The sequence below is a fragment of the Paraburkholderia guartelaensis genome (genome assembly GCF_004353905.1).
Classification (GTDB): domain Bacteria; phylum Pseudomonadota; class Gammaproteobacteria; order Burkholderiales; family Burkholderiaceae; genus Paraburkholderia; species Paraburkholderia guartelaensis.
In genome coordinates this window covers 1-56,475 of sequence record NZ_SMOD01000028.1, presented here as the reverse complement: position 1 = coordinate 56,475, position 56,475 = coordinate 1, and the positions used below count along the sequence as shown (strand labels likewise).

Here is a 56,475-nt window from a genome sequence, read left to right as displayed (position 1 = left end):
GCGCGCGCGGTGAAAGAGCGGCAGCGCCATCGCCACGTTTGCCTCGAATTCGGCGTTCTTTCCTGCGCTCACCGTGATATGCGCCATCTCGTAGACCATCTTGTTCTCCTTGTGATTCGCGTTGATTCGCGTTTGATTCGCTACTGCAGTCAGTATGTGTTCAGGCGTTCGATTACTTCATCCGCAATCGCGAGCGAAGCCGTCAGCCCCGGCGACTCGATGCCATAGAGGTTCACGAGCCCGCTCACGCCGTGTTCGCGCGCGTCCTGGATCACGAAGTCGCCGCCGTGTTTGCCTTCGGCCAGCTTCGGGCGAATGCCAGCATAACCCGGTTGCAGCGCGTCGTCAGGCAACGCGGGCCAGTAGGTGCGAATCGCGTCGTAAAATTTCGCCGCGCGGGCCGGATCCACGGTGTAGTCGATCGTGTCGATCCACTCCACGTCGGGACCGAAGCGCGCCTGGCGGCCAAGGTCGATCGTCAGATGCACGCCCAGGCCCCCTTCCTCCGGCACCGGATAGATGAGCCGCGAAAACGGCGCCGAGCCCGTTAGCGAGTAGTAGTTGCCCTTCGCGTACCGCCCCGGCGGGATCGATTGCGCCGGTACACCGTCGATGCAAGCGGCTACCTGCTGCGCGTAAAGGCCCGCGCTGTTCACGACGCGCGTGGCGAGCAATTCCATCGGCTCGTCGCCGCCCACCTTGAGAAGCTTCGGCTGGCCTGGCCTCGCCGCGCCACCCGTGACCGGCGAGCAAAACGCAAGCATGCCGCCCGACGCTTCGAAGTCGCCCTGCAGCGCAAGCATCAAGCCGTGGCTGTCGACAATGCCCGTGGAGGGCGATTCGAGCGCCGCCACGCAATTGAGCGCGGGCTCCCGTGCGCGCGCCTCGTCTCGGTCAAGCCAGCGCAGGTCGTCCACACCGTTGGCGGCTGCCGCCGCGCGAATCGCGCGCAGCGCGTCGAGTTGTCCTCCGTGCGTCGCGACGATGAACTTGCCGCAGCGGCTGTACTCCACGCCCTTCTCTTCGCAATACGCGTAGAGCTTGTGCTTGCCTTGCACGCACAGGCGCGCCTTGAGCGAGCCTTGCGGGTAGTAAATGCCCGCGTGTATCACTTCGCTGTTGCGCGAGCTGGTGCCCGTGCCGATGGCGTTCTCCGCCTCGACGAGGACGGTTTCCCAGCCCTGCTGCGCGCACGCGCGCGCAACCGCGAGACCGACCACGCCCGCGCCGATCACGACGCAATCCACCGTGTCCGTCATGAAACTTCCTTTCTCGTCACGCGAGTGCTGTTGCGACTGGCGTTATTTTGCCCAATTCGCGAGCCTTTCGTGAAAGGATGCGCACAATGAAAAAACGCCACCCGATCAGCCGATCGGGCGGCGTCAAACAACTACCGGAGATGATGAAACTAGCGGGGCATTAGAAGTGCGTATGCAGGCCCACGCGCGCAACCGCCTGGCTCTGGCCGCTCGAAGCGCCGTCCGAGGAGTTCATGCCGTTGATCTGCGCAAGACCGCCCGAGCTGGCGCGCTGGTACACGCCCAGCACGTACACGCTGGTGCGCTTGGAGAGCGCGTAATCGACGATCGCCGCGACCTGGTGCGCGTGATTGTTGTCGACCACGTCGTTGCCCTTCATGTACATGTACGACGCGCCGGCGCTGAGTGCAGGCGTGAAGTTGTAGTGCGCGCCCACCGAACCCTGATACACCGAGCCGCCGTTGGCCGAGTTATGCACCGTCGTAAAGAGGGCGTTCGTGATCCAGCCGCCGAAACGGTAGTGCGCGCCGATACCCCAGTTACGCACGCTCACATCGCCCTCGCCCGTCACGACAGTCTTGAGGTTCGTATAGGCCGCATTCACGCCGAAATCATGCGCCGAGTAGTTCAGCGCGAAGCTCGTGCCGTTGCCCGTGCCGATCGACCCGGCCACGCCACCGAAGCTGTACATCGCGCCCGCGCTGAAACCGCCGAACGTCGGCGACAGATACTTCACGGAGTTGTTGACCGTTTCGCCGGCCATGCGGTCCCAGTCGAACGACCCGGTCGGGTTGTTCGGCAGCGCGAGCTTCTGGAACGGACCCGCGCGGAAATCGTAGAAGTGGCCCGAAAGCTCCGCCGGATCGTTGCCCGCGAAATACAGCGAGTCCGTCATGAAGTCGTACTGGTTACCGAGCGTGAGCTTGCCGAACTTGTCGTTGCTCAGGCCCAGAATCGACGTACGGCTGAATAGGCTCTTGTTCGGCATGAACGCGCCGTTGTCCACCTGGAACTGGTTGACGAGCTGGAAGAAGGCCTTCGTACCGCCGCCCAGGTCTTCCGTGCCGGTCATGCCCCAGAGGTTCGGGCCATTCACGCCGTCGTCCATCTTGACGTTGTGCTTGCCGCCCTGGTTGCTCACGTAGGTAATGCCCGTGTCCATCATGCCGTAGAGCGTGACACTGCTTTGCGCGAACGCCGGTGCAGCGCATGCCATCACACCGATGGCCCCCGTAATCGCCAATGCAATCTTTTTGTACTGCTTATGATCCTGCATTCTCCAAGTCTCCTGTTTTGAACAAACCTGTTTATTCGAGCATCGAAGGTTTGCGCGCTCGCCGCCCCGAGATCTGGCGAGCCGCAAGCAAGCGCGCGGCATGTGGGGCCACGCGGGTCAAACGCGCTCGAGTGGGCAAAACGCCCGCTCGAGCGCAAAAGCGATTCAGGACATCAAGCGGTCAGGCGAATGCTCAGACCGCGTCGGGCACTTTGCGCGTTTTCAGGAACGCTTCGAGGGTTTCGCCGCGCATGCTCGCGTACATGCCCAGATTCGTGATCTTCACGACGCGCGCGAACTTTTCGAGCACGAAGAAGCACACGCCGTATTGAATGAGGCCGAGCCAGTCCGTTGCGTCGACGAGCGCGCGTTCCTCTGTGGTGAGCGCGGCAGCGTCGTAGGCGGCCTTGCGGTCGCGCTGCCACAGGTCGCGCGCTTGTGGCAGGCGCATTTCCCAGAAGAAGCGATTCAGGCGCATGGCCTTCATGCTTTGGCGAATGTCGAAGGGGTAGGTGCCCGTCAGTTCCTCGATGCCAACCAGTTGCGGATTCATTGCCGGCCCTCTTCTTCGTACACCGTGACCGCCATCGCCGTGCTGGTCGCGAGATAGTAATTGCGATGGACTTCGCGGATCTTGCCGCCCAGCGCCCCGCGCATGGCGAGCCACATGATCGTCTCCACGCTTTCCGCGCCGCCAAGGCGCACGTAGTCCACGTGCTTCATGCGTGCGAGGCGTTCCGGATCGTTCACGATCAGATCGAGGAACTCCATGTCCCATTCGGTGTTGTTGTAGCCGCTGCGTTCGCCGTGCACCTGGTGCGAAAGCCCGCCCGTGCCGACCACCACCACATCGAGATCCTGCTCGAACGATTCGATCGCGCGGCGCAGCGCCTGGCCGATCCGGTAGCAGCGGTTAGCGGTGGGCAGCGGATACTGGAGCACGTTCACCTGGATCGGCACCAGCGCCGCGGGCCAACCGCCTTCGTGCGGCAGCATGAGCGAAAGCGGCGAGTTGCAGCCGTGGTCGAGCGGCTTGTCCTGGAAGATCGTGAGATCGAACTCGTCGTTGACGAGTTGCTCGGCAATATGGATCGCGAGGTCGGGATGGCCCGCGATGTCCGGCAGCGCCCGCTTGCCCGCGCCTTCGTCGGCGAACTCGTGATTCGCGGAGACGCCCAGCGCGAACGTCGGATAGCAGTCGAAGAAGAAACTGTTGGCGTGGTCGTTGTAGAACATCACGAGCGCGTCTGGTTTGCGCTCGGCGAGCCACTTCGCCACCGGTTCGTATCCCTGGAAGAGCGGCGCCCACGCGGGTTCGTTCTGCTTGCCCTTGTCGTATGCCATGCCGATTGTCGGCACGTGCGATGTGCCGATGCCGCCCACTATTCTTGCCATGATCTTGCCCTCTGCTGCTGTTCATGCGGCGCGCTCGCGCCGCGCTGGACCGGATGCGCCGGCAGGCGCCTTCGATCCATCACTTGGGATACGAAATTACAAAAATGCCACCCAAACCGTAAGCAAGGGTTAACCACGAATTTTTCCCTTTTCCTCATAAATTCAGGGCTTATGAGTGTTTCCACACACTCGGCCGATCGCCCAAACCCGCGCGCCGCAACGGTTTTTGGTATCCTGAAACTCCATTGCGGGACCTGCGGCGGATCCGCCCCGGCACCCCCCTCATAAACGAAACAGATATCAAAAGAACGAACTCGCAAGGGCCGCGCGCCATATGCCGCGCGCCTCGCCCGTTGCGATTCACGGATGACATGAACGGGACGACCCAGCAAACCATCGTGCAGTCGCTGCGCACGCGCATCCTCTCCGGCGAACTCGAACCCGGCGAGCGGCTCGTCGAGGCGCAGCTCGCCGAGCGCCTCGGCATTTCGCGCACGCCGCTGCGCTATGCGCTGAGTGTGCTCGCCACCGAAGGCCTCGTCGAGCGCTCGGGCGCACGCGGCTACACCGTGCGGCGCTTTTCGGTGACCGACGTGCTCAACGCCATCGACGTGCGCGGCGTGCTCGAAGGGCTCGCCGCACGAACGGTCGCCGAGCGCGGCGTGGACACGGCGCTCGCACGCGCGCTCGAAGACTGCCTGCGTGAAGGCGACGCGATTTTCGCGGCCGGTGTGCTCGACAGCGAAGCGGAAACGCGCTACGCCGCGATGAACGGCCGCTTCCACGCACTCATCGTGGAAGCGGCGCACAATCTTGCGGTGAGCGCCGCGCTCGGGCTCAACGACAAGATTCCTTTCGTCTCGCCGGGCACGGTGGTGTTCGACAAGGCCGCGCAGCAGCGCCAATTCATGATGCTCTCGTATGCGCACCGCCAGCATCACGCCATTGTCGGCGCGCTTGTGAACGGCGAAGGCGCACGCGTCGAGGCGCTGATGAAAGAGCACACGCATATTTCAAAGGAGAGCCTCAATCTTTCGGTCGACCGTCTGCATCTGAGCGCGGTCGGCGACGCCGCTGCCGCAGTTGCCACGGTTGTCACGGTCGCCGCATGAGACACGGCGCGTATCCCACCCAAAACGACATGATCGAACCGTGAGCCAGCCCGAACTCTTGAACCTCGCGCATCTGCGCGCTTTTCGCCTCGTGGCCGACACCGGCAGCGCCACGCGCGCCGCTTCGGCTCTGTACCGTGCGCAATCGGCCGTCACGCGCTCGGTGCAGGAACTGGAGACGGCGCTGGGCGCGCCGCTCTTCGAGCGTAAGCCTTCGGGCATGCTGCCCACTGCCGTGGGGCGCGTGGTGCTCGAGCGCTGCGCGCGCATTTTTGGCGAACTGGAAGAACTCGCGCAGTGGTGCGCCGCGCGCCAGGCGCGCCGGCGCGCGTTGAGCGAAGGCACGCTGCCCGCGTATCTGCTCAACACGCGGCGGCTGCAGCTATTCGTCGCCCTCGCGCGGCACCGCCATATGCCGAGCACGGCCAATGCATTCGGCATAAGCCAGCCCGCCGTGAGCAGCGCCATGCGCGTGCTCGAAAGCGGCTCGGGTGTCACGCTGTTCCATCGAGGGCCGCGCGGCGTGCTGCTCACGGCCGAGGGTGAGACCTTCCTGCTGCACGTGCGGCGCGCGCTCAACGAACTGCGCCATGTGCCCGACGACATCGCGGCGTTGCACGGCAATATCCAGGGTTCGGTGACGGTGGGCGCGCTGCCTCTGGGCCGCACGCTGATCCTGCCGGCCGCTATCGCGCGCCTTTCCGCACAGCATCCGGGCGTGCGCGTGGTGACAGACGAAAGCGCTTATGAACTGCTCGTGGCAGGCCTGCGCGCGGGCGACGTGGACTTCGTGCTCGGCGCGCTGCGCGAAAACGACGCGGCAAGCGGCCTTGGCAACGAACGACTGATGTCGGAAGACATGGTCGTGCTCGCGAGGCGCGACCATCCGCTCGCGAAAAAGCACGGCCTCACGCTGAACGATCTGCGTGATGCGCAATGGATACTTTCGCGCACGCATTCGCCCTCGCGCGGGCTGCTCGAAGCGCAGTTCCGCCGCGTGAAGCTCAAGCCGCCCCTGCCCACCGTCGAGACTGCCGATCTCGCCGTGATTCGCGGGCTGCTGCTCGGCACGGACATGATCACGGCGCTCTCGGCGCAGCAGTTGCACTACGAAATCGAGTCAGGGCAGTTGGTGATTCTCGATGTGCCGCTGCAGCACACGCGCCGCGATATCGGGCTCACGCTGCGCGCGCAGGGCTCGCCCTCGCCTGCGGCGCGCGCGCTGATCGACGCGATCCGGCTCGCAGTGATGGATGTTGCGCCCGCAACGCGTGTGGTGGAGGGACGGCGCGCGGGTTGAGCGTGGTGGGTGACCCACAGCGGTCACCCAAGCGACGTTTCAGTATGGCCGCTTCGGGCCGGCACTACGGACGTTCATTGCCGGTTTATCTGCACCGCCCTCGCGCGTGCCCAGGACAATCTGCCTGGCGATGCCCTGTTTGCCGAGCTCGAGGTCATGCTTTGGGCGACGTCAAGCGGACTTTGGCCCGAGTTCCGAGGGAAGGCCCAACATATCAGCCGCCACCGCGGCAGCGCGCACGACAGCCTGCTCCGGTACGAATACGTAAAATCGCCAGAGATCGGCGTAGCGATCCTGTAGCGCGCCGATTTCTCCGAAGGCTTCATTTCCCCGGTCATTCAGCAGTTCGACGCCGCGAATCGTTTCGACGGGTGCCGTCGCTTCCTTCATCATCGTGAGCGCCGGACAGTAGACCACGACATCAGCGAAATCGAGCCCCAGTTGACCGGCGAACTCCGCTTCCAGGCGGGCACGCGTGCTGGGTGACGAGTGGTACAGGGCGACCCATTCCGTCCTCCGGTCGGCCGGCACGCTGCGCCCAGAAACCACATACCCGCGTTTCAGCAGGTCTCGCCTGCTGGTCCGCCGGGCGAGCGCGGTAGCACCGGCAATACCGCAACGTCCGAGCCGATCGAGAAGCGTCCAGTCGTTGAGTTCAAGCAGGTCGCTCTCCACCAGTGCGCCGTGTGCTACGGCGGTCTCAACGGCCTTAGAGATCATCGCGCCTGCAGCCACCTTGGTGTGGTGATAGTAGACGCGCTCGGTGAGGTAATAGCGCAGCCTAAGCACGCCAATGATCTCCGAACGTGCGTCGGGGCGATCCATGCCATGCCGTGCCAGCCGGATGACGAGGCGATCGTCGCGCTCGGCGAAGCAGCGGAAAATACGGTCATCGTAGTTCTGCGATAGTCCCGCGAAATAACTGTCGCGCCGTAAATAGTCGAGCAAGTCTGCGTCGATACAACCCGACACAATGTCCCTTGCCCATCGAGGCGCCCGCTCATTTGACGGCAACCCGAGCAGATGCCCGACGATGTCACGTAATCCAAGGCGCTCAAGCGTGAGGCCCAGTTCGCCCGAAAACATCTGCGCGAGACGCGAGCCTTCATCATGGCGGTCGAAAAGCCGGCGTTCATCTTCGAGCGTGTGCCCGAACGGCACGTGCGTTACGTCATGCAGCAGGGCCGCGACACCAATCGCTGTCTCAAGATCCCTTGTGACATGGAGTCCGGAATCACGCAGCGCATCGACAATTTCGTGGGCGACTGCACAGACCCCAACCGAGTGATCGAACCGCGTATGCAGTGCGCCCGGATAAACCAGGTGCGCGGTGCCGAGCTGCTTGATACCGCGCAGCCGCTGGACGATTCCGAGATCGGCTATCTCGACTTCGGCCGGGTTGAGTTCAATATCGCCGTGAATGGGGTCACGTAGCAACATGTTTGTCGTGGCAGTGAGCCAGGAAGAACCGAACAATCCTTATCGTACGCGAACGCACTGCGAGGCCAATGACCGGATTTTCGGATGAACGAAACTAATGGATATATGAAGAATAATCCATGGTCGGATAGCAGGCGGTCCACGATAATTACGGGCTACCCCAGCACATTTAGCGTTTCCGCTTCAAGGCATGACTCTTCGGATCGACGAGCCAGCTAAATATGCGCCGCTGGAACAACTGGCGCTTTAGCCAAAGTGCGGCTTCGCGAGCACTGTCCACGCCATGAATTTGCGGTAGCGGCGCAACGCGACAAGCTCAAACTCGTACTCGATACAACACGTGAAATCTGGCGCGAGGCCTGAAAGACCACCGTCGCTGCGTCAACATGCCGGTTCTGTATCAGCCTGCGTGACGTTTCAGCGAAAGGAGATGTCATGACATCAACCGATAACCGTAAGCCTCTCCCACTGCCTGGCGGCCAGAGCAAGGTGCTGCTGCACTCGTGCTGCGCGCCGTGCTCCGGGGAAGTCATGGAAGCCATGGTGGCGTCGGGCATCGACTTCACGATCTTTTTTTACAACCCGAATATTCATCCGCGCAAGGAATACGACCTGCGCAAGGATGAAAACATCCGCTTTGCCGAAAAGTTTGGCATTCCCTTCGTCGATGCCGATTACGACCGGGATAACTGGTTCGAACGCGCACGCGGGATGGAGAACGAACCGGAACGCGGCGTACGCTGCACGATGTGCTTCGACATGCGTTTCGAGCGGACCGCGCTTTACGCGCACGAAAATGGCTTCCCGGTGATCACGAGTTCGCTGGGCATCTCGCGCTGGAAGAACATGCAGCAGATCAACGAGAGCGGCGTGCGCGCGGCTTCGCATTACCCCGATCTGATGTACTGGGAGTACAACTGGCGCAAGGCAGGCGGATCAGCCCGCATGATCGAGATCAGCAAGCGCGAAAACTTCTACCAGCAAGAATATTGCGGCTGCGTCTACTCGCTACGCGACACCAATCGGCATCGCCTGGAAAGCGGCCGGGAACGCATTCAGCTAGGCGTGAAGTTCTACGGCGACGACGACTCCGCAATCGAATCCTGATCTCGCCATCCGCCCGGAGAAGCAGGCTGTCCGGCTTGAAGACACCACATTCGGGCCTTCAGCACGCAGGGAAGTGGATGGGGAAAGTGCGGGGGGAAGGGCAAGTCGGGGAGCGGTCAACACGCACACGGCTCCATGAAGGATCTTAATGGATGCATGAAATCAATTCATTTTTTTTCATGAGTCGTCTAGCATAAAATTCTGAAAATGCAAGAAGTAAATGCAGCTTCTACATCAGAATCCACGTTGCCAGATCAAAATGAGTAAAGATTTTACGTTTTCCATCAAGAGCATTTGTTTCGACGAGGACTATCGTCCGTCAGACAATACGCGTATCACGACCAACTTTGCTAACCTGGCGAGAGGAACGAGTCGCCAGGAGAATCTGCGCAACACCTTCAGAATGATTGACAATCGTTTCAATGCCTTGGCGCATTGGGACAACCCTGAAGGCGATCGCTATACGGTCAAACTTGAAATCATCTCCGTCGAGATGAATATTGAAGGCGAAAGCAGTGCTAGTGCCCTCCCTTTGATCGAAATATTGAAAACGAATATTGTCGATCGGAAAACCGGCGAGCGCATTGAGGGCATTGCAGGGAATAATTTCTCGTCTTACGTGCGGGATTATGACTTTAGCGTGCTCTTGCTGGAGCACAACAAGAACCAGTCGAATTTCAGCACTCCAGAAAACTTTGGAGACCTGCATGGGAAGCTGTTCCAGTGCTTCGTGAATTCAAGCGCCTACAAGAATAATTTCAAGAAGCCGCCCGTCATATGCCTCAGCGTTTCGAGCAGCAAGACCTATCGTCGGACAGAAAATCAGCATCCTGTCCTGGGCGTTGAATACGAGCAGGATGAATATTCGCTCACTGACGAATATTTCAAAAAAATGGGGCTGAAGGTTCGTTATTTCATGCCACCGAACAGTGCTGCGCCTTTGGCATTCTATTTTGTCGGCGATTTGCTTGGTGACTACACCAATCTTGAGCTTATCGGCACCATCAGCACGATGGATACCTTCCAGAAGATTTATCGCCCTGAGATTTACAATGCGAATTCGGCAGCAGGAAAATCCTATCAGCCAAGTTTGAAGCATGAGGATTATTCGCTAACCCGAATTGTTTATGATCGAGAAGAACGTAGCCGACTGGCTATTGAGCAGGGAAGGTTTGTTGAAGAGCAGTTTATCAAACCCTATCAGGCTGTTCTTGAGCAGTGGTCTGCTAACTACGCTCTTTGATTAACCAAAACGCAAGGTCATCTATTGTGAAAAAATTGCTACCCACTTCAACTGCTGGCAGCCTGCCTAAACCCTCCTGGCTCGCAGAACCCGAGAAACTTTGGTCACCGTGGAAATTGCAGGATGAAGGATTGATTGAGGGCAAACAGGATGCCTTGCGTTTGTCACTGCAAGAACAACAACACTCAGGTATCGATATCGTCAGCGATGGCGAACAAACGCGTCAGCATTTTGTGACCACGTTTATCGAGCACCTGGACGGCGTCGATTTCGAGAACCGCAAGACCGTCAGAATTCGTGATCGCTATGATGCAAGCGTACCGACGGTCGTTGGTGCTGTTGCTCGCCAGAAGCCGGTCTTTGTCGAAGATGCCAGGTTCTTGCGTCAGCAAACGAAGCAACCCATCAAATGGGCGCTCCCCGGCCCGATGACGATGATCGATACGCTCTACGACGATCACTATAAAAGCCGCGAAAAACTGGCCTGGGAATTCGCCAAAATCCTGAATCAGGAAGCCAGGGAGCTGGAAGCTGCCGGGGTCGATATTATTCAGTTTGATGAACCCGCATTCAATGTGTTCTTCGATGAGGTGAATGAGTGGGGCGTTGCCACGCTGGAAAGGGCCATCGAAGGGCTTAAGTGCGAAACGGCTGTCCATATTTGCTATGGCTATGGCATCAAGGCCAATACGGACTGGAAGAAGACGCTGGGGTCGGAGTGGCGGCAGTATGAAGAGGCTTTCCCCAAGCTGCAAAAGTCCAGTATCGGCATGGTCTCGCTGGAATGCCACAACTCTCACGTTCCGATGGATCTCATCGAGCTTATTCGCGGCAAGAAAGTGATGGTGGGGGCCATTGACGTGGCTAGCAATACCATCGAAACGCCCGAGGAAGTCGCCAATACCCTGCGAAAAGCACTCCAGTTTGTCGATGCCGACAAGCTCTATCCTTGCACCAACTGCGGCATGGCGCCCCTGTCTCGTGCAATCGCGAAAGGCAAGCTGGAAGCCTTGAGTGCAGGCGCAGAAATCGTCCGAAGCGAACTCTCGAACTGATTCTGGGACGGAAATGGCCGTCGTGAGCTGCTCGCGACGGCCAAACGCGGAGAATTGGGTGGGCGATTTGGTCGGTTCTGATCGATGGGTCGCTTTCAGCGTTGGCAAAAGCTGAAGTCAGCCAACATTACCGGACTACTTCAGGCCCCTCCTTAACACTTTCGAGCTGCACCCAGTATCTAGTACCAACTATGTCACTCCCTAGTCCTGCTATCGAGCCATTGCGCTTTCGCGAAGCGCTCGGGCACTACGCATCCGGTATCACGGTGATTACGTCACACATCGATAGCGAGCCGATTGGCTTCACTTGCCAGTCGTTCTATAGCGTGTCGATGAGCCCGCCGCTGGTGTCATTCAGCGTAATGTCCAGTTCGGCCAGCTATCCCAGGATTCGCCAGGCTGGTCGATTCGCAGTCAATATCCTGTCAGATGAGCAAGTCGGGATTTCCAACCAGTTCGCTCGGCGAGGCACGGACAAGTGGCACGGAATCGAATGGCAGGAATCGCCGCTGGGTAATCCGATCATTGGCGGCAGCCTGCATTGGCTTGATTGCGAAATATATGCCGAGCACGCCGCAGGTGATCATTTGATCGTGATTGGTGAAGTGAAAGCGCTAGACCTGCGCGAAGCTGCTGCTACGCAGCCATTGCTGTATTTCAAAGGTCAATATCGCAACATCGCCGCGCATAACGCGGTTTGAGCGTTTATCTCCACTGGACGCCTGCGCAATTGTTCCGCCCCGCATGCGGCTGGCTATCATCGCAGTCGTTGCTCTGCACTCTCACCAAGAGGCTGCGGCAACGACGCCACTCTGATTTACACGGTAGCGAGCTGTCTTGAGTTCATTGAAACAGGCGCTGAACGAAGGACGTTTCGTCTGCGTGCTTGAGGTCGTTCCTCAACAGTCCCCTTCGCGCCTGGCCGCACTTGAGCAAATCGTGCAACGCGGGCACCTGGCAGGTTGGCCGTTACTGCCAGCTTTCGCCGATCGTGTCGGCCTGCACTCGGACCTGAGCCCCCTGGAAGGCGCTGGAGCATTGGGAAATCCGCCCTCATCCTTGCTGCATTTTTCCGGCAAGGATCGCGAGCGTGCAGACTTGCTGCTCCAGATGGAGTCGATGAAGGCCCGTGGTCTGGAGCAATTGTTGCTGCTCAGTGGGGATCGCTTGCCAGGCCACATTCCTGGTCAGGCACCCGTGCGCTATCTGGAGTCGGTACCTGCACTGCAGATTGCCCGTGCGCACTACCCGGACTGGCTGTTGGGCGCCGCGTTGAACCCGTTCAAATACCGCGAAGAAGAAGGCGGCGCACAGTATCTGAAGGCGCAGAAAAAGCTTCTGGCTGGCGCTGATTTCCTTACCCTGCAACTGGGTTTTGACGCCGCCAAGCATAGTGAAGCCCAGACCTGGATGCGCGCTCAGGCATGCATGAAACCGATGCTGGCCTGTGTGATGAGGCTGACCGACAAGCGCGCGTCCTTTCTGCAGGCCGTGCCCGGCGTCGTCATCACCGAATCCATGCGCGAGCTGTTGGGCAGGGAGCAGCAGGCATCGCAGGCCTATGCCAGCGCACGAAGCCTCGAGCGCCTGGCACTGCAGATAGTGGGCCTGCAATTGATGGGCTATGCCGGTGCTCATGTGTCCGGGGTGCATACGCTGGACGAACTGCTTTCGTTGGAGCAGGCAATCATCGAGCAGCGGGACAGCATGACCACACTGACCGATTGGGCCGAACGATGGCATGCAAGTTGGCAGATGCCCGGGGCGCCCGACGTGTGCTTCGCTCCCGAAGCCGGTGCGTGGGAAATGGGGCAATCCGATGTCACCGCCACCCGCCGGGAGCGCTTGGGATACACGCTGCTCTCTACGGTACATGGCCAGTTCTTCAGTCGCACGGGATGGCTCAGTAGAGCCTTTGGCTGGAGCGTGACGCGGCCGATCTGGAAGGTCGGCGTGGCTGCGAATGCACTACATGCTGTCGAACGGACGGTCAAACGGCCGCTGGTCGGCTGTGATACCTGCGGCCGCTGCCGCTTGCAGGACACCGTCTACGTCTGCCCCGAGACATGCCCCAAAGGCCTGGCGAACGGCCCCTGTGGCGGTACCCGGCTCAATCGTTGTGAATTTGACGACCGGGAGTGCGTGCACAGTGTCAAATACCGGATCGCCAAATCTGCCGATCAATTACCCGTGCTGGCTCAGACGTTGATTCCCTGCATCGAAGCAGAAAACAGGCACCGCAGCTCCTGGCCTGAATGGTTCGAGGCAGAAGATACGACGCAAGGGCTCTGAATCGAACCCCAAAGAGTGATAGCTGGCCATGCACCAATGGACCCCGCCGAGTCGCATTCAACCGGCCACTCACCCCAGATCAGAACCGGGCGCCCATGCGAGGGTTACGCGAGGCACCCGCCTGGGCACGAGACAGCCGCTTCAGCACGGCCGCCTGCTAATTCCGGCTCAGTACCGCTTTTTCGGCGGCAACGAGCGTTTGATCTGCTTGCGCAGGCGTGCCACCGCAGCAGCCTTTTTGCGCTTGCGTTCTGTGGTAGGTTTTTCATAGGCTGTCCGGGCACGAAGTTCCGGAATCAAGCCGTTGCGCTCGATCGCGCGACGGAAACGGCGCAATGCAACTTCCATGGGCTCGTCGGGTTTCAGAATTACGGTAGTCAATTTTTTTCCTTGATTGGGATCCAGCAGCGTTGGCGAATGGTGATGTGGATGTGCACGCACCGTCGTGGTAGAGGTAAGAATCACCGCCGACGGTCACGTATCGCGGCATTAGCGACGGCGAAATGCGGGTCTTTGTGTTGCGCCGCCGCTGCGTTCATCCTTATGCCGAAAATTGATTCGTCCTTTCGTCAGGTCGTACACCGAGAGTTCCAGCGTTACCCGATCGCCCGCAAGGATGCGGATGTGATTCTTGCGAATTCGACCGGACGCGTACGCCCCTACCACCACGCCATTGTCGAGCGTGACGCGGTAGCGGCTGTCTGGGAGCACTTCTTCAACGATACCGTCGAGTTCCAGCAGTTCTTCTTTGGCCATTCAAGGTTCCTTATCAATTTGCGGGACATGGGCGCGGATGCCGCGTTGAGGAAGAGCCGCAAGCGTTGATCGACACGCGCCCGCGCGGTAGTGGTAGTGGGAGGCACGAAAACAGCTGCGCGGCCGTTGCGCCCGGGAAGTCATGGAGACCGCCCTGTCCGGGGCGGCGAATCAGGTAGGCAAGGAGATTGGTCAGACGCGGGGCTCGCAAGACCGGTGCGATGCGAGTCGGGGCGTGCAGTCCAGCGCGCCGATATTGCCGGCCTCACTGGACTATCAATCAAGGAAAGACTCGCGGCTAGCCAAAACGCGTCGTTTCGGCGCTGTGCGAAGCGAACCAGTCCTACATTGTAACCGAAGGCCGCCATCTTCTCCGCCGCTATCGGCGGGGGTAGTGCGAGCCAGGCGTGCCGATGATGCGCTGTTCGGGATCCCGCGTGATCGTTGGGCGCGTTTTGTTGCAGCCGCCCTGGTGCCTCAGAGACGTTGGGTGCTTCGAACCGTGGCGTGGCCTTTAACCGCGCGTGTCGACCCAGTTGCGTGCCCACTGGGTCGAGTGCTGCAACGCCTGCTCTTCACTCTTGAAGTAATCAAGCGAATAGAACCGGTAGCGGCCTTCGGCTTGCGCGCTATCGATGCGTTCGAGCAGCAGGTTGGATGAAAAGCTACCGTCGGGCAATCGATGCGCCGAGGATTGAACGGCATAGCCGTTGTAATATTGAATTTGTGTGTTTTGCATTTTAATTTTAATGATATTTGAGTGCGTACGTGCCGTGCGAAAAGTGCACGGATGCGCCGATTCAAAGCTATTGCAAGCCGAATCTGAAGCAGTCGAAAAGCGAAAAGGGGCGTTGAAGCCAGAGGGGAGAATGAGGTGCAACCAGGCGTATGGCGCTTGGCAAGCTGCTGAATGAACAGGTGCAGCGAAGAGCGATTGCGCCAACTTTGGGAGACAAAGCTCCGCGAGGGTGTCACTGCAACCCGGCGTCCGTCGTCGGATGCCGGGCCCTTCAAACTTTACAGCGGCTTGATGTTAGCCGCTTGCAGACCCTTCGGGCCTTGCTTCGTTTCGAAGCTCACCTTCTGGTTTTCAGCCAGCGTCTTGAAGCCGTCGGCCCTGATCTCGGAGAAGTGAGCGAACAAATCGTCGCCGCCCTTGTCCGGGGTGATGAAGCCGAAGCCCTTGCTGTCGTTGAACCACTTAACGGTACCGGTTTCCATGAAGAATCCCTGAGGAAAAAAAACGAAAATTTGCTCCGTTACGGAGCGCGTGAAGCTTCAAGGAGGGAGAGGACAACGAATACCGCCGGGAAGCGAGCAATTGATGAACAGCAATCGAACTTCTTGAACTTCGAACGGCACATTACCCGCCGGGCGCGACAGAGTCAACACTTATCTTGTAACTATTTCACGGGCAGATCCTTCCGCGGACACCGCGGACGAAGCGATGCGGCCCCGCTTGGCCGCGCTCCCATGCCTGGTACGGCACGCAGGTTAGGCAGATGCGACGGCCACGCGCGAGCCGGGGCGTTACGGGTTCGAACAGACGCAGCTGCGCATGGCGCCCCAAAATTTTCTGATCGGCGGATTCGTCTGTCGTCGGCCACCGAGAGAGCTAAACATGAAAGATCCGATGGACATCGACTGGTCAACCATGCCGGCCCCTATCGACGACGGGAGGGCAAGTCACCTGACGGGGCTGCGCGTGCCAGGCATAGCGTTGAACTCGACAGACGGAGACTCGGTCGACCTGAGTCGTCTCACGGGCCGTGCAGTTATTTACGCCTACCCACGAAAAAAACTTCCGGACGAGCCGCCGCCAGACGGATGGCTTTTAATCCCCGGCGCCCCGGGATGCACGCCGCAGTCGTGTGCCTTCCGCAATCACGCCGCCGACATCAAGGCAGCAGGCGCAAGCCATATCTTCGGACTCTCAACGCAGGACACGCCGTATCAAAGAGGCGCGGTTGAGCGTCTGCATCTCCCCTATCCGCTATTGTCAGACGAGCATCTCATATTGACGAAGGCTCTTTCTCTTCCGACCTTCACTGCTATGGGCATGACACTGTTGAAGCGCTTGACGATGGTCATCAACGCCGGCGTGATTGAACACGTTTTCTATCCGGTGTTTCCGCCCGATCAGAACGCCGCTGAAGTGCTCGCCTGGCTAGAGGCACACTGTGAGGGTCAATGAGTGTCCAACCTCGAATCAGCCGCTGCTGGCGAGAGGCCGATTTACGATGGTCGCACTGGATCGATCCGTCACTGCTCCGACGTCGGTCTGACGTTGCCTTCACATTGAACAAGGTTTTTTTGCAATGAAACAGGAAGATCAGATGTCCCTCGTATCGAAGACCTTTGCGACGCCCCTCGACTTGTACAGAGCAATCTCACGCGTATGGTCCGGAGACACGTCAAGTCCGACCCACGCCTGGTCAGCATCGAATCCAGCGCAGAATCATTGCAGCGTCACCGCGCTCGTCGTGCATGACTATTTCGGTGGCGACATTCTCACGACGCAGACGTCGGGCGGCACGCACTTCTACAATCTAATCGACGGGAAAAAGTGGGATCTCACGGTGAGCCAGTTCGCCGAACCGGTGCCGTATGACGATACGCCTTCCACTCGCGAAGCGGCGTTAGCGGACACCTCGCAGGAAAAATATGCGCTGCTGACTGCGAGACTGAAACGCGGCAAATAGACAACGCCTACGCCAATCGCAAATCCCACAGCACATCGAGTACGTGTTGCGTGGAACGCTCAACGTACCCCGCGCGATGTGCAATACCGAGCCGTCGCCACAACGCCGGGCGCAGCGGACGCATGACAATGCGCTCGTCCGGTAATGGCGTAGTGGCCTCATGGGGCAACAGCGCTGCGCCGTAGCCTGCCGCTACGAGGCTCTTGATCGCGTCGTTGTAGTTGAGCTGAATGCGCGGCGCAGGATGGTGCCCTCCGGTCGCGAACCACTCCACAGTCAGACGCGAGAGACGCGTGGTCGCGTCATTGAGAATGAGCGGTTGGGCGGCGAGCCATTCAGGGGTAACGCGGGCCGGACACCGCCAATGCGCCGGCACAAAGGCCATCACCGGGTCGCGGCGCCAGGGCTTTATCACGAGCCCAGCCACCGGGGGCTGAGGCAGCGCGACCAGCCCGACATCCAGCGTTCCATCCGCCAGCCGCGACAGGGTCTCTTGCGAAGTCAGAACCGCGATCTGAATGTCGATGGCGGGATGGTGCTCGCGCAGCACCTCTAAAGCTTGCGGCAGCAGGTGCGCGATCACGCCCGTGGATGCACCGAGACGTGCACGCCCTTCAAGCCCCTCTACCTGGCGTTGAATATCGTCTAACGCCTGTTCCGCGTCGGCCAGCAGCCGGCGCGCGCGCTCCACCAGCACCTCGCCTACCGACGTCGGCCCCACATGTCCGCGCTTGCGTAACAGGAGTGGAGCCCCAACGCGGTCTTCGAGTTCGGCGATGTGGAGGCTGACCGTTGGCGGCGCCAGGTGCAATGCACGCGCCGCATCGGCAAATGAACCACGGTCGGTAACGGCGACCAGAGTGCGCAACCGGTCCAGGCTGATCTCTCGCATGACGGCGTCCAGATTCAGAAAAACTGAATGTCTACGTTATGAAATTCAACTTTCTCTATTCTAGCCGTCCGCGCAACATAGGGCTCGTTTTACCTCGGTTTAACTGTTCCAACCCTCTGTCAGCGGAGTCATCCACGTATGAGCTCTCCCGTAGTTTTCATCGACGGCGATCAAGGCACCACCGGGCTGCAAATCCACGACCGGCTGCGCAACCGGACCGACATCACACTGTTCACACTTGCCGCCGCGGAGCGCAAGGATTCGCGGCGTCGCGCAGAAGCCATTAACGCCTGCGACATCGCCATCCTCTGTTTGCCGGATGCCGCCGCGCGCGAGGCAGTGGGCGCCATTGTCAATCCCGCCGTCCGGGTTATCGACGCAAGCTCCGCCCACCGCACACAACCGGACTGGACTTACGGTTTTCCGGAAATGACGCAGGGGCAGGCTGAGCAAATTGCGAACGCACGTCGGGTCACCAATCCTGGTTGCTATCCGACCGGTGCCGTTGGCCTGCTGCGTCCGTTGGTGCAGGCCGGGCTCATACCGGGCAATTACCCGATCAGCATTCATGCGGTATCCGGCTACTCCGGACGCGGGCGTGCCGGCGTGGAGGAACATGAGGGACCGGGAGCTGCCAACGCGCCTTCATACCAGGTCTATGGCCTGGAGCTCGCGCACAAGCACACGCCGGAGATTCAGCAGCACGCCTCGCTTGCCCAGCGTCCCATTTTTGTCCCTGCGTACGGTGCGTTCCGCCAGGGCATCGTGCTGACGGTGCCGCTGGCGTTGCGGCTGCTGGCACCCGGCGTGGATGGCGCCACGTTACACGCATGCCTCGCACGCCACTATGCCGAGGCGACTCACGTACGAGTCCTGCCGCTGCACGAATCGAGTGCCTTAAAACACCTGGATCCGCAGGCGCTGAACGGCACGAACGACATGCAATTAAGCGTATTTCATGACGCTGAACACGGGCACGTCCTGCTGTCCGCGGTCTTCGACAATCTTGGCAAAGGCGCATCCGGCGCTGCGGTTCAGAACCTGAACCTCATGCTCGCGCGGCAATAGTGGCCGATGGCTCGAGCTAAAGGTCGGCCGTCCCCTATGCCGAGCCAATCTGGTCATTCGGGTCGCGCAAACACGCGCATGGTTTGCGCCACTCGTCGACCCAGCACACGCAATGCCAGGGTTAACCTCGATAAATATATGCATAACGCACGCCGTAATACTAATTCTTACATCGAGGCTGGCCCGTTGGAGATGAAAACGCTAACGTTTGCGCAGAGACTGCGAGCAGGCAGGGACCAAGAACTGACTTTCAAGCGCGATTGCGCTCGCGTCACGCTCGCAGCTTTCGTCGCCATCCTGGCGGGATGCGGAGATGCCGTTTCGGATTCGGACATCCAGTTCGTCACAGCCGCAATGCCAGCGCAGTTCGAGGCGTTCCGCATGTACGGCGCGGTCCCGTTTCGCGACGGCTCACCCGGTTTGTCCGCTCATGCTCCAGCCCGGCTCCAACAGGCCTGCGAGGCGGTCATTCGTTCGGCAAAGGGTAGTTTTCGTGAGTCGGTGGTCCTGGATAGCGAATCGGCCGAGTACTTCGAACTCGATGTTTCCCGTACGGCTGACGGATGGACTGTGACAACCGACAGCCTTGCCGCACCGAGCGGCAACTCCGTGGGACTTCGCACCCAGTTCACGAACTGCCTGACGGCAATCAAGGACAAGCTTCGGGCACAGCCGGACGCCGTACAGTGAGCCATGGTCGCGCGCAAGCGCGATAGCGCGCGACCGTTCGGCCGAACTTCAGTCGAACTTGACCAGATCCTGGAAAATAAGCTGGGCCCACGTGTCGCCGCGTGCCTGGACGAGGAGCCCGCCCTCGCCGATCTTGCCGAGTTCGACCGGCGCGAACCCCAGCCGGTCGACGAGGGCCGACACCGTGGCACTAGCCGCGTCGTCATTGCTGGAGACGAACACGACCCGCCGCCCGCCATGCGGCGTCGTCGGCCCCTGTGCCAGAGTGGCTGCGGGCAGATGGTTGAAGGCCTTCACCAGCTTCGCTCCCGGAAACGACTTTGCAACTGCAGCGCTCGAAGGCAACCCGTCCAACTCCTTCACAGGGACGCCGTACGCGTTCATTGCGTCGATCACTATCTTCCCCTGCCAGCTCTTGGCGACCCGTGAGACATCCTCGTGTGCGCCGAAGGGGACAGCCAGGATGACAACGTCAGCCTCGATCGCATCCTCGATCCGCTGAGGAACGACCGACGGCCCGATCCGCGCAGCGAGCGCGTCGACCGGGCGCCTGCCTGCCACGGCGACTCTGATGCCCTGATCGGCGAATGCCTGCGCGATGGCCGTGCCGATGCTGCCAAGCCCGATGATTGCGTAGCTCATTGAATTTTCCATTAGTCATCCTCTATAAGAGAAGGGTCACTTAGGTGGATCGCGAGCCTCGGTCCTCAGACCTGGCCGATGCCGCCGTCATTCATCAGATCCGCGCCCGTCATATAGGAACTCTGTTCGGAGGCGAGATAGAGTGCCGCGCTGGCCATTTCCTCGGCACGGGCGAGCCGGCCGAGCGGGACCATGCTCTGGTACATGCTCACCAGTTCCTCGCGTGTCGCCGACTGTCCGTCCAGAATCGGCGTATCGGTGACGCCAGGGCTGAGCATGTTGACGCGAATGCCGCGGTCCTTGAATTCGGCGGCCCAGGTGCGAGCATAGGAACGCAACGCAGCCTTGGTCGCCGCGTAGGCGGTGTGCCCCGGAATGCCCATGACGTGTATGGCCGAAGAAACCAGGATGATCGATCCACCTCCCGTCATCATCGGCAGCAGTTTCTGCACCAGAAAAACCGGGCCGCGCGCCATGAGGTTGAATGCCTTGTCGAAATGTTCTGGCGTGATGGTGTCGATCGACGCCTGCTCGGTAAAGCCCGCGTTCGACACGATGATGTCGACGACACCCTTTTCTTCCCTGACCGCCGCGGCGACGCGGTCGAGGTCATCGAGATTCGCGGCGTCGGCCTGGATAGCGGTGACGTTGCGTCCGATCAGTTTGACGGCCTCATCGAGCGGGCCTTGCCGACGGCCGAAGATAAAGACGTGAGCGCCTTCGGCGACGAACCGCTGGGCGATCGCCAAGCCGATACCCGTCGTTGCGCCGCTAATGACGGCAACCTTGCCTGTGAGAGTGGACATTGGAACCTTCTGCCTGTTGGTGAACGGTATTGACATCGTAATTACCGGCCCAACGAATGATAATTAGCGGAGTTATCATGAGATCTATTCTTCAAGAGAATGGGTCTCACGAGAGCGATGCAATGGATCGGTTTCATGAATTGAACGCCTTCATCGCCGTTGTCGAAGCGGGTGGTTTTTCCGCCGCGGCGCGTAGAACCGGCGATTCACAGTCCGCCATCAGCAAGGCGATCGGCGCGCTGGAAAAGCGCCTCGGCGTGATGCTCTTGAACCGGAGCACACGCAGCGTGACCTTGACGGACCAGGGGCAGAAATACTACGAGCGGACCAAGCCGTTGCTGGACGAGATCGCGGTAGCCGACAGCGAACTGAGCAGCAGCACGCTGGATGTCACGGGCCTGGTCCGCATCGCCTGCGCCTCCACGTTCGGCCGTCTGCACGTTCTCCCCCTCATTCCCGAACTGCTGTCACGCCATCCGGGTCTTCAGGTCGATCTCGTGTTGTCGGATTTCGTACGCGACATGGTGGAAGATCGAATCGATCTCGCGATTCGGGTGGGCACCGTCAACGATCCGGATTCGGTCGTGAAGCCGATTGCCAGCACCCCGCTGGTCTGCGTCGGATCGCGTCGCTATTTCGAGCAACACGGCATACCGAAGGATCCTGCGGAACTCGCCGATCACAATTGCCTCGTCTACGGCGGTCTGATGGAATCGGCGAACTGGCCGTTTCAGGGGCCGCGAGGCCGGTTCAGCGTACCGGTGCGAGGCAACCTGTCGTCGAATAGTGTCGAGACGATCCGATCGGCCGTGCTCGCGGGTGTGGGAATCGGTCTCTTCGCGAAGCTCTCGCTGACCGACGAACTCAAGCATCCCGACATCGTGACCGTGCTGGACGACTTCATCGGGGACGCCCGTGATGTCAGCATCGTCTGGCCGAGGCGGCGCTTCGTGCCCGCGCGCGTGCGCCTGATCACCGACTTCTTTACAGATGCGCTGCCGCAGCGCTTGTAGATTCGCGGCAACCGTAATCCGTCACGCAACGCTCGCAAGCTGCGCGCGGCGAGTGCCTGCGTCGTTCGACATCGATTCGCGTACGTGGCGTGCGAATTCCTGCGCCGCGGGCTGAACCGTCGCGGGCAATCGCAGACTTATCGCGAACGGAGGCAGCACGGGCAAGCCGGCTGCGTCAGGCGTAAGCGTCTCCAGGTCCGCCGGCACCGTGCAGGCGAGCCAGGTCGTAATCGCGAGACCCGCACGCACCGTCGCAGCGGTCGCCTCGATGGTGCCGCTCTCGAATACGGTGCGCCACGCAATGCCCTCGTCCGCGAGCGCGCCGAGCACGACCGCCCGGAACGCACAGCGTTCGTCCACCATCGACAGCGGCAACGGCCGCTTCTGCGAGGCATCGCTGCCGCGCCCCTTGACCCACACCAACGGCTCGATGCGGACCACTTCGCCTTCGGCTTCGCTCGCGACATATTCGACCAGCGACACATCCACGCGGCCGCTATTCACCGCTTCGCTCAACTCCGGCGACGCCGCGCACACAAGCGAAATTTCCACTTGCGGATGCGCTTGCGCGAACGCCTTCATCGCGGGCGCGAGCAGTGTCACGAGATCGTACGGCACGCCCACGCGCAGGCTGCCGCGCAGCGGCCCGCCGGTCATGTCGGCCCAGATTTCGTCGTTCAGCCGCAGCAGCTGGCGCGCCTTCACGAGAAATTGCTCGCCATGGCGCGACAGTTCCAGCTTGCGCGTCTTGCGCACGAACAGCAGGCAATCGAGTCCGTCTTCGAGACGCTTTACCTGCTGGCTCACGGCGCCTTGCGTCATGTGCAGCAGATTCGCGGCGACGGTCATGCTGCCGCTATCGGCGACGGTCACGAAGGTACGGATCAGATCGAGATCGAGGTTTCGGCTCATTGATGCATTATGCCGCGTAATGGATCGCATCAGAATTATTGCCTTTTATGATGCGTCGGCGATCCGTACAGTGCAAGTCTCATTCACCCAAATTTGCACCCATGACCTCGATCCTGCCGCTTCTCCTCTTTGTCGTCATCGCCACCGTGACGCCCGGCGGCGCAACCACGCTCGCCACCGCTTCGGGTGCGCGCTTCGGCTTCGCGCGTTCGATTCCGCTGATGCTCGGCATCGCGGTGGGCCTCGCCTTGCTCGCTGCGGTCGCGGCGCTTGGGCTTGGCCGTCTGCTGCTCGCGCTGCCGTCACTGCAAACGGTGGTCAAGGCGCTGGGCTCCGCGTATCTACTGTGGCTCGCGTGGCACATCGCGCGCAGCGGGGCGCCGAACGCAGGTAACGGCCCCGCGCGCCCGGTTACGCTCGTCAACGGTTTCCTGCTGCTCTTGCTCAACCCGAAAAGCTGGGCGATGACGGTCGGCGCGGCGGCCTCATTCGCGCTGCTCGCGAGCAGTCCGAACCGACTCGCACTGCTTCTCAGCGCGGCGTTTGGCGTTGCTGCGTGTGTTTCGCTTGCGTTCTGGTGCGCGCTCGGCGTGCTGCTCGCGCGGCTCTTTACAACACCGCTTCACTGGCGCGTGCTCAATCTCGTGATGGGCGCGCTGCTTGCCGCATCTCTCATTCCGATCTGGAGATAAGGATTCCTTTCTATCCATCTTTCAAATCGTTCGATCCTGACGAGGCCGATCGAAGCGTAGCCATGCGGATCACACTGAGACGGCCTGGCCCTCGAGCATCAACAAGACAGATTCAAACGAACACCTTTGGCAGCCCACTGGGCTGAGAGCGAAGATATTGCTTCGGCGCCCTGACTTGAGCCCCGAAGTGAGCGGCAGCGTGCCAGGGCCAGCGAGGGTCGAAGAGCACGGCACGGGCCAGCGCGACCAGGTCGGCGTCTCCCGTGCTGAGAATGGATTCGGCTTGTTCGAACTCGGTGATCATGCCGACGGCGATGACAGGGAGCGTCGTCGCCTGCTTCAAAGCCCGCGCGAAGGGAACCTGATAGCCGGGCCCGACCGGAATTTGCGCGGCCGGGTTCGAACCGCCACTCGAGACATTGATCGCGGCACAGCCTCTAGCCTCCAGTGCCTGGACAAAAGCGACCGCATCCTGCACGGACCACCCGCCGTCCACCCAGTCAGTCGCGGACACCCGCATCGTAACGGGGCGATCATGCGAAAACGCGTCCCGCACGGCATCGAAGACCTCGAGGGGAAAGCGCATGCGGTTTTCCAATGAGCCGCCGTACTCGTCGTCCCTGTGGTTCGAGAGAGGCGAGAGGAATTGATGGAGCAGATAGCCGTGCCCACCCAGGATTTGAATGAAGTCCAACTCGAGCCGGGAGGCACGCTGCGCCGCAGCCGCGAACGCGTCGCGAATGGCAGCCAGACCGTCGCGGTCCAGGGCAGTGGGCGGTGTCTCACCGGCCGCAAACGCGACCGAAGACGGGCCGTAGGTGTTCCAGCCGTTGACGTGGCCATGAGGAATCTGTGCGCCGCCGTCCCACAATTTCTGCCGCGACCCTTTTCGGCCAGCATGGTTGAGCTGGATGCCGATCGGCGTGTCGGACCACCGCCGGACACTCCCCAGCACGCGCGCCATCGAATCTTCGCACTCGTCCGAATAGAGCCCCACGTCACCGTAACTGGTCCGGCCTTCGGGGGTGACCGCCGTCCCCTCGATGGTTAGCGCCGCTGCGCCTGAAAGCGCCAGCTGGCCGAGATGAATCAGGTGCCAATCGTTCATCTGCCCATCTTCGGCCGAGTACTGCGCCATCGGAGCGATCACGATACGGTTGGCTAAAGAGAGGTTGCCGACTTGTATCGGCGTGAACAGCGTTGGATGGCTCAAACCGATGCCGGGTGTTCCGCCGCTACCGCCGGCGACTTTGCCTTCGAGTGTGGACATGAAAATCTTCTGTCTGGTGATGAGTGACAGCTAGATCGTAGTTGCGACATAGTGGAGTGATAATTCGCGGATTCTTCATAAGGCCAATTCCCGACGAGAATAGCCATGAGCGGCGGGTTGTGGCCGCCTGAACCGTTATGCTGTTCGCGAGCCCAGGAGGCATACATGGCAGAAACGTGGCAATTCCAGGTCCGCATCACCGCAACGCCCGAGCTGGCCGATGCACTTCGGGCAAGCAGCCCCTATGAGGCGCGCGATTTGCTCGAAGCCTTATTGCGCGAGTACAACGCGTCTTTGAAGTGCCAGTTCGACGCATTCGCCGATTACGTCGAGGAGGCGGAACGTGCCGGGCGGGACCGCTATCCGTTGTACCAATGGACGAAAGATACGATCGACAATCCCGAGAAAAAGGCGAAGCACCTGAAGTCGTTTGCGGTGTACGTTCGCGGTGCTGAAGTCTACGACAGGGAAACTGCCGATGCGCTGTATGCGCGGCTCTTGGCCCTTGCTAGTCAGGTGGGCATCGAAAACGTGAGCCGGTTCGATACGAACCCGGCCAACAATCCGCAGCCGCCAGCGCGGAAGTGAGACAGCCACCGGATCTGCCGCATCGCACCATTGCCGCGGGCCACCCAAAGCTTCATCCATGCGCCAACTACCACAGAAAAATATGCACCAGGCTGCAGACGGCTTTCGTTAGAATCTATTTTCGTCGCGACAACAAACCCATCTGCATGGGTGCAGCAGCATCGAATCGCACATGCTGCTCACCTTGTTCATCCTTTATCGGAGGCGAGCGTGCCAGGTTTACTTCCCAATGTCGACCGCGAGGGACTCCTCGAATATTCGGTGGTCTACACCGACCGCTCGATCAATCATATGTCGCAGCTCTTTCAAGGAGTCATGCGAGATATTTCCAGCTCCCTGAAAAAAGTCTACAACGCGAAGGCGGTCGTTGTGGTTCCAGGCAGTGGAACCTTTGGCATGGAAGCCGTTGCCCGGCAGTTCGCGACGAACAAGAAGTGCCTCGTCATTCGCAATGGCTGGTTCAGTTTCCGCTGGTCGCAAATTTTCGACATGGGCAGCATTCCGTCTGAATCGATCGTGTTGAAGGCGCGTCCGGTCGAACCAGGCAGGCAGGCCGCCTATGCACCGCCTCCGATCGAAGAAGTCGTCGCTGCAATCAAGGAAAACAAGCCCGATCTGGTCTTTGCGCCGCATGTCGAAACCGCATCCGGAATGATGCTGCCCGATGCGTATCTGCGCGCCGTGGCCGACGCCGTGCATGCCGTAGGCGGCATGTTCGTACTCGACTGCATCGCCTCCGGTACGGTCTGGGTCGACATGGAGAAAAGCGGCGTCGATATCCTGATCAGCGCACCGCAAAAGGGCTGGAGCGCGTCACCCTGCTGCGCGCTCGTCATGCTCGGCGCGCTCGCCCGCGAAAGGATCGACGCAACGACCAGCACCAGCTTCGCCTGCGATCTTCGCAAGTGGCTGCAGATCATGGAAGCCTACGAGATAGGCGGATTCGCGTACCACGCAACCATGCCCACGGACAGCCTCACGACGCTGCGCAACGTGATCAACGAAACCGAGGCATACGGCCTCGACAAAGTGATGGCGGAGCAGCTCGAACTCGGCAAGCGCATTCGCTCGCTGCTCGTTAGCAAGGGATTCAGAAGCGTCGCGGCGGCAGGTTTTGAGGCGCCGGGCGTCGTGGTCAGCTACTCGGACGACGACGGCATTCGATCCGGCAAGAAGTTCGCCGATGCGGGCCTCCAGATCGCAGCCGGCGTTCCCCTGCAATGCGACGAGCCCGAAGACTTCAAGACCTTCCGCATCGGCTTGTTCGGCCTCGAGAAACTGCATGACATCGAAGGTACGGTCTCCCGCTTCGCGAAGGCGTTGGACCGCATTCTTTAACCCGCTTTTCCTCGAGGCGCGCCACGCGCTTCCTTAGGTCGTCACGAAATGAAACGAGCGCCCTTGCGGCGCTCGTTTTCGTTTTTGCTGTGGTGCGACTCGTGTGAAATCGAACGCTGTGGACTCAGGCGTCTGCCGGCGTATCGACGTAACGCAGACCCTTTTCGGCAAGGCGCTCGCGCATGCCGTAATAGTCGAGGCCGAGCGTGCCGCCCGCGAGCACCGCGCGCGTCTTTTCTTCCTTGGCGAGGCGCGCCTGGGTCGCTTCCACGACCTTCGCCACCGTGGCGAACGGCACCACGACCACGCCGTCGTCGTCGGCCACGATGACGTCGCCCGGATGCACGATCTGCTGCGCGCACACCACCGGCACGTTCACCGAACCGAGCGTCTCCTTCACCGTGCCTTGCGCCGAAACGGCCTTCGACCACACCGGGAAGTCCATCGCCTTCAGTGCGCGCACGTCGCGGCAACCCGCGTCGATGATGAGACCGCGCACGCCGCGCGCCGCGAGCGAGGTGGCGAGCAGCTCGCCGAAGTAGCCATCTTCACAGGGCGACGTAGGCGCGGCCACGAGCACGTCGCCTTCGCGACACTGCTCCACGGCCACGTGCAGCATCCAGTTGTCCGAGGGCGGCATGAGCACCGTCACGGCCGAGCCCGCGATCGCCGCGCCCGAATAAATGGGCCGCAGATACGTGGCGAGCAGGCCGAGGCGACTTTGCGCCTCGTGCACGGTGGCCGTGCCGGCCTCCTTGAGGATTTCGATGTGACGCGCGTCGGCGCGCGGGATTTGGGTGACGACTACACCGCGTTTCATGATAGATCTCCCACCACTGCGGGCGTCAGGCGCATATAGCCTTCCGCGTATTGAATGTCGCGCTTCGCCGTAATGCCGATGTTGCGCTTGGCCTGCACGCCGCGCTGTTGCGCGACACGCGTGTAGTACTCCCAAAGGTGTTCCTGGCCCGCCATGCATTCAATGGCGCGGCGCTTCACGTCCCACACTTCGGTGATGTCGAGGAAGGTGTTCGGAATCCACTCGCACTGCTCGGTCTGGTGCGGTTCGAACGCGTAGACCGGCGGCGCGCCGACGATCTTCTGCCCCGGATTGTGGCCTTCGGCCTGGGCGATGATGCGCGCTTCCTGCGCCACGTGCATGGCGAGCGGATGATCGAAGTTGTATGGGTCTTTTTGCGAGTGGCTCAGCACGAACGCAGGCTGCACGTCGCGATAGATATCGACGAGGCGCAGGAGCGCTTCATCGGAAACGCGCAACGGATAGTCGCCCAGATCGAAGAACTCGCATTCCGCGCCAAGAATCTCGGCGGCGGCGAGCGCCTCCTCGCGGCGCGCGGCCTTCACTTTCTCGATGGTCATGTCCGGGCCCTTGCGCCAGAGCTTCGCAGACTCGCCGCGCTCGCCAAACGAGAGGCACACCACCTTCACGCGATAGCCGTTCTTCTTGTGCAGGGCAATCGCGCCGCCCGCGCGCCATACGAAATCCGCGCTGTGCGCGCTCACCACGAGCATCGATTTATCAGTCATTTCCGGTTCACCAGACGTCGAACATCACGAAGCCCCATTGTAGGTTTGGGCGCGCCTCGCGAACCAACGAAAGGACTGCCGAAAGGCATCGAATCTGCTTATCGATGCCGCATGGAACGCGCCTCGCAAACGGGCCACGCCGAGTCTCGCCCATGCGGCGGCTAGCGCCATGCGGCGCATTGGTTGAGCGCGCAACGTTGTGCGAAGCCGCGCGCTCACATGTCGCACCTCAAGCCTTGTGACCCCGAATTTTCCAAGCTTTCGTTGCGCCCACATCGAATCCCGGAAGCTGAAATTGTTGCGTAAACGTTGAATACACCTATTGACAGCAATATTTAAATAACAAGCATTCTCATTTGCAATACAATTCGCATACTTTTCCGGGCCGATCATGGGGCCAGCTCTGCGAGCCCCGTCTGACCGGCAAAGCATAACCATTCGCCCGGAGCCTGCGCACAGCGCCAAGGCATCACGAGGCGCCAGCGCTACCTTCGCTACGACCCTTTTTATGTCCGCATCTCGTCTGCACACGTCTTTCAATTTGCCTTCGCGCCTTCCCGCTTCCCGCGTCACGATCCTCGCCGCCATCGCCGTCGCCTTCAGCCTGCCCGCCGCGGCGTTCGCGCAAAGCGCCGAGGCGCCCGCGGCAGCGAGCAGTGCCGCCGCAACCGGTAACGCCAGCAACGCCACGCTGCCCACCGTGAAAGTGCAAGCCTCCCAGGAAACGCTGCCGGGCGACCTGCAGCCGACCTTTGGCGGCGGCCACGTGGCGCGCGGCGGCGATTTCGGCGTGCTCGGTTCGCAGAAGAACATCGACGTGCCGTTCAGCATGACGACCTACACCGCGAAGCTGATCGAGGACCAGCAGGCGCGCACCATCGCCGACGTGCTCTCGAACGATCCGGCCGTGCGCACCGCCTATGGTTACGGCAACTTCCAGGAGGTGTACGTCATTCGCGGCTTCACGCTCGACAGCGACGACATCTCGCTCAATGGCCTGTATGGCATCACGCCGCGCCAGCTCGTCGAGACAGCCGCGCTCGAGCGCGTGGACATCTTCAAGGGCGCGAGCGCATTCCTGAACGGCGCGGCGCCCAACGGCACCTCGATTGGCGGCAGCGTGAACCTGCAACTGAAGCGCGCCGACGACAAGCCGCTCACGCGCGTAACGCTCGAAGGCAGCGCCTCCGGCGAGTTCGGCACGCACATCGACGTGGGCCGCCGCTTCGGCGACAACGACCAGTTCGGCATTCGCGTGAACCAGTACAACCGCGACGGCGAAACGAGCATCAATAGCGAAAAGCGCCGCGCCAACCAGACGGCCGTGGCGCTCGACTGGCGCGGCGACAAGCTGCGTCTCGAAGGCGACTTCATGTATCAGCGTCAGCACGTTTCGGACGGCCGCCCCGTCGTCTACGTGCTGGGCGACGAGATTCCCAATGTCCCTTCGGCCACGCACAACTACGCGCAGACCTGGTCGTATAGCGATGCGGAAGACACCGTCGGCATCCTGCGCGCCGAATACGACTTCCTGCCCGGCTGGACCGCGTATGTGACGGGCGGCGTGCGCCACACGAACGAGCACGGCGAATACTTCTCGCCCTACTACACCGATCCCACGACCACCACCGGCTCGCGCCTCGGCGTCGTGCGCAAGGAAGGCGCGACCTCGGCGGAAACGGGCGTGCGCGGCCACTTCAACACCGGCCCGGTGAGCCACTTCGTGACCGCAGGTGCCTCGATCGTGCGCGTGGAAACGCAGTCGGGCTGGACGCTTTCCAATTCGTTCCCGACCAGCCTCTACAGCGGCGTGCAGGTCCCGTATCCCGCGACGGCCTATCAGGCCGGCATGGACGGCAACCCGCCGATCACGGCGCTGAACCTGATGCGCAGCGTCTCGGCATCGGATACGCTCGGCTTCTTCCATGACCGCGTGCTGTTCACCGTGGGCGTGCGTCACCAGGAGATCCTGTCGAACGGCTACTCGTCGTCGACGCTGCTGCAGACCTCGAACTACAACGACTCGATCACCACGCCGCTGTTCGGCCTCGTCGTCAAGCCGTGGGAGAACGTGTCGATCTACGCGAACCGCAGCGAGTCGCTTTCGGCGGGCGGCATTGCGCCTCAGGGCACGACGAACTACGGCGACCAGCTCGCACCGGAGCGCACGAAGCAGTATGAAGTGGGCGCGAAGTACGACAACGGCAAGTACGGCGCGCAGCTCGCGCTGTTCCAGCTCGAAAAGCCGCAGACGTACACCAACAGCGCCGGCGCTTATGTGGCCAACGGCAACGAGCGCCATCGCGGCGTGGAAGCGTCGGTGTTCGGCGAGGTGTACAAGGGCGTGCGTTTGATCGCGGGCGCGACCTATATCAACGCCGTGCAGCTCGACACCGACGGAGGTTCGACCGACGGCAAGACGCCGGTGGGCGTGCCGAGCTTCCTGCTCAACCTGGGCGCCGAATACGACGTGCCCGGGGTGCAGGGCCTCACGCTCTCGGCACGCTGGACGCATACGGGTCCGCAGTACTTCAATGCGGCCAACACCATGTCGATCAAGGCGTGGGACACCGTGGACATCGGCGCGCGCTATGCGACGAACGTGTTCGGCCGTCCGACTACGTTCCGCGCCAACGTTTATAACCTTGCCAACAAGGCGTACTGGTCGTCGACCAACGGTGGTTATCTGACGATGGGTGCGCCGCGCACCGTGCTGTTCTCGATGACGACGGACTTCTGACCGGCAACCGTCAACGCGTAGCGATACGGACAAAGGGCCTGGCAGTTCATCTGCCAGGCCCTTTTTGCTTTTTGGCACAAACGCAAATGTATTGGCGATTGACCTTAGTTAGTCGCCCACCACCGTAATCGCAAAGCCGTCCCAGCCTTTGCTGCCCACCGTCTGCACAGCCGTGGTCGCGAGCCGTTTGTCGTTTCGAAGCATGTCGAAGTAGCGGCGCAAGCCAACCACGTCGTCCTCGTGATGCGCGGGGTCGGTCACGCGCCCTTCGCGCACCACGTTATCGGCCACGATCACCGTACCCGGGCGCGAAAGCTTCAGCACGCGGTCAAGGTAGTTCGGGTTATTGCTCTTGTCCGCGTCGATAAACACGAAGTCGAATGGCGGAACGCCTTGCGCGATGAGCGCATCGAGCGATTCGAGCGCGAGGCCCGTCATGACGGTCACCTTCGCATCGAGCCCCGCCCTCGCGATATTGGCCCGCGCAACGGCCGCGTTTTCCGGGCTGAATTCAAGCGACACCATCGCGCCGCCTTCGGGCAGCGCGCGCCCGAGCCAGATCGCGCTATAGCCGCCCAGCGTGCCGATTTCGAGGATGCGTCGCGCGCCCTGGATGCGCGCGAGCAGATGCAGAAACTTGCCCTGATTCGGTGCCACGTTGATCGCGCGAAGGCCCGCTTTGGCGCTCGCGGCGAGCGCGCCGTCGAGCGCATCATCGGGACCGATCAGCCGGTCGCAGAACCAGTCGTCCACTGCTTGCCACGTTTGCTCGTTCATCACCCTGCTCCGCGTTTTGATCACGCCGCCAAGATTACCGCACCTGCTCGCGGCGCTGCACAAGCGCGCGAGGCTGTTGCGCGCCTTATCGCTATGGCATCCTTACTAATTGAATGAGCCGGAAGGCTGCTTTTTGGCGCCCGTCCTCAGCGCTTGCGTTGCTCATTTGCAACGCCGCCGCCTTTTGTTGCGCGCGCAGGAATTGTCAAGCGCTCCAACCTCGCGGCCCAACCCACGCGCGCAACTGTCAAACCGGTCGCGAGGCCGCGCCAGCCCGTCGTCTGCGCGCTTTACGCAACGGGCATAAAGACGTGCATTCATAGGGCGCGATCCTTGGCTCTCCGCTAAACTCCACCACACATTGACGCCGTTTCGAGATAACGCCTGGCGGCATCACGCCGCCAATATCCATGGCCGCTGTCTTTGCAAGATAAAGACAGCCACTGCGAAGAAAACAAAGGGCTGTTGCGATGCGACTCTCCGTTCAAGTTGGGCTGGGCGCGCTCGTCGCCGGATTACTGCTGGGGGCGAGCCTTTTCGCGGTGGACAAATCGGCTATCGCGGCTACGCAGACGACCAAGGCGGCAGCCGCAGGAGCAAGCGACGTTCCCGCCTCCGCTCCCGCCGCGGCGCCAGTTGCAGCCTCCGCTCCGGCCGCTGCTTCTGCCGCCGTCACGGGGCCCGTTGTCATCCAGACGGCCCCCGGGTCCGTCATTCCCGAGCCTGCCGCGCCGGTGCCGCTCGGGCAGCCGCGCACGCGCACGTTCACGTTGCGCCAGATGGGTGCGTACGGGCCGATCCCGCTGCGCGGCCTCGATCCCACCGGCGGCATGAATGTAGACGTGCGCACCGACGAAGTCGTGACCAGCGCGAAGCTCAAGCTCGTCTACACCTACTCGCCCTCGCTGATCTGGTCGCTTTCGCATCTCAGGGTGTTTGTGAACGGTGAAGTCGTCGCGACGATTCCACTCGTGAAGGAGACGGCCGGGCAGCTCGTAACGAGCGAGATCGATCTCGACCCGCGCCTTTTCACCGACTACAACCGCATCAGCGTGCAGATGATCGCGCACTACACGCTCGATCATTGCGAGGATCCCTATCACTCGAGCCTCTGGGCCGACATCAGTCCCGACACATCGCTCACGCTCAACACGGCGGGCATCGTGCTGCCCGACAACCTCGGGCTCTTGCCTGTGCCGTTCTTCGACCGCCACGACAATCGCCTCGTGCGCGTGCCCTTCGTGCTCGCCGCCAACGCGGGCGTGCCGGTACTGCAAGCGGCGGGCGTCGTCTCGTCGTGGCTTGGCGCGCTCGCGAGCTATCGCGGCTCGCGCTTCCCGGTCTCGCGCACCGTGCCGCCCGACGCCAACGCCATCGCGCTCGTGCTGCCGGGCCAGATGCCCGAGGGGCTGAAGCTGCCGGAGATCAAGGGCCCCACGGTCTCGGTCATGGCGAACCCGGCCGCCGATCCGCAGTCGGGCCGCAAGCTTCTCGTGCTTGCGGGCCGCACGCCCGAGGAACTCCTGAACGCCGCCTATGCGGTCGCGCTCGGGCAGGCCGGCATGGCCGGCAGCAGCGTGATGGTGAAATCGATCGATCTCGGCCCGGCGCGCAAGCCCTACGATGCGCCGAACTGGGTGCCCACCGACCGCCCCGTGCTGTTCCGCGAGCTGGTGACCGACCCGCAACAGCTCCAGGTGTCGGGCTACAACCCGCCTGCGATCCGCGTGAATCTGCGCGTGCCCGCGGACCTCTATGCGTGGGCGCGGGGCAACGTGCCGCTCGACATCCGCTATCGCTACACGGCACCTTCCGCATGGAACGACTCGGTGCTCAACGTGAGCATCAACGATCAGCTCGTGCGCTCGCAACGGCTGCGGCCCGTCACACGCGCCTCCGACGAAGCGCGCATCAACGTGCCGCTGCTTTCGGGCTCGGACACGCGCGCCGCAACGAATCTGGAGATCCCCGCGTTCCGCGTGGGCAGCGACAACCAGTTCCAGTTCCAGTTTCATATCGACTCGCAGAAAACGGGGCTGTGCACCTCCACCGCCAACGACGTCGCACGCGCGGCCGTCGATCCCGACTCCGTCATCGACTTCAGCGGCTTCGCGCACTACACGGCGCTGCCCAACCTCGCCTACTTCGCGAACAGCGGCTATCCGTTCACACGCATGGCCGACCTTTCCGACACGGCCCTGGTGATTCCGGACCAACCCGACACGAAGGATCAGGAAGCCGTGCTCACACTGCTCGGTCATATGGGCCAGTGGACCGGCCTGCCCTCGCTGCGCGTGACGATCGCGCCGGCAAGCCAGGTGGACAGCGTGCGCGACAACAATCTGCTCGTGATCGGCTCGGGCTCGGGCGCGCAACTGCTCGAGAAGTGGGGCAAGGACCTGCCGCTGCTCATCGAGCGCGGCAAGACCGAGGTGACCACGCGCGACCAGCGCAGCGGCTGGCCCGGCTGGCTTGGCGGCACCGAGGACGAGGACCCGACACCGTCGGGCCGCTCGATCGTCACGCTCGGCGGACCGATGGCGGCCCTGATCGGCTTCGAGTCGCCGCTCAATTCGGGCAGGAGCGTGGTGGCGCTCGCCACGACCTCGTCGGCGCAGCTCGGCGACGTGCTCGACGCGCTCCAGGACGGCGGCAAGATCTCGCAGATGCATGGCGATCTCACGCTCGTGCGCGACGGTCAGGTCGAGGGTCTGCGCGTGGGCAACCGCTATTTCGTCGGCGATCTGCCGTGGTATGCGCGCGCCTGGGTGTTTATCTCGCGCTATCCGGCGCTGATGGCGCTCGCGGGCATTCTGGCCGGTCTGATCGTTGCGCTCACCGTGTTCTGGGCGCTCGGCCGCATGGCCAGCCGCCGCTCCGGGACCTGACGATGCGCCCGGGTTTGGCTACGTTCGCGCCCGCTCTGGCGCCACGGCTTGCGCCTCGGCTCACGCGCTGGCTCGCGGTGGGCGCGCTCGCCTGCGCGCCGCTCGCACCACTGACGCTGCTGATGCCGGCTGCGACAGCGCACGCGGCCGCGCCAGCCGCAAACGCCAGCGCCGCAAAATCCGCCAGCCCCGCGGCCTGCGCCTGGCCCGCATGGAATACGTTTCGCAGCACGCTACTGAGCGCCGACGGCCGCGTGATCGACGCGAGCACGCCGCGCCAGGTGACCGTTTCCGAAGGCCAGTCCTACGCGCTCTTTTTCGCGCTGGTCGCGAACGACCGCGCGAGCTTCGACAAGGTCCTCACGTGGACCGAAAACAATCTCGCGCAGGGCGACCTCGCCACACATCTGCCGGCATGGATCTGGGGACGGCGCGACATCGGCGAGGACGGCAAGCCGGTTGCGGCGTCCGCAACCTCGGGCGCTTCGGGCGCCGCGCATGCCGGCGAGCCGCAGTGGGGCGTCATCGACAGCAACCCCGCCAGCGACGCCGACCTCTGGATCGCCTACACGCTGCTCGAAGCCGGGCGTCTCTGGAACGAGCGCCGCTACACCGCGCTCGGCACGGTGATGGCCCGCAACATCGTGCGCGAGGAAACCGCCGTGCTGCCGGGTCTTGGCCGCACGGTGCTGCCGGGACCCGTGGGCTTTACGATCGGCAAGGACGGCTGGCGCCTGAACCCGAGCTACGTGCCGCTCCAGGTCATGCGGCGTTTCATGCTCGCGCTGCCGGAGGCGGGTGAATGGAAGGCGCTGCTCGCTTCGTCGGCGAGACTCGTCAACGAGACCGCGCCCAAGGGCTACTCGCCCGACTGGGTGGAATATCACGCGAAAGACGGCTTCGCCCCCGACGCGCAAACGCACGCCGAGAGCGCGTACAACGCGATCCGCGTGTACCTGTGGGCCGGCATGCTCGCGGGCGACGACCCGCTGCGCACCGGCACGCTCGCCACCTTCAAGCCGCTCGCGGATTTCGTCGGCGCGCATGGTTTTCCGCCCGAGCGCGTCGACACGACCACGGGCACACCGGGGCCGAACGAGGGCAACGGCGGCTTTTCCGCCGCAGTCGCGCCGTATCTGTCGGCACTCGGCCGCAGCGATCTCGCGAACGCTCAGGTCGACCGCAGCCGCGCGCTCGCGCAAAAGTCACCGCCTGGCTACTACAGCAGCGTGCTGATGTTGTTCGGGCTCGGCTATCTCGACGGGCTCTACCATTTCGACGCGCAAGGCCGCGTTGCCCCAGCATGGACGAGCGCATGCCCCACGCCGCGCTGAACGCCCTCGTGTCCGCCCGCCGTGCTGCCCATGTGCGCAACGCGCGCCGTGAGGCGCGGCGCGCGGCTGCGCACCCGCTGCGCGGCGAGGCGGCTTCACGCGCGCCGCAACGCTCGTTGCCGAACATCGCACCTCGGCTAGTACCGAAACTCGCACCGATCGTTGCGCTGCTCTTCGCGGCCTCGCCGTATCTGGCCTCGGCGCAGGCAGGCCCGCAGCCGGCGGCCAACGCCGCCACGCCTACCGCCCAGGCCGCGCAACTGCTCTCGGCTGCGCGCATGTGGGAAGGCAAGAATCGACCGGATATCGCGCGCGGGCTCGTGCAAAAAGCGCTGCTGTTCGATCCGCAGCAGCCCGACGCGCTCGCGTTGCTCGGCGAAATCGAGCTGCGCTCGAATCGCCCGGCCGAAGCCGCGAAAATCCTCGCGCAGCTCAAGAAGGTCGCGCCCAACGCGAGCGCGACGAAAGAACTCGACGACGCCTACCGCGTCGCCACGAGCGGCAAGATGGAGATGGCGCAGATCCGCCTGCTCTCTGCCGCCGGCAAGAGCGAGGAAGCCTCGGCGCGCCTGCTCAAGCTCTTTCCGAATGGCGCGCCCGCGGGCGATCTCGCGGGCGACTACTACCGCATCCTGGCCGGCACGACCGCGGGCCGCGCGCAGGCGATCAGCGAATTGCGCACGCGCGTGAAGCAGAATCCGAACGATCCCCGCCTCGCGCTGATCCTCGGCGACCTGCTCACCGACCGCGCCGACACGCGCATGGAAGGCCTCAACCTGATCTATCACGTGTACCAGCGCCAGGACAGCAACCGTGCGTTCGCGCTCGAACTTTGGCGGCGCGCGCTCGCGAGCGCCGGGCACGACGATCCCGCCTACTATGTGTGGTATCTGCGCTATCTGCAGGAAGTGCCCGACGACGCCGATGCGAAGCAGACCGTCGCCGATCTCGGCAAGAGGCTCGGCGCGAAGGGCCAGGCGCAGGCGCAAGCCCTGGCGCAGAACCCATCGGCTGTCATTAGCGCGCCGCCGGCCACGGCCGCAGGCAACGCGCGAGCGTCCACCCAGGCGCGTGCACGGCCCCCCGGCCCCGGCGCCGCCGATCGCGCGCGCGGCCTGGCGCAACTCGATCGTGGCGATCTCAAGGACGCCGAAACCTCGCTGCAAAGCGCGCAGCGCGCGAACCCCAACGACGGCGAAACGATCGGCGCGCTCGGTCTCGTGCGGCTGCGCGAAGGCCGCCACGATGAGGCGCGCGAGCTGTTTGCGCGCGCCCTCAAGCTCGACCCGGACAACGCCGGCAAGTGGCGCAGCCTCGAAAAGACGGCCACCATCTGGGGCACCATTGCGAAGGCGCGCGAGGCCAATACGCAAGGCAAGCCGGAAGAGGCCGAAACGCTCGCGCGCGAGGCGCTCAAGCTCGATCCTAGCAACACGACCGCCAGCGATATCCTCGGCAGCGCGCTCATCGCGCAGAAGAAGTGGCCCGAAGCCGAAGCCGTGCTGCGCCCACTCGTGAACGCGCCGAAGCCCGACATGGACGCGCTGCGCGGCCTCGTGACCGTGCTGCGCGAAACGGGTCGCGAAAGCGAGATCGAGCCGCTCATCGCCGCCACGACGCCGCGCGTGAGCGGATCGAGCGCCGAGCAAAAGCAGCTGCACGCCGAACTGCTCTCGATCCAGGCCGACCAGCTTCTTGCCGACAACCGCAAGAGCCCGGCCATCGCAAAGCTCGAGGAAGCCGTGCGCCTCACGCCCGACGACGCATGGACGCGCTTCAGGCTCGCGCGCCAATATCGCGACCTCGGCCTGCCCGCACTGGGCCGCCAGGTCATGGAAGACGGACTCAAGGTCTCGCAGGCGCCCGACATGCGCTACGCCACGGCGCTCTATCTGAATTCCGTGGACGACGTCGATGCGGCTGCCGCGCAGCTCGACGCCGTGCCGGTGGCGGAGCGCAGCGAAGGGATGCGCGAGCTGATGGGCAATCTCGCCGCGCAGAAGAAGATCGCACAGGCCCGCCAGCTCATCGCCCAGGGCAACGAAGACGAGGCGCGCGCGCTGCTCGATTCCGCCGCTGCCGACGCGAACGCGGCCAACGATCCGCAGATGCTCGCCACGGTCGGGCGCGAGTGGATCGCGATAGGCGAGCCGGACCGGGGCCTGAAGCTCGTGCAGGACTGGCTCGAGGCGCATCCTGACGACCCGGCGGCGAACGGCGCGCGCGTGCGCTACGGCGAGCTGCTGGCGGCGGCCAACCGCGACGACGCGTGGGCGAACTGGATCGACGCCACGCGCGATCAGCCCGGCATCACCGACGAACAAAAGGCCAGTCTCGACGACCAGGAGCTGCGACTTGTCGCGCGCGAAACCGACCGTCAGATCGAGGCGGGCGACTTGACGGGCGCCCGCCATACGCTCGACGCCGTGCCCGACCGCCTCAAGACAACCAAGCGCTGGCTGCTCGAAGACGTCGATCTGCGCGAAGCAAAGGGCGACTACAAGGGCGCAATGGCCTCCGCGCAGAAGGTGCTCGTGACGCAACCCGACGACGCCGATGCACGCCTCGCCGTTGCGCGTATGCTGGAGCGCATGGGCCGAGACCGGGAGGCCGCCGACATGGTGCGCGCAGTGCTTGCCGACACCGCGGAGAACGACATCGACACGCGCCTTGCCGTGGCGCGGCGCTTCACCTCGCTCGGGCTGAACGACGAGGCTTCCGCCGTTGTCGATCCGTTGCGCGAGCAGTATCCGGACAACCCGGACATTACGATCCAGGCCGGGCGCATCGCGCAGGCGGGCGGCAACTACAACGAAGCCGCGAGCCTCTATCGCACCTCGCGCGTGCAGGAACAGGCCGAAGGCACGCAGCCCGACGCCGACGGCACGACGTCGGCAGGCCGCGCGCTGCAAAGCCTGGAAGACCGCAAGCAGGGGCAGGTCGCGACCGGCTGGTATCAGTCGAACCTCTCGGGCGACCCCGGCATTTCCGAGCTGCACGCCACCGAAGTCCCGCTATACGTTCGCATTCCTGATGGCTATACGGGCCACTACTTCTTCCACGCCGATACGGTCTATCTGAACGCGGGCACGCTGCCGGGCGACGACCTCGACATCGCGTACAAGTATGGCAAGATCGCCGCGCTCGGCAACGCCGGGCTCGGATCCATCAACGAGACCGCGACGGGCGTCGCGCTCGCGGCGGGTTACGAGTTCAGCGGTGCGAACAATAGCTGGCGCGCCGATATCGGCAGCACGCCGGTAGGCTTTCCGATCACGAGCGTGCTGGGCGGCATTCAGTACCGGCACGACTTCCAGCACTCGTCGCTGTCGTTCGACGTTTCGCGCCGGCCTGTGACCGCCAGCCTGGTTTCCTATGCAGGTGGCATCGATCCGGTCACTGGCGAGAAGTGGGGCGGCGTGGTGCGCAACGGCTTCACCGTGCGCGGCGCGCAGGACTTCGGGCCCGGCACGATCTTCACGAGCATTGGCTTCGGGCTCCTGACCGGCACCAACGTGGAGACCAACCAGGAGTTCAAGGTGCGCAGCGGCTACGACTGGTCGGTGTTCAAGCGGCCCGACCAGATCGTGTCGAGCGGCCTCACGCTCAATTACTGGAAGTACTCGAAGAACGAACACAACTACACGTTCGGTAACGGCGGCTACTACAGTCCGCAAAGCTATTTTTCGGTCAGCATTCCGCTCGACTGGACCGGACGCTACAAGAAGCTTTCCTGGGAGATCGACGGATCGGTGGGCATGTCGTTCACGAACGAGAACGAGTCGCCGTTCTACCCGACGCGCCCAGGCCTGCAGGCTCAGGCGCTTGCGTTCATGAGCGCCAACGACCTCGGCTCGCCGTTCTTTGGCGGCGGCTCGGGCGGCGGCTTCAGCTATGCGGTCGAAGCGGCGGCCGAGTATCGCGTGACGGAACACTTCGTGGTGGGCGGCCGCTTCCGGCTCGACCGTTCGCGCGACTATGCGCCGAACGTAGGTGTGCTTTACCTGCGCTACTTCTTCTCCCCGCAGAAGGGGCCGGTGCCGTTCCCGCCGCGGCCGGTCGTCCCTTATTCGGCCTACTGACATGGCCACGGAGCGAGCGCGCATGACGACGATGAAATCCGCGAGACGAGCGACACGATGAACGATCCCGCCACCCTCCCCGCAGCGCCCGCCGGCGCCGGCCGCGATACGCGCCGCTCGCTGTTCTCGCGGCTCGCGCGCCGCGAGCCGCTTGCGATCGACGGCCTGCCGGCCTCGCTCGCTTCGCTCGGCGCGGGCCAGGTGCACGTGGTCTACGCGAGCGCCTCGCCCGCGCGCGACGCGCTTTTCTGGCAGACCGCCGCCGCCGCGCTCACAGGTCCCGCCACCGTCCTTTCCACGCGCGACGGCGCGAGTCTCGCGGCCACGCTGCGCGATCACGGCGTCGATCTCGACAAGAACGGTTCGACGCATGCGTGGGCCAACGTATGCGCGCTGCGCCCGCTCCCGGATCGCGACGGTGCACAAGTGCTGATCGAAGCGCTCAACGCGCTCGCCGAGCAATGCGCCGCTCCCGAAAGCCAGTTCTTCATCGAAGGCGCGGAGGCGTTCTTCAACTGGCAGGACCCCGCCGCGCTCGCAGCTCAGGGCGCGCAGCTCGCAGGCTGGTGCGCGCAGCATCGCTACGGCGTGCTGATAGTGGCAGCGCCGCCCGGACTCGGCGACGATCAGGAGCATCCCGAGCTGGCCGCCTTCCAGGCGCGCTTCGCGGGCGCCGCGCAATTGCACCAGGTGCAGGGGCAGTACCACTGGGAAGTCGCGTTCTGGCGCGCAGGCGATGCCGTGCACGGCAGCCAGAGCGTGCCGCTGCGCTTTTCCGCCGCCGATCACCGGCTCACGGTTTCCGGGGGCACCTTTGAAACTGAGATCGGCGAGGCGGGCCTGCTCGCACCCGACGAAGGCCGCGTGATCGTTTCGCGCGACGCGATGTTGCACGAGCGTGTGCTCCCGCAGGCCTGGCAGATCGTCGATAACAACGAGTCCGCCGTGGCCGCCGCGCGCACTTCGGTCGCGGCCACGGTGATTCTCGATTTCAGTGTGAACCGCGACCTCGAAACGCTCGCGGAGCAGGTGCACACGCTGCGCCTGCAGTGCGGTGAAGCGCTCAAGATCATCGTGCGCGAGGACGCCGTGGCCATGCGCTACGAGTCGCTCATGCTCAACCTCGGCGCGAACCGCGTGATCGCGCGGCAGACGCCGCTCGCGCAGGTCGAGGCCATCGTCGAGAGTCTGCAGGGCCAGGTGTATTCGCGGCCCATGCCCGCCGATTACCGCGCGGCGCTCGCCGCCGTGGTGCATGGCGAAGAGAGCGGCTACGTGGGCGCGGCGCACTTCGTCGAACTCGTGCGCGCGGCGGTGGAGCGCAGCCGCGTGATCCAGCTGCCGAGCGTGCTGATCCGCCTCGCGCTGATGCCGGAAGTCGCGCACGTGGATGCGCTGAAGGCGTGCCATCTGCGCCGCGCGGGCGACATCGTGACAGCGAGCGGCGACAGCCTCTACGTGTTCTTCTTCGCGTGCCGCATGAGCGACGCCGACGCCGTATGCCAGCGCGTGTTCCAGCGGCCGCTCGCCGAGCTGTTCCAGGGCGAGGAGCGCTACGGCGACGGCCGCTCAATCACGGAGACGCTGGACACGCTCGGCGAGGAAATCGAAACCACGCCGCCGCCCGACTATTCGGGCTGGCTCGCGATCAACGAAGGGCAGCCCGCTGCGCCCGCGGCCGTCTCGGTGCAGGCCAACGGCCAGACCGTGCCGCCAGCGGCGGCCTCGGCGATTGCACCGGGCTCAGCGACGGCAGCCACGATAGAAACCGCAGTGCCGGAACCCGCAGTGCCAGACAACATCGCTCCCATAAACGGCGACCTGTTGCCCGCGCTCGACGCCGCCGCGCGCACCGACAACGCGAAACCGCGAGCCGCGCCGCAGCGCGCGCCGCTGCCGCTCAAAGCATAGGAGAGCGACATGAACGTCTTCCTCGGTTACTTCGTCTGGGGTTTGATACTCGGCGTGCCGCTCTACTGGATCGGCTGGCGCCTGCGTCTCGCGCGCTTCGTGCCCATGTGGCTGCGCCCTGCGCGCTCGCGCCCGCTCCAGCTCCCGCCGCAGGTCGACGCCCTGCTGATTCGCGGCCAGCGCCGCTTCAGCCAGACGGGGCCGCGCCGATGAAGACCATCGCCATCGTCTCCAGCGTGGGCGGTGCGGGCCGCACCACCCTCACTGCGGCGCTCGCCGGTCTGCTGGCGGCGCGCGAACATGTTGCGCTCGCCGCGGAATGCGATCCGCGCAACGTGCTGGCGCTCCACTTCGGGCTGCGCGAGAGCGCGCGTGAAGGGCTCGTCACGCATCTGGCGGGCGGGCCTGGCGCCGACGATGCCTGGTCGCGCGCCGCACTGCAAAGCGACGACGGCGTGCTCGTGCTGCCATGGGGCAGCCTCGCTGATGGCCATGCATCCGGCGACCCGCGCGACGACGACGCCAGCGCGTTACTCGACGCGCGCCCCGGCTGGCTGCGCGAACTGCTCGCCCGCGTGGACCTGCCCGCCCATACGATCGCGCTCGTGGATGCGGGCACGTGGCCATCGGCGCACGCGCGCCAGGCGATCGATGCCGCCGACCTCGTGCTCGGCGTCCTCACGCCCTGCGCCACCGCGTGCGCGACGCTGCCGCGCCTGATCGCCGCGCTCGTACGCGCACAGAAGCGCAGCGTGTTCGTCGCCAATGCGGTCGTGCCCGCGCGCCAGTTGCACATGGACGTCGTTGCGCTGCTGCGCGCACGTCTCGGCGCCGCCATGCTCCCGTATCTCGTGCATGCGGACACCGGTGTGCCGGCCGCGCTCGCCGCGGGAGAAAACTTCTGCCTGAGCGCGCCCAGCTCGCAGGCCGCGCACGACCTTCACGGCATCGCCTCGTGGCTCTCGCACTGGAGCTCGGGCGCGAGCCTCGATGCGCCCGACGAACTGCTCGCGCAACACGTTGCGCGCGGGAGCATGCCATGATCCGCGAGCGCATCGCTGCCCTGTGGACGGCGTTCTGGTTGTCGCTGCGCCGCGTGAGCGCGCCCGAGTTCAATCTCGCGCCCGACGCGCCGGGTGGCCAGTGGCTGCTGCGCGCCTTCTTCCGGCCGCCGCGCCCAGGCCAGCGCGACGTGCCCGCGCTCGCCTTCGCGCAGCTCGGCAAGGACATCCGCCAGCGCCTGAACATCGGCCGCGACCGCACCGCTGGCGCGTGGCTTCTGCGGATCTTCCTGCGCCCGCGCCGCGCGCGTCAGCGTCTTGCCGCCGATCTGCGCAAGCTTCACAAGGCGCCGCAAGGGCACCATCGCTTCGCGCTGCGCGCGTGGCTCGACAGACGGCTCGAACCCATCTATCGCAGCGCTTCGCGCGCGAGCGCGGCAGTCGGCGCCCGCCTGCCCGACGTGCCGTGGGAAGGTATCGAGCAGCAGCTCGAGAAACTCTCGGCGGCGCTCGACAGCGTGCCCTACCTGCGCCAGGGCCTCCTGTGGCTCGCGTTCATCGCGGCTGTCGCCGTGTGCACGACGCCGCTGCCGTTTGCCGGCCAGGTGCTGCTGTTCCTGCTCGTGTACGTCGTGGTGATGATCGCGCGCCGCCTGCCGGGACGTCTCGCCACCATGCTCATGGTGATGCTCTCGATCCTCATGACGGGCCGCTACGTCTGGTGGCGCAGCACGCAAACGCTGCATCTTTCGAGCCCTGCCGAGGCCATCGTCGGCTACATCCTCTATGCGGCCGAGCTTTACACGTGGATCGTGCTGATCTTCGGCTACGTGCAGACCGCCTGGCCGCTGCGCCGCAAGCCGCAGCCGCTGCCCGACGACCCCGCCGACTGGCCGACCGTCGACCTCTACATTCCGACCTACAACGAGCCGCTTTCGGTGGTGCGGCCAACCGTGTTCGCGGCAAGCTCGATCGACTGGCCGCGCGACAAGCTGCGCGTCTACATTCTCGACGACGGCGACCGCGACGAATTCCGCGACTTCGCGCGCGAGGTGGGCGTGGGCTACCTGCGCCGCGACGAACATACGCATGCGAAGGCCGGCAACATCAATCACGCGATGCCGCTCACGCAGGGCGAGTACATCGCGATTTTCGACTGCGACCACATCCCCACGCGCTCCTTCCTGCAAACGACCATCGGCGTCTTTCTCGCCGATAAAAAATGCGCGATGGTGCAGACGCCGCACCACTTCTTCTCGCCCGATCCGTTCGAGCGCAACTTCGACACGTTCCACCGCGTGCCCAATGAAGGCAGCCTGTTCTACGGGTTGATCCAGGACGGCAACGATTTCTGGGACGCCACGTTCTTCTGCGGCTCGTGCGCGGTCATCAAGCGCTCGGCGCTCGAGCACATTGGCGGCATCGCGACCGAGACCGTGACCGAGGATGCCCACACCTCACTGCGGCTGCATCGCCACGGCTATACGTCGGCCTATCTGCGCACCGTGCAGGCGGCGGGTCTCGCCACCGACAGCCTCGCCGACCACATCGGCCAGCGCATTCGCTGGGCACGCGGCATGACGCAGATCTTCCGCGTCGACAATCCGTGGATCGGCAAGGGGCTCTCGTTCTTCCAGCGCATGTGCTACAGCAACGCCATGCTGCACTTCTTTTACGGCTTCCCGCGGCTCATCTTCCTCGTAATGCCCGGCGCGTACCTGTATTTCGGACTGCATGTCATCAACACGCCCGCGCCCGTGATCCTCGCTTACGTGGTGCCGTATCTGGTGATTGCCGCGATTGCCAACTCGCGCATCCAGGGACGCTACCGGCACTCGTTCTGGGCCGAAGCGTATGAGTCCGTGCTCGCGTGGTACATCGTGCTGCCCACCACCATGGCGCTCATCAATCCGAAGCTCGGCAAGTTCAACGTGACCTCGAAAGGCGGCCATATCGAGCACGAGTATCTCGACTGGACGATCTCCAAGCCCTATCTCGTGCTGCTCGCGATCAACGTGTGCTCGGTGCTCGCCGGCATCGGCCGCCTCACGATCTGGCGGTCCGAGGAGCCCGCCACCGTATTCATGAACCTCTTCTGGGCCGGCGTGAATCTCACCATTCTCGGGCTCGCGCTCGGCGTGGCCAAAGAAGCGAAGCAGGTGCGCGTGGCGCACCGCATTCCGCTGCGCGTGCCCGCCATGCTCACGCTGCCCGACGGCCGCACGCTCGCCTGCAAGACCGAGAACTATTCGATGGGCGGCCTCGGCCTCATGCTGCCCGCCGACGCCGTAGCGAAGCTCGAGCCCGGCGAGCGCATCAACGTGACGCTCGCGCGCGGCGTGCTGGAGCATGACTTCCCCGCCGTGGTCGCGCGTCTCGCCGACCGGCGCCTCGGCGTGCGCTTCGTCGGCATGACGGTGGAGACGGAACGCAAACTCGTGGAATGCACGTTCGGCCGTGCCGATGCCTGGCTCGAATGGGAGGACGTGCCGCCCTCCGACGCGCCGCTGCACGGCCTCATTCAGCTGATCGAGTTGAGCTGGCAAGGCTACATGCGCCTCATCGACGCGTTCTTCGACGCGCTGGAAAACTTCTTCACGCGACGCCGGGCCGGACAGGTCCGCCAGCCCTGATAACCGGAACAGCCGCTACCCCCTGGAACGCGAAACACTATGGGTCTCTGGAATCTCTACTTCCTCGCCAAGCTGTACCTCTACTCGGTCGGCACGCTCAAGCCTGAGTGGTGGATGAACTTCGCCTTCGTCGTCCTGCTGCTCGTGCCGCTGCACAAGCGGTGGCTGCGTATCGCGCGCGATGTGATCGCCGTGATCGTGGGCATCTCCATTGCGTACCACGAGTCGAGCATGCCCGACATCGGCCGGGCGATCTCGCAGATCCCCGTGCTCCTCACCTTCACGCCCTCGTACATGTTCGAACTCACGCGACGCGTGATTTCACTTTCGATGCTCGTGACGGCAGTGATCGCCGTGCTGCTCTACTTCCTCATCAATCGCTGGGTGCGCATGACGACGCTCGTGCTGATCGCGCTCGTCGTCATGCCGGTCTGGCAGGGCGTGGGCTCGTTCGTGGCAAACGCCACCGCCAATGCTTCGCTTGCGAGCAACGGCGACGAGGACGGCGGCACCGGCAAGAAGCGCGACGAGCAGTCGGGCAGCTACGACCAGCAGCTCGCGGCGTTCCGGGCCAACGAGGAAGGTCGGCATGTCAGTTTCACGCCGCTCACCACCGATGCGAACGCGCAGTTCGACATCATCATGGTGCACATCTGCTCGCTCTCGTGGAACGACATGGATGTCGTGAAGATGCGCAACAACCCGCTCTTCTCGCGCTTCGACTACATCTTCCATAACTTCAGCTCGGGCGCCAGCTATAGCGGGCCCGCTGCGATCCGCGTGCTGCGCGCGAGCTGCGGGCAGGAGCCGCACAAGGCGCTCTACGACCCCGCGCCGCCCGAGTGCCACCTGTTCGTGCAGCTCGCGCAGGCCGGCTACAAGCCGAACGCGCTGCTCAACCATAACGGCCGCTTCGACAATTTCCGCAGCACGGTGATCAACGAAATCGGCGTGCCGGGCGTGACGATCCCCGCGAACGAAGGCTTCCCGGAGTTCATGAAGGAGTTCGACGGTTCCGCGCTGGCCGACGACTACGACGTGCTTTCGCGCTGGTACAAGCAGCGCATTGCCGCTGGCGGCGGCCCAGTCGCGCTCTACTACAACACGGTCTCGATGCACGACGGCAACCGGCTGCCTGCGCCGAACGACAAGCTCACGAGCCTGCAGTCCTACCCGATTCGCCTGCAACGGCTGCTCGGAGACGTCGACAAGCTGATCGATCTCGTCGCGCAGTCGGGCCGCAAGGCCGTGATCGTTTTCGTACCCGAACACGGCGCTGCGCTGCAGGGCGAAGAGAACCAGATTGCCGGCATGCGCGAGATCCCCACGCCGAACATCGTCCACGTGCCGGTGGGCGTGAAGGTGGTGGGTCTGCCGGCCGGCAGCGAGCACACCGGCGGCGTGACGACGATCGACACGCCCACGAGCTATCTCGCGCTCGCCCAACTGCTTTCGAATCTCGTGGCGCACAGCCCGTTCGCCACCGGCGCGCCGCCGCTCGCGCAGTATGCGAACAACCTGCCGCAGACACGCATGGTCGGCGAAAACGAAGGCACGGTGACGATGACGACGCCAACCGGCTATGTGATCCATACGCCGGACGGCGTGTGGGTGGAGGGCAAGTAATGGCGATGCGCTTGTGGGGGTCCGGCCGGCGTTCGCGCAGTGGTCCCGCGCTACCGAGCGATATCGACGCGCTCGCGCGCCTCGTCGAGGGCGTGGACCGCGACCGCTATCTCGACGTACAAGCCGAAGACGCCTGGCAGGCGGCCGCGAAGCGCTGGCCGCTCGTGGCAGCCGTGCTGGAGTTGCCGGTGGAAGGGGAGAAAGGCTGAGTTCACGAGAACTCGCCTTTGCGGCACGATCAGGGTCCGCTGGGCGCTACGCGTTGCGCGAGCACGCAGCGCTCCATCGGCATGCAGGTCAGCAAGCGGCCCGTGGGCGCGATATAGCGCCGTTCGAATGCTTCGGGTTCGGGATGGTCGAGCACGCGCCAGCCGTAGGGCGCGAGAAAAGCGGACAGCGCCTGCGGATCGAGGCCGAAGCGCCAGATCCGCTGCTGCTCCACGAAGCGCCGATACATGGCAGGCGCGCCGAAAAGCTCGCGGCCTTCGAGAAAGTCGTGGCGCACGTAGGTCAGCGCGAGCCGGCTGCCCGGCGCGGCAGTCGAAAGAAATTCGAGTGTCGCGCGCACGCTCGCCTCGTCGAGATACTGCGTGACGCCTTCCCAGATGAAAAACGTGCGCCGCGTGCGCTCATAGCCCTGCTTCGCAAGCGCCGCCGCGATGGGCTCGCGCTCGAAGTCGATGGGCACGAGTTTGACATGCACGGGCACGCTGCCAAAGCGCGCCGCTACCCGCCGCCGCTTCGCCTCGATGTTCACGGGCTGGTCCAGCTCCCATGCGGGCAGTGCCGGGCCAGGCCCTGGCCGGAAAGCACGCGTATCGAAGCCCGCGCCCAGGTTGACGAGCGCCCCTACATGCGGCGACGCGTCCTGCAGCGCCTCGTCGATATAGCGCTTGCGGCACAGCATGCCGCCCCAGAGGCCGGGATACTTCCGCTCCGTCGCCTGCATCATCCAGCGTGCGGTACGCGGGCCGCAGCAGGCCAGAAACGCTCGCGCCGCGACCGGCAGAAAAGCGGCGGCAAGCGCATCGTCGACGATACGCTCCGCGCGCGGCAGCTTTTGCTCGACGGCGACCAGCGTAGTCGGGCCCGTGCCGGTGCGTGCCGCTTCGCGGGTCATCGCGCCAGTTCCTCAGTGATCCTTATGATCCCTGGTCTGGCGCGCCTGTACTTCAGTCAACGAATCGAACAAGGCCTCCGCACGCGCCAGTTCGTCGAGCGCGTTATCGAGCCGTGATTGCGCGGCGCCATAGGCGAGCGGCGCGGCCATGTCGTCGTAAGCCTCGGCACGCAAAGCGCGAAATGCCCGGTCGACGTTGCGGCTCGCCTCAAAAAAGCGTTGCGCGGCCTCGGCTTCTTGTGAACGGATGTGAATCGCCATGGAAGAGTTCCATCGTGAGCTGCGTCCAGTCTCCCGCCCGGGAGACATGGCGCGTTCTTGCGCCGCCAAGCCGTGAAGACGCTGTGTGTTCGGCAGGCGGCACGTCGAAGAGATCGCGCGTAACGCCGCGCGCCTGCTGCGCGCAGGCCGCGCTGCGCACGCGTTTGGTGAGATCTGCGTAGGTGTCGAAGTCGCCCATGCGCGACGCCTCGTGAATTGCCGCGAGATCGCGCGCCTTGACGAGCGTGGGCTGCGTGAGCCGCACGAAGTACGGCGCCTCCAGCTCCGCCGTGAACACGAGCGGATGGCTCTTGCCGCCCGCCTCCGCCATGCGCTCGACGCAATCCACCACGACCGTGCCCTGCGAGCGGCCTGGCGGCTTCGCCGTGCTCACGCTACGCAGCCGCTCCGGAACCACGCGCAGTGAGCTGCCGACACTGAGTTCGGTTGGCGAGACGCACACGAGCGCGTAGTGATGCTCGCGTGCGGCGCCCGAGGGCAGCGTGGCGCTGCTCGTGACGAACACGTGCTGCGGAAGCTGGCGCACCTGGCCGCTCGCATCGACCCACGCATTCCAGACGACCACGCCGGCACGCTTGCCGCGCTTGTCTTGCATCGCGCGCGGGCGGCTTGCCGCCGGCGAGAACAGGGCGAGAAGCGAGCCCGTGCGCAGCGCGGCGATTTGAGCGCTGTTGCCGAGCGACTGGCCGATGCCCCACAGGAAGCGCCCGCCGCCCTGCCGCCGCTCCCACTCCTTACGCAGGATCAGTGTGGGGAGATCAACGCCGGCCTCTGGCCCGATACGGGACCAGCAAAACGTGGGCGGTAGGTGTTTTAGTGCCATCGACTTCCTCGGAATGCAGCCGCCCGCCGATTTTGGCGGGCAATTCAATAACCGTTACTGTATAGGTATAATGCATGACATGGAAGCCCCAGATACTTATTTTCCGGTGCAGGAACTGCTGCGGCGGTTATCGGACGATTCACGCTCTGCCAGCGAAATTGCGCGGCTTTCCGGGGTTAGCCAGCCTACTGTCTCGCGTCTTCGCACGTCGAACGGGCGGCGGGTACGCCGGAGCGCATCATTCAATAAGCTATGCAGTTTCTATGGTGTGAAGGCGCCGCCGTCCAGCCGGCACGCGGCCGCCTATAACGAATTGCTGCGCAATGCGATCGTCGAGGCGTGGGACGGCTCGGAAGAGCACGGCCGCGCGCTGCTCGTCGTCATCAAGGGATTGAAGGAACTGAAGGAGAGGGCCGCGTAGATTCGGTGGGAGGGCCAGGCGGTGCGTTGTGCGCGAGGGCGCTAAAGGTAACCGCCCATGGGAGATTAGCGTCGCATTTCGGGGTTACAGGGGCGTCCCAAACCGTGCGGAGGCCATGGCTGGCCGCCAAATCCCCATATGTGGTGACCTTTGCGTTTTCCTGCGCCGCGGGTAACTCAAACGTATGATGTGAGGGCACACACGCAGCCGCCCGTTCGCAATGTTCAACACTTGCCACCAGAGCACCGCGTCCATCATGACCGCCGACACTGCCCACACTCACACGAATGCTCCCGCCACGTTGCGCGGCCAGTGCCTTTGTGGCGCCGTGCGCTATGCGGTAGCGAATACATTCAGCTACGCGTTCAATTGCCACTGCTCGCAGTGCCGCCGCGCCACGGGTTCCGCGTTCAAACCGTTTGCGGGCATCGAAAGCGAGGCGCTGCGCCTCACCGAGGGCGAAGGGCAGACGATGGTCTATGGCGATCCGCAGGCCGCCCACGACGTGCATTGCGGCCGCTGCGGCTCGCTGCTCTATTCAGTCGTGCGCGAAGGGGCGTATGTGCACGTTACGCTCGGCACGCTGACCGATCCGCCGGACATCCGGCCCACCGGCCATATCTTCGTCCGCTCGAAAGCGCCGTGGTACGAGATCGCCGACTCGCTGCCCCAGTACGACGAATTGCCCCCCTGACGCTGCGTACGTCGCGTGCTTTGCCACAGGCGAGCGTGGCAGCGGCCATACCGGTATCGCAACACGACTGCCTGTCGTCGCGTCGATCGGCTAGTCTCGAAGCGTCCTTTCCTCTTGTCACAGGAACCGCGAGCCCCATATGGACTCCATGACGATCGAGACGTACACGAGTGGCGCCGCAAGCTATGCAGCCGAATGGGCGAGCCAGCCTGCGCCCGACGACCTCTATGCGCGTCTCATGCAGTATTTCCGGCCCCAGGGAAGGACGGTGGACATTGGGTGCGGGTCGGGCCGCGACGTCGCGTGGCTGAACGCGCATGGTTACCCGACGGTGGGATACGACGCGTCGGAGGGTCTGATCGCAAAGGCCGCCGCTGACCACCCGCAATACGCCTTCGGTCTCGCCACGTTACCCGAGCTGGAGGATGTGCCCGCGGCGAGCTTTGACAACGTCCTCTGCGAGACCGTGATCATGCATTTACCTGTCGCGCAGATCGGCCCGGCCTGCCGCCGCCTCGTCGAACTGCTCACGCCCGGCGGCGTGCTCTATCTGAGCTGGCGCGTGACCGACAGCGACAGCGCGCGCGATCCGGCGGGACGTCTATATAGTGCGTTCGACCCGGCGCTGGTCACCGGCGCGCTCGAGGGCACGACCATCGCGCTCAACGAGGAGGCGGTCAACCGGTCCTCCGGCAAACGCGTTCAACGTATTGTCGCGATTCGCGCGTGAGCGCTGCCACGCATGGCGATCGGACAACGGGGAATTCGCCGGGAATAACAACGTGCCATAGGCCAGGCGAGTGACAAAAACGTGAACTTCTCACTTGAAAATTGGTCTAAGGGACTCATGTAGGAAATATGTAAGGTGGAGCGCTATCGAGCGGTACGACCCTAAAGGCGGACAATGTGCCGCAAACACGACGATTCGGGTTGCCTCGCATGCCGTAACGCACTACCATACGCGGTCTTTCTGCATTGCACGAAAATCCAGGCTGCCACGTCTTCAGACGTTTGGCGCTCGCTTGGCGGGACCGGCATGCGCACCCGCCCACTCCCCTGCATTTCGTCATCGCCAGGACGCCACGCCGCTGGCGCGTGACCCTTTTTGCCCTTGTCGGGCTATCCCTTCGAGGAGAATGTATTGACAAGCCATGACCGGGACGACGCGCTGACCTCGTCTGCCCGCCCCGCACGCCGCTCGTCCAAAGACAAGACCGGCGATACGACGCCCATCGACGCAGGCTCGCAACTCGAAAAGCGCCAGCATCAAATGCGGGCGCTCATCAAGCTCGGCCGTGAACGCGGTTATCTGACCCACGCCGACATCAACGACCATCTGCCCGACAACTTCGCGCAGACGGCCGCGCTGGAAACCATTGTCGCCACGTTCAATGACATGGGCGTGCAGGTGTACGAGCAGGCGCCCGACGCCGACACGCTGCTCCTGAACGAAGATTCCCGCGCCGACCAGCAGGCCGACGACGAAGCCGACGAAGAAGTCGAAGTCGCGCTCTCGACCGTCGACTCCGAATTCGGCCGTACGACCGACCCCGTGCGCATGTATATGCGCGAAATGGGCTCGAGCGAGCTGCTCACGCGCGCCGGCGAAATCGAAGTGGCCAAGCGCATCGAAGACGGCCTCCAGGAAATGATCCAGGCGATCGCGGCATGCCCGTCGATCGTCGCGACCATCCTTGCCGACGCCGACCGCGTCGCGGCTGAAGAAATGCGCATCGACGAGCTCGTCGACGGCATCGGCAGCGACGAAGCCGCGCAGGAACCTGCCGCGGCCGAAGCCGACGCTGGCGAAGAGGTCGACGCACAAGCCTCCGACGATGAAGAATCGGACGACTCGAGCGACGACGAAGACAGCGACGCCGACAACAGCAAGGCGAACGAAGCCCTGCTCGCGCAGCTGAAGGCAGACAGCCTCGCGATCTTCGCGCGCGTTCGCACGCTGTTCGAACAGATGGCCTGCACGACGGACGCCAATGCGCGCGCTTCGGCCTCGGAAATGAAGATCTGCGCCGACATCCAGACGGAACTCGCGCCGATCCGCTTCACGGCCCGCACGATCGACCGCCTGTGCTCGCTGCTGCACGATCAGGTCGCGCAGATTCGCGCGATCGAGCGTAATGTGCTCTCCATCGTCGTCGATCGCTGCGGCATGCCGCGCGAAGCCTTCGTCGAGCAGTTCCCGGGCCACGAGACCGATCTGGACTGGGGCGTGCGCGCCGCAGCCGCGTCGAGCAAGTACGGTCCCGCGATCGAGCGCAGCCTGCCGGCTATCCAGGCAGAGCAGCGCAAGCTCGCCGAGATCGAATCGGCTGCATCGCTGTCGCTGCAGCAGATCAAGGCGATCAATCGCCGCATGACCGTCGCCGAATCGAAGATGCGTCAGGCGAAGGGCGAAATGGTCAAGGCCAACCTGCGTCTCGTGATTTCGATCGCGAAGAAGTACGTGAACCGCGGCATGCAGTTCCTCGACCTGATCCAGGAAGGCAACATCGGCCTGATGAAGGCGGTGGACAAGTTCGAGTATCGCCGCGGCTGGAAGTTCTCGACGTACGCGACGTGGTGGGTGCGTCAGGCCGTGACGCGCGCGCTCGCCGACCAGGCGCGCACGATCCGCGTGCCGGTGCACATGATCGAAACGATCAACAAGCTCAACCGCATTTCGCGCGAGATCCTGCAGCAAACGGGCATGGAAGCGCATCCGGCGGACCTCGCCGCGCGTATGGGCATGACCGAAGAGAAGGTGCGCGGCATCCTGAAGATCGCCAAGCAACCGGTCTCGCTCGAAAGCCCGGTGGGCGACGACGGCGACGCGACGCTCGGCGACATGATCGAGGACGCAGGTTCGGCTTCGCCGGCCGACGCCGCGATCCACGCGAACATGCGCGCTGCGATCGACGAGGCGCTCAAGGCGCTCTCGCCGCGTGAAGCGAAGGTGCTGCGCATGCGCTATGGCATCGACACGACTTCGGACCACACGCTCGAAGAAGTGGGCAAGCAGTTCGACGTGACGCGTGAGCGTATCCGCCAGATCGAAAGCAAGGCGATGCGCAAGCTGATGCACCCGAGCCGCGCGGACAAGCTGCGTCCGTTCCTGGAGCGCTAAGCGGATTTATTGCTGCGCTCTCTGGAGCTGGATTGAAAAAAGCCCGTCACCTTCCGGTGACGGGCTTTTTCTTTATGCGACGCGAGCGCCGGTCAGTCCGTGCCGTATTTCGGCGAGTGCGGACCGTAGAGCAGGCCCGTCGGCGGCCCCGCGTGCAACAGACGATAGCTCGTGACACCGGCGATATCGTGGCTCTTGTCGGTCAGCGAATTCGCGACCTGCTTGATTGCCGCCACCACCAGCATGCCAATCAGGCCGCCGCCACTGCTGTTGTTGCCTTCGTTGCTGCTGGCGCTTGCCGCGCCTTGCCACAGCACCTTGCCGGTTTTCAGATCGACGAGTTTCGCCGTCGCCGTCACCACCGTCGCGCTGTCGATCACACGGTATTGCGTCCCGAATTGCGTGATCTTCGAGTACACCACCGCATCGGCGCCAAAGATCTCGCGCAACTTCTCCGGCGGGGTCTGCTGGATGTCGCCTGCCGTCGTCAGTCCATTCTGCTTGAACGTCTCCTCCATGACCGCGACCGGAATCACGTAGTAGCCCGCCTCGGCGAGCGGCATCGTCATCTGGGAGAGCATGCTGTTCGACGCATTCACATCCGTCGTCGCATTGTCGGGCGGCAGTACGAGGATCGAGCGCGGGCGCGCATTCTTGAACGCCGTGTAATCCGCGTGCTTGACCGGCTGTGCACAGGCGGCCAGCAATGCGAGCGCGGACAGAGCCAGCCAGAGCTTGAGAGTGGAAAATCTGGACATATCGGTACGCTCGCTTATTGTTGTTTCGGTTTCTTCATGAGGAAGTCCATATAGGTCGACGACTCCGGGAAGAGGTGCTTCTCGGCATCGAATTCCTGCATGGCTTGCGTGTCGTTGCCGACGTTCGCGTAGAGCATGCCCAGTTGTGCATGGAATCCGGGCGGCGGCGTGTTGCCCTTCGCACGGATCTCCTGCAGCGACTTCTCGAGCGCATCGATCTGTTGCTGCGGCGCCTTCTCACCCTTCAAATAGTCGTAGACCTCGGGCTGATAGCCGCTCCACTGGTAGAGCGGCGGCGTGGTGTTCGCGCAGCCTGCGAGCAGCAGCGTTGCCGCCGTGATGGGCAGGCAGAGTCCCCGAAGCGTGCCGATGTATTTCATGAAAACCCCGTATGAGTAGTTGTTCTGATTCAGCGTGAAGCGCGGACGACGTGGGCGGTCAGTGCGCGGCGCGCAGCGCGCCGGCGTCGACCTGGTCGGCCAGATGGTTGACTGCTTCCTGGATCGCGAGCTCGAGCACCTTGCCATTGAGCGTCGAGTCGTAGCTCGCGGTGCCGCCAAAGCCGATGATCTCGCGGTTCGAAAGGCTGTACTCGCCCGCGCCCTGCGCCGATGCGACGACTTCCGAAGTCGTGGTGTCGACAACGTTGATGCTCACCTTCGCGTAGGCGATCTGGTTCTTGCCGCTGCCGAGAATGCCGAACAGTTGGTGATCGCCGACTTCCTTGCGACCGAACTCAGTGACGTCGCCGGTAATGACATAGTTGGCGCCCTTGATCGCCTGGGCTTTCTTGGTAAAGCCCGCTTCCTGGCGGATCTCGTCGAGGTTGTCGCGATCGAGCACGCTGAAGCGGCCGCTTTGCTGCATCGACGTGATCAGGATGGTCTTGGCCTGCCCGCCGAGCCGGTCGATGCCGTCGGAGAAGATGCCGCGCATGTAGCTCGAGCGATTGTCGAACTTGCCGACTGCGATCTGCACCGGCTTGCCGACGGGCGGGCGCTGCGCGCTGGTGACAGGCGGCACGGGCAGCGAACGCGACGATTCCGTCGCGCAACCGCTAAGGGCCGCGATGGTGGCGGCGGCGAGAACCGCACCCCACGTTTTGGACGACTTCATGAATTCTCCTTGTTGTCAGGACAGAAACGGCTGGACAAGGGAGATCGGCGAGATGCGGAGCCAGACGGCGGCGGCGTGCACGCTGAGCACGCAGGGCGTCCCCGCAAGCGTCGTTGCGGCGGAGATAGAGGGCGCAGTGCGTCGCTGCGCGCGCAAGTCATTCCATCGGTCGTGCATGTTTCTCGCTTCCCGCACGCGAGCGCATGCGCAGAAGCTCCCCGGTTTTTATTGGTGTAGCGTGTGATCTTTAGTTTGTAGTTAATGACTACACACGCGTGTATCGGCCGGAATAGGGAGAAACTTTAGGAAAGCTGCAATTTAATGCGAATTAGATTTTTATTTGCGCGATTTCTGAGGCGTATTGACGCATGCACGAAATGCTATTTAAACCGATTTGGAGATTTTCGCTATCGACCGCGAATAAATCAGGCCGCAGAAAATGATCGTTCTTTCTGAAGCGTAAACGCCAGAACCCCGGTGCTCTTTCGGAGACACCGGGGTTCTGGACGTACTGCATAAGGAGCCTGACGATTACCTACTTTCACACGGGCAATCCGCACTATCATCGGCGTGGAGCTGTTTCACGGTCCTGTTCGGGATGGGAAGGGGTGGGACCAGCTCGCTATGGTCATCAGGCATGACGGGTTGCTGCGTCGCATCGGGTCTTTTGGACCTGGCGCCACAGCCAATCGGGAAGAAGCGTAAAGAGGTGTTGCTGAATTGGGGTTGTGTTGTTTCAGGCACAACACGCG

General features: G+C 63.2%; 53 protein-coding genes and 1 rRNA gene (1 of these 54 only partly in view). 29 read left to right on the top strand and 25 right to left on the bottom strand.

Annotation, left to right across the window (positions count from 1 at the left end; translation table 11 throughout):
- The 5 genes from E1N52_RS29760 to E1N52_RS29740 all read right to left on the bottom strand — a co-directional run.
- Nucleotides 1-99: the beginning of an antibiotic biosynthesis monooxygenase family protein gene (locus E1N52_RS29760; RefSeq protein WP_133186569.1), read on the bottom strand. It extends 195 nt beyond the left edge of the window; the window shows 99 of its 294 coding nt (coding positions 1-99); it begins with the start codon at nt 97-99; its stop codon lies beyond the left edge, outside the window.
- Nucleotides 100-149: 50 nt separating this feature from the next.
- Complete coding sequence (locus E1N52_RS29755) at nt 150-1,259, bottom strand: NAD(P)/FAD-dependent oxidoreductase (protein ID WP_133186567.1); 1,110 nt, start codon at nt 1,257-1,259, stop codon at nt 150-152.
- Nucleotides 1,260-1,419: 160 nt separating this feature from the next.
- Nucleotides 1,420-2,475, bottom strand: coding sequence for a porin (locus E1N52_RS29750; protein WP_133186668.1), 1,056 nt, complete (start codon nt 2,473-2,475; stop codon nt 1,420-1,422).
- 253 nt (nt 2,476-2,728) lie between these two features.
- On the bottom strand, nt 2,729-3,088 hold the full coding sequence (locus E1N52_RS29745; protein WP_133186565.1) for a protocatechuate 3,4-dioxygenase: 360 nt from the start codon (nt 3,086-3,088) through the stop codon (nt 2,729-2,731).
- The gene (locus E1N52_RS29740) at nt 3,085-3,930 is read right to left on the bottom strand and encodes a gallate dioxygenase (protein ID WP_133186563.1); all 846 of its coding nucleotides are present in this window, start codon (nt 3,928-3,930) and stop codon (nt 3,085-3,087) included. Before E1N52_RS29740 ends, E1N52_RS29745 begins: the two co-directional genes overlap by 4 nt.
- A 371-nt stretch (nt 3,931-4,301) precedes the next feature.
- Between E1N52_RS29740 and E1N52_RS29735 the strand changes: the two genes are divergently transcribed.
- Both E1N52_RS29735 and E1N52_RS29730 read left to right on the top strand, forming a co-directional pair.
- Entirely contained in the window at nt 4,302-5,042 is a 741-nt protein-coding gene (locus tag E1N52_RS29735; protein ID WP_133186561.1) for a GntR family transcriptional regulator, read from the top strand.
- Between the two features lie 40 nt (nt 5,043-5,082).
- The gene (locus E1N52_RS29730; RefSeq protein ID WP_133186559.1) at nt 5,083-6,342 is read left to right on the top strand and encodes a LysR family transcriptional regulator; all 1,260 of its coding nucleotides are present in this window, start codon (nt 5,083-5,085) and stop codon (nt 6,340-6,342) included.
- Nucleotides 6,343-6,513: 171 nt separating this feature from the next.
- Here the strand turns inward: E1N52_RS29730 and E1N52_RS29725 are convergent, their stop codons facing one another.
- A complete protein-coding gene (locus E1N52_RS29725) occupies nt 6,514-7,782 on the bottom strand; it encodes an HD domain-containing protein (RefSeq protein WP_133186557.1) in 1,269 nt (422 codons plus the stop codon).
- A 435-nt stretch (nt 7,783-8,217) separates the two neighbouring features.
- Between E1N52_RS29725 and E1N52_RS29720 the strand changes: the two genes are divergently transcribed.
- The 5 genes from E1N52_RS29720 (at nt 8,218) to E1N52_RS29700 (ending at nt 13,479) form a co-directional block, all read left to right on the top strand.
- Nucleotides 8,218-8,889, top strand: a complete 672-nt coding sequence (locus E1N52_RS29720) for an epoxyqueuosine reductase QueH (RefSeq protein WP_133186555.1) — start codon at nt 8,218-8,220, stop codon at nt 8,887-8,889.
- Nucleotides 8,890-9,148: 259 nt separating this feature from the next.
- Entirely contained in the window at nt 9,149-10,132 is a 984-nt protein-coding gene (locus E1N52_RS29715) for a DUF1852 domain-containing protein (RefSeq protein WP_133186553.1), read from the top strand.
- Between the two features lie 26 nt (nt 10,133-10,158).
- On the top strand, nt 10,159-11,187 hold the full coding sequence (locus E1N52_RS29710; RefSeq protein WP_205965681.1) for a methionine synthase: 1,029 nt from the start codon (nt 10,159-10,161) through the stop codon (nt 11,185-11,187).
- Between the two features lie 191 nt (nt 11,188-11,378).
- Nucleotides 11,379-11,888 (top strand): flavin reductase family protein, encoded by a 510-nt coding sequence (locus E1N52_RS29705; RefSeq protein ID WP_133186551.1) that lies wholly within the window; start codon nt 11,379-11,381, stop codon nt 11,886-11,888.
- Nucleotides 11,889-12,024: 136 nt separating this feature from the next.
- Nucleotides 12,025-13,479, top strand: a complete 1,455-nt coding sequence (locus tag E1N52_RS29700) for a methylenetetrahydrofolate reductase C-terminal domain-containing protein (protein WP_133186549.1) — start codon at nt 12,025-12,027, stop codon at nt 13,477-13,479.
- Nucleotides 13,480-13,647: 168 nt separating this feature from the next.
- On the opposite strand, the gene rpsU is transcribed toward E1N52_RS29700, so the two are convergent.
- From rpsU to E1N52_RS29680, 4 genes are all read right to left on the bottom strand, one after another.
- Nucleotides 13,648-13,860 carry a 30S ribosomal protein S21 gene (gene rpsU / locus E1N52_RS29695; RefSeq protein WP_133186547.1) on the bottom strand — a complete coding sequence of 71 codons (213 nt, stop codon included), beginning with the start codon at nt 13,858-13,860 and terminating at the stop codon, nt 13,648-13,650.
- Nucleotides 13,861-13,968: 108 nt separating this feature from the next.
- Nucleotides 13,969-14,235: a translation initiation factor IF-1 gene (gene infA, locus E1N52_RS29690; RefSeq protein WP_133186545.1), complete on the bottom strand. Its 267-nt coding sequence runs from the start codon at nt 14,233-14,235 to the stop codon at nt 13,969-13,971.
- A gap of 514 nt (nt 14,236-14,749) precedes the next feature.
- Nucleotides 14,750-14,974, bottom strand: coding sequence for a hypothetical protein (locus tag E1N52_RS29685; RefSeq protein ID WP_133186664.1), 225 nt, complete (start codon nt 14,972-14,974; stop codon nt 14,750-14,752).
- A 278-nt stretch (nt 14,975-15,252) separates the two neighbouring features.
- Nucleotides 15,253-15,456 carry a cold-shock protein gene (locus tag E1N52_RS29680; RefSeq protein ID WP_133186543.1) on the bottom strand — a complete coding sequence of 68 codons (204 nt, stop codon included), beginning with the start codon at nt 15,454-15,456 and terminating at the stop codon, nt 15,253-15,255.
- A 400-nt stretch (nt 15,457-15,856) separates the two neighbouring features.
- Here E1N52_RS29680 and E1N52_RS29675 point away from each other — a divergent pair, with 400 nt between their 5' ends.
- On the top strand, nt 15,857-16,429 hold the full coding sequence (locus tag E1N52_RS29675; protein ID WP_133186541.1) for a peroxiredoxin: 573 nt from the start codon (nt 15,857-15,859) through the stop codon (nt 16,427-16,429).
- 124 nt (nt 16,430-16,553) lie between these two features.
- Entirely contained in the window at nt 16,554-16,937 is a 384-nt protein-coding gene (locus E1N52_RS29670; RefSeq protein ID WP_246089264.1) for a YunG family protein, read from the top strand.
- Nucleotides 16,938-16,944: 7 nt separating this feature from the next.
- Here E1N52_RS29670 and E1N52_RS29665 read toward each other — a convergent pair whose 3' ends face one another.
- A complete protein-coding gene (locus tag E1N52_RS29665) occupies nt 16,945-17,829 on the bottom strand; it encodes a LysR family transcriptional regulator (protein WP_133186539.1) in 885 nt (294 codons plus the stop codon).
- 138 nt (nt 17,830-17,967) lie between these two features.
- Here E1N52_RS29665 and argC point away from each other — a divergent pair, with 138 nt between their 5' ends.
- Nucleotides 17,968-18,897, top strand: coding sequence for an N-acetyl-gamma-glutamyl-phosphate reductase (gene argC / locus E1N52_RS29660; RefSeq protein WP_133186537.1), 930 nt, complete (start codon nt 17,968-17,970; stop codon nt 18,895-18,897).
- Nucleotides 18,898-19,089: 192 nt separating this feature from the next.
- Nucleotides 19,090-19,587: a hypothetical protein gene (locus tag E1N52_RS29655; protein ID WP_165979468.1), complete on the top strand. Its 498-nt coding sequence runs from the start codon at nt 19,090-19,092 to the stop codon at nt 19,585-19,587.
- A gap of 48 nt (nt 19,588-19,635) precedes the next feature.
- On the opposite strand, the gene E1N52_RS29650 is transcribed toward E1N52_RS29655, so the two are convergent.
- On the bottom strand, nt 19,636-20,229 hold the full coding sequence (locus tag E1N52_RS29650) for an NADPH-dependent F420 reductase (RefSeq protein ID WP_133186533.1): 594 nt from the start codon (nt 20,227-20,229) through the stop codon (nt 19,636-19,638).
- Nucleotides 20,230-20,294: 65 nt separating this feature from the next.
- A complete protein-coding gene (locus tag E1N52_RS29645) occupies nt 20,295-21,035 on the bottom strand; it encodes an SDR family NAD(P)-dependent oxidoreductase (RefSeq protein WP_133186660.1) in 741 nt (246 codons plus the stop codon).
- Between the two features lie 122 nt (nt 21,036-21,157).
- Here E1N52_RS29645 and E1N52_RS29640 point away from each other — a divergent pair, with 122 nt between their 5' ends.
- Nucleotides 21,158-22,048: a LysR family transcriptional regulator gene (locus E1N52_RS29640; protein ID WP_133186531.1), complete on the top strand. Its 891-nt coding sequence runs from the start codon at nt 21,158-21,160 to the stop codon at nt 22,046-22,048.
- Nucleotides 22,049-22,069: 21 nt separating this feature from the next.
- On the opposite strand, the gene E1N52_RS29635 is transcribed toward E1N52_RS29640, so the two are convergent.
- A complete protein-coding gene (locus E1N52_RS29635; protein ID WP_133186529.1) occupies nt 22,070-22,960 on the bottom strand; it encodes a LysR substrate-binding domain-containing protein in 891 nt (296 codons plus the stop codon).
- A gap of 101 nt (nt 22,961-23,061) precedes the next feature.
- Between E1N52_RS29635 and E1N52_RS29630 the strand changes: the two genes are divergently transcribed.
- Complete coding sequence (locus tag E1N52_RS29630; RefSeq protein WP_133186527.1) at nt 23,062-23,652, top strand: LysE family translocator; 591 nt, start codon at nt 23,062-23,064, stop codon at nt 23,650-23,652.
- 112 nt (nt 23,653-23,764) lie between these two features.
- Here the strand turns inward: E1N52_RS29630 and E1N52_RS29625 are convergent, their stop codons facing one another.
- Nucleotides 23,765-24,865 carry an NADH:flavin oxidoreductase/NADH oxidase gene (locus E1N52_RS29625; RefSeq protein ID WP_133186658.1) on the bottom strand — a complete coding sequence of 367 codons (1,101 nt, stop codon included), beginning with the start codon at nt 24,863-24,865 and terminating at the stop codon, nt 23,765-23,767.
- A 222-nt stretch (nt 24,866-25,087) separates the two neighbouring features.
- Between E1N52_RS29625 and E1N52_RS29620 the strand changes: the two genes are divergently transcribed.
- A complete protein-coding gene (locus tag E1N52_RS29620; protein ID WP_133186525.1) occupies nt 25,088-25,510 on the top strand; it encodes a hypothetical protein in 423 nt (140 codons plus the stop codon).
- A 210-nt stretch (nt 25,511-25,720) separates the two neighbouring features.
- Nucleotides 25,721-26,848, top strand: a complete 1,128-nt coding sequence (locus E1N52_RS29615) for an aminotransferase class V-fold PLP-dependent enzyme (protein ID WP_133186656.1) — start codon at nt 25,721-25,723, stop codon at nt 26,846-26,848.
- Between the two features lie 124 nt (nt 26,849-26,972).
- On the opposite strand, the gene E1N52_RS29610 is transcribed toward E1N52_RS29615, so the two are convergent.
- Nucleotides 26,973-27,668: a 4-carboxy-4-hydroxy-2-oxoadipate aldolase/oxaloacetate decarboxylase gene (locus tag E1N52_RS29610; RefSeq protein ID WP_133186523.1), complete on the bottom strand. Its 696-nt coding sequence runs from the start codon at nt 27,666-27,668 to the stop codon at nt 26,973-26,975.
- Nucleotides 27,665-28,396, bottom strand: coding sequence for a PIG-L deacetylase family protein (locus E1N52_RS29605; protein ID WP_133186521.1), 732 nt, complete (start codon nt 28,394-28,396; stop codon nt 27,665-27,667). Before E1N52_RS29605 ends, E1N52_RS29610 begins: the two co-directional genes overlap by 4 nt.
- Nucleotides 28,397-28,904: 508 nt before the next feature.
- Between E1N52_RS29605 and E1N52_RS29600 the strand changes: the two genes are divergently transcribed.
- Complete coding sequence (locus E1N52_RS29600; RefSeq protein ID WP_133186519.1) at nt 28,905-31,136, top strand: TonB-dependent receptor; 2,232 nt, start codon at nt 28,905-28,907, stop codon at nt 31,134-31,136.
- Between the two features lie 108 nt (nt 31,137-31,244).
- On the opposite strand, the gene E1N52_RS29595 is transcribed toward E1N52_RS29600, so the two are convergent.
- Nucleotides 31,245-31,913, bottom strand: coding sequence for an O-methyltransferase (locus E1N52_RS29595; protein WP_133186517.1), 669 nt, complete (start codon nt 31,911-31,913; stop codon nt 31,245-31,247).
- A gap of 470 nt (nt 31,914-32,383) precedes the next feature.
- Between E1N52_RS29595 and bcsB the strand changes: the two genes are divergently transcribed.
- The 9 genes from bcsB to bcsR are packed head-to-tail and all read left to right on the top strand — an operon-like array spanning nt 32,384 to nt 47,597.
- Nucleotides 32,384-34,801, top strand: a complete 2,418-nt coding sequence (gene bcsB, locus E1N52_RS29590; RefSeq protein WP_133186515.1) for a cellulose biosynthesis cyclic di-GMP-binding regulatory protein BcsB — start codon at nt 32,384-32,386, stop codon at nt 34,799-34,801.
- 2 nt (nt 34,802-34,803) lie between these two features.
- Complete coding sequence (gene bcsZ / locus E1N52_RS29585; protein WP_425468156.1) at nt 34,804-36,135, top strand: cellulose synthase complex periplasmic endoglucanase BcsZ; 1,332 nt, start codon at nt 34,804-34,806, stop codon at nt 36,133-36,135.
- Nucleotides 36,117-40,217 carry a cellulose synthase subunit BcsC-related outer membrane protein gene (locus E1N52_RS29580; protein ID WP_133186513.1) on the top strand — a complete coding sequence of 1,367 codons (4,101 nt, stop codon included), beginning with the start codon at nt 36,117-36,119 and terminating at the stop codon, nt 40,215-40,217. The genes bcsZ and E1N52_RS29580 overlap by 19 nt, the downstream gene beginning before the upstream one ends.
- 57 nt (nt 40,218-40,274) lie before the next feature.
- Nucleotides 40,275-42,128 carry a cellulose biosynthesis protein BcsE gene (gene bcsE / locus E1N52_RS29575; protein WP_133186511.1) on the top strand — a complete coding sequence of 618 codons (1,854 nt, stop codon included), beginning with the start codon at nt 40,275-40,277 and terminating at the stop codon, nt 42,126-42,128.
- 9 nt (nt 42,129-42,137) lie between these two features.
- Nucleotides 42,138-42,341, top strand: coding sequence for a hypothetical protein (locus tag E1N52_RS29570; RefSeq protein ID WP_133186509.1), 204 nt, complete (start codon nt 42,138-42,140; stop codon nt 42,339-42,341).
- Nucleotides 42,338-43,171, top strand: coding sequence for a cellulose biosynthesis protein BcsQ (gene bcsQ, locus E1N52_RS29565; protein ID WP_133186507.1), 834 nt, complete (start codon nt 42,338-42,340; stop codon nt 43,169-43,171). The genes E1N52_RS29570 and bcsQ overlap by 4 nt, the downstream gene beginning before the upstream one ends.
- Nucleotides 43,168-45,762, top strand: coding sequence for a UDP-forming cellulose synthase catalytic subunit (bcsA, locus tag E1N52_RS29560; RefSeq protein ID WP_133186505.1), 2,595 nt, complete (start codon nt 43,168-43,170; stop codon nt 45,760-45,762). Before bcsQ ends, bcsA begins: the two co-directional genes overlap by 4 nt.
- A 39-nt stretch (nt 45,763-45,801) precedes the next feature.
- On the top strand, nt 45,802-47,388 hold the full coding sequence (gene bcsG / locus E1N52_RS29555; protein ID WP_133186503.1) for a cellulose biosynthesis protein BcsG: 1,587 nt from the start codon (nt 45,802-45,804) through the stop codon (nt 47,386-47,388).
- Entirely contained in the window at nt 47,388-47,597 is a 210-nt protein-coding gene (gene bcsR / locus E1N52_RS29550) for a BcsR/BcsP family cellulose biosynthesis protein (RefSeq protein ID WP_246089262.1), read from the top strand. Before bcsG ends, bcsR begins: the two co-directional genes overlap by 1 nt.
- Before the next feature lie 29 nt (nt 47,598-47,626).
- On the opposite strand, the gene E1N52_RS29545 is transcribed toward bcsR, so the two are convergent.
- The 3 genes from E1N52_RS29545 to E1N52_RS29535 are packed head-to-tail and all read right to left on the bottom strand — an operon-like array spanning nt 47,627 to nt 49,613.
- The gene (locus tag E1N52_RS29545) at nt 47,627-48,508 is read right to left on the bottom strand and encodes an SAM-dependent methyltransferase (protein WP_133186501.1); all 882 of its coding nucleotides are present in this window, start codon (nt 48,506-48,508) and stop codon (nt 47,627-47,629) included.
- Nucleotides 48,509-48,520: 12 nt separating this feature from the next.
- Nucleotides 48,521-48,769 carry a hypothetical protein gene (locus tag E1N52_RS29540; RefSeq protein ID WP_133186499.1) on the bottom strand — a complete coding sequence of 83 codons (249 nt, stop codon included), beginning with the start codon at nt 48,767-48,769 and terminating at the stop codon, nt 48,521-48,523.
- A complete protein-coding gene (locus E1N52_RS29535) occupies nt 48,717-49,613 on the bottom strand; it encodes a hypothetical protein (protein WP_246089261.1) in 897 nt (298 codons plus the stop codon). The genes E1N52_RS29540 and E1N52_RS29535 overlap by 53 nt, the downstream gene beginning before the upstream one ends.
- Nucleotides 49,614-49,692: 79 nt before the next feature.
- Here E1N52_RS29535 and E1N52_RS29530 point away from each other — a divergent pair, with 79 nt between their 5' ends.
- The 4 genes from E1N52_RS29530 to rpoD all read left to right on the top strand — a co-directional run bounded on the left by E1N52_RS29530 (nt 49,693) and on the right by rpoD (nt 53,849).
- A complete protein-coding gene (locus tag E1N52_RS29530) occupies nt 49,693-50,034 on the top strand; it encodes a helix-turn-helix domain-containing protein (RefSeq protein WP_133186497.1) in 342 nt (113 codons plus the stop codon).
- 256 nt (nt 50,035-50,290) lie between these two features.
- A complete protein-coding gene (locus E1N52_RS29525; protein ID WP_133186495.1) occupies nt 50,291-50,728 on the top strand; it encodes a GFA family protein in 438 nt (145 codons plus the stop codon).
- A 139-nt stretch (nt 50,729-50,867) separates the two neighbouring features.
- Complete coding sequence (locus E1N52_RS29520; protein ID WP_133186493.1) at nt 50,868-51,458, top strand: class I SAM-dependent methyltransferase; 591 nt, start codon at nt 50,868-50,870, stop codon at nt 51,456-51,458.
- Nucleotides 51,459-51,869: 411 nt separating this feature from the next.
- On the top strand, nt 51,870-53,849 hold the full coding sequence (rpoD, locus tag E1N52_RS29515) for an RNA polymerase sigma factor RpoD (RefSeq protein ID WP_133186491.1): 1,980 nt from the start codon (nt 51,870-51,872) through the stop codon (nt 53,847-53,849).
- A 92-nt stretch (nt 53,850-53,941) separates the two neighbouring features.
- On the opposite strand, the gene E1N52_RS29510 is transcribed toward rpoD, so the two are convergent.
- The 4 genes from E1N52_RS29510 to rrf all read right to left on the bottom strand — a co-directional run bounded on the left by E1N52_RS29510 (nt 53,942) and on the right by rrf (nt 56,359).
- Nucleotides 53,942-54,607, bottom strand: a complete 666-nt coding sequence (locus tag E1N52_RS29510) for a DUF799 domain-containing protein (RefSeq protein WP_133186489.1) — start codon at nt 54,605-54,607, stop codon at nt 53,942-53,944.
- Between the two features lie 14 nt (nt 54,608-54,621).
- Nucleotides 54,622-54,987: a DUF4810 domain-containing protein gene (locus E1N52_RS29505; RefSeq protein WP_133186487.1), complete on the bottom strand. Its 366-nt coding sequence runs from the start codon at nt 54,985-54,987 to the stop codon at nt 54,622-54,624.
- A 58-nt stretch (nt 54,988-55,045) separates the two neighbouring features.
- Nucleotides 55,046-55,723 (bottom strand): CsgG/HfaB family protein, encoded by a 678-nt coding sequence (locus tag E1N52_RS29500; RefSeq protein WP_133186485.1) that lies wholly within the window; start codon nt 55,721-55,723, stop codon nt 55,046-55,048.
- Nucleotides 55,724-56,245: 522 nt separating this feature from the next.
- Nucleotides 56,246-56,359, bottom strand: a 5S ribosomal RNA gene (gene rrf, locus E1N52_RS29495).
- Nucleotides 56,360-56,475 lie beyond the last annotated feature (116 nt).

Excerpts from the sequence above, each read along its gene's own strand:
- E1N52_RS29755 (WP_133186567.1), bottom strand. The coding sequence starts at position 1,259 with ATGACGGACACGGTGGATTGCGTCGTGATCGGCGCGGGCGTGGTCGGT.
- E1N52_RS29750 (WP_133186668.1), bottom strand. The coding sequence starts at position 2,475 with ATGGCATGCGCTGCACCGGCGTTCGCGCAAAGCAGTGTCACGCTCTAC.
- E1N52_RS29745 (WP_133186565.1), bottom strand. The coding sequence starts at position 3,088 with ATGAATCCGCAACTGGTTGGCATCGAGGAACTGACGGGCACCTACCCC.
- E1N52_RS29740 (WP_133186563.1), bottom strand. The coding sequence starts at position 3,930 with ATGGCAAGAATAGTGGGCGGCATCGGCACATCGCACGTGCCGACAATC.
- E1N52_RS29735 (WP_133186561.1), top strand. The coding sequence starts at position 4,302 with ATGAACGGGACGACCCAGCAAACCATCGTGCAGTCGCTGCGCACGCGC.
- E1N52_RS29725 (WP_133186557.1), bottom strand. The coding sequence starts at position 7,782 with ATGTTGCTACGTGACCCCATTCACGGCGATATTGAACTCAACCCGGCC.
- E1N52_RS29720 (WP_133186555.1), top strand. The coding sequence starts at position 8,218 with ATGACATCAACCGATAACCGTAAGCCTCTCCCACTGCCTGGCGGCCAG.
- E1N52_RS29715 (WP_133186553.1), top strand. The coding sequence starts at position 9,149 with ATGAGTAAAGATTTTACGTTTTCCATCAAGAGCATTTGTTTCGACGAG.
- E1N52_RS29705 (WP_133186551.1), top strand. The coding sequence starts at position 11,379 with ATGTCACTCCCTAGTCCTGCTATCGAGCCATTGCGCTTTCGCGAAGCG.
- infA (WP_133186545.1), bottom strand. The coding sequence starts at position 14,235 with ATGGCCAAAGAAGAACTGCTGGAACTCGACGGTATCGTTGAAGAAGTG.
- E1N52_RS29685 (WP_133186664.1), bottom strand. The coding sequence starts at position 14,974 with ATGCAAAACACACAAATTCAATATTACAACGGCTATGCCGTTCAATCC.
- E1N52_RS29680 (WP_133186543.1), bottom strand. The coding sequence starts at position 15,456 with ATGGAAACCGGTACCGTTAAGTGGTTCAACGACAGCAAGGGCTTCGGC.
- E1N52_RS29675 (WP_133186541.1), top strand. The coding sequence starts at position 15,857 with ATGAAAGATCCGATGGACATCGACTGGTCAACCATGCCGGCCCCTATC.
- E1N52_RS29670 (WP_246089264.1), top strand. The coding sequence starts at position 16,554 with ATGAAACAGGAAGATCAGATGTCCCTCGTATCGAAGACCTTTGCGACG.
- E1N52_RS29665 (WP_133186539.1), bottom strand. The coding sequence starts at position 17,829 with ATGCGAGAGATCAGCCTGGACCGGTTGCGCACTCTGGTCGCCGTTACC.
- argC (WP_133186537.1), top strand. The coding sequence starts at position 17,968 with ATGAGCTCTCCCGTAGTTTTCATCGACGGCGATCAAGGCACCACCGGG.
- E1N52_RS29655 (WP_165979468.1), top strand. The coding sequence starts at position 19,090 with ATGAAAACGCTAACGTTTGCGCAGAGACTGCGAGCAGGCAGGGACCAA.
- E1N52_RS29650 (WP_133186533.1), bottom strand. The coding sequence starts at position 20,229 with ATGAGCTACGCAATCATCGGGCTTGGCAGCATCGGCACGGCCATCGCG.
- E1N52_RS29645 (WP_133186660.1), bottom strand. The coding sequence starts at position 21,035 with ATGTCCACTCTCACAGGCAAGGTTGCCGTCATTAGCGGCGCAACGACG.
- E1N52_RS29640 (WP_133186531.1), top strand. The coding sequence starts at position 21,158 with ATGGATCGGTTTCATGAATTGAACGCCTTCATCGCCGTTGTCGAAGCG.
- E1N52_RS29635 (WP_133186529.1), bottom strand. The coding sequence starts at position 22,960 with ATGAGCCGAAACCTCGATCTCGATCTGATCCGTACCTTCGTGACCGTC.
- E1N52_RS29630 (WP_133186527.1), top strand. The coding sequence starts at position 23,062 with ATGACCTCGATCCTGCCGCTTCTCCTCTTTGTCGTCATCGCCACCGTG.
- E1N52_RS29620 (WP_133186525.1), top strand. The coding sequence starts at position 25,088 with ATGGCAGAAACGTGGCAATTCCAGGTCCGCATCACCGCAACGCCCGAG.
- E1N52_RS29610 (WP_133186523.1), bottom strand. The coding sequence starts at position 27,668 with ATGAAACGCGGTGTAGTCGTCACCCAAATCCCGCGCGCCGACGCGCGT.
- E1N52_RS29605 (WP_133186521.1), bottom strand. The coding sequence starts at position 28,396 with ATGACTGATAAATCGATGCTCGTGGTGAGCGCGCACAGCGCGGATTTC.
- E1N52_RS29600 (WP_133186519.1), top strand. The coding sequence starts at position 28,905 with ATGTCCGCATCTCGTCTGCACACGTCTTTCAATTTGCCTTCGCGCCTT.
- E1N52_RS29595 (WP_133186517.1), bottom strand. The coding sequence starts at position 31,913 with ATGAACGAGCAAACGTGGCAAGCAGTGGACGACTGGTTCTGCGACCGG.
- bcsB (WP_133186515.1), top strand. The coding sequence starts at position 32,384 with ATGCGACTCTCCGTTCAAGTTGGGCTGGGCGCGCTCGTCGCCGGATTA.
- bcsZ (WP_425468156.1), top strand. The coding sequence starts at position 34,804 with ATGCGCCCGGGTTTGGCTACGTTCGCGCCCGCTCTGGCGCCACGGCTT.
- E1N52_RS29580 (WP_133186513.1), top strand. The coding sequence starts at position 36,117 with ATGCCCCACGCCGCGCTGAACGCCCTCGTGTCCGCCCGCCGTGCTGCC.
- bcsE (WP_133186511.1), top strand. The coding sequence starts at position 40,275 with ATGAACGATCCCGCCACCCTCCCCGCAGCGCCCGCCGGCGCCGGCCGC.
- E1N52_RS29570 (WP_133186509.1), top strand. The coding sequence starts at position 42,138 with ATGAACGTCTTCCTCGGTTACTTCGTCTGGGGTTTGATACTCGGCGTG.
- bcsQ (WP_133186507.1), top strand. The coding sequence starts at position 42,338 with ATGAAGACCATCGCCATCGTCTCCAGCGTGGGCGGTGCGGGCCGCACC.
- bcsA (WP_133186505.1), top strand. The coding sequence starts at position 43,168 with ATGATCCGCGAGCGCATCGCTGCCCTGTGGACGGCGTTCTGGTTGTCG.
- bcsG (WP_133186503.1), top strand. The coding sequence starts at position 45,802 with ATGGGTCTCTGGAATCTCTACTTCCTCGCCAAGCTGTACCTCTACTCG.
- bcsR (WP_246089262.1), top strand. The coding sequence starts at position 47,388 with ATGGCGATGCGCTTGTGGGGGTCCGGCCGGCGTTCGCGCAGTGGTCCC.
- E1N52_RS29545 (WP_133186501.1), bottom strand. The coding sequence starts at position 48,508 with ATGACCCGCGAAGCGGCACGCACCGGCACGGGCCCGACTACGCTGGTC.
- E1N52_RS29540 (WP_133186499.1), bottom strand. The coding sequence starts at position 48,769 with ATGGCGATTCACATCCGTTCACAAGAAGCCGAGGCCGCGCAACGCTTT.
- E1N52_RS29535 (WP_246089261.1), bottom strand. The coding sequence starts at position 49,613 with ATGGCACTAAAACACCTACCGCCCACGTTTTGCTGGTCCCGTATCGGG.
- E1N52_RS29530 (WP_133186497.1), top strand. The coding sequence starts at position 49,693 with ATGGAAGCCCCAGATACTTATTTTCCGGTGCAGGAACTGCTGCGGCGG.
- E1N52_RS29525 (WP_133186495.1), top strand. The coding sequence starts at position 50,291 with ATGACCGCCGACACTGCCCACACTCACACGAATGCTCCCGCCACGTTG.
- E1N52_RS29520 (WP_133186493.1), top strand. The coding sequence starts at position 50,868 with ATGGACTCCATGACGATCGAGACGTACACGAGTGGCGCCGCAAGCTAT.
- E1N52_RS29510 (WP_133186489.1), bottom strand. The coding sequence starts at position 54,607 with ATGTCCAGATTTTCCACTCTCAAGCTCTGGCTGGCTCTGTCCGCGCTC.
- E1N52_RS29505 (WP_133186487.1), bottom strand. The coding sequence starts at position 54,987 with ATGAAATACATCGGCACGCTTCGGGGACTCTGCCTGCCCATCACGGCG.
- E1N52_RS29500 (WP_133186485.1), bottom strand. The coding sequence starts at position 55,723 with ATGAAGTCGTCCAAAACGTGGGGTGCGGTTCTCGCCGCCGCCACCATC.